Source organism: Diplocloster hominis (assembly GCF_032380655.1).
Classification (GTDB): domain Bacteria; phylum Bacillota; class Clostridia; order Lachnospirales; family Lachnospiraceae; genus Diplocloster; species Diplocloster hominis.
This window is the reverse complement of record NZ_JAWDIY010000042.1, coordinates 1-41,264: the sequence shown is the minus strand read 5'-3', so window position 1 is coordinate 41,264 and position 41,264 is coordinate 1. Positions and strand designations below refer to the sequence as shown.

The window sequence follows — 41,264 nt, the reverse complement described above, 5'->3', positions numbered from 1 at the left end:
TTATCGTTTTTTGTCTATGCGAAACCGACATAGAATCAATCAAAATCACGAATTCCATATGGTTATTCTTCCCGGTTTAATTTCTTAAGTTCGCGCCTATGGGGACAGGCCCCTTTCTCCACGCAGCTGCCTGCAAGCCTGGTTTGCTGCCGAAAGGTGCCAGTCCCCTCCAAAACGGCCGTGCATTCCATCAGAAATCTGCTATTTATAACTGGCAAAAGTATTGTTTCTTATGCGGTATATTGATATAATATGTTTAGTGTCATTTTTGGAATCTGTGAATCTGTTATATTACATAGGATCGCAGAGGAAGAGGGCACTTTCGTACACCATCGGCAGTAAAGGATAGAACTTTCTCTATAATAATTAGCAGTACCTTTCGTCTATATATAAATACAGATTGATCCATACTTTATTTCAGCCTGATTCAGGCATTATAATCCAAATTACGAATAAACAAATGAAAACAAAAGCATTGCTGTTGTCCCGTGTGCGAATTCATATTATAATGAAAGCAGAGGCGCTCGATTAGAGTAATTCTGTGCTGTCGGACGGATCTGAGCCGGCGAAAATTTTATAGAGATTGTTCTTTCTTATGGCTTTGGAAAGGAATAGCTATATGGAAGAAAACCACAAACACGGGCAGCCCCCTGGCAATTATCATCTGGAGGATATGGTGATGAAGACAGCGGCCCAGTATTTTGGAACGGAACTGCTTCGGTATCTGGGTATTTACCAGCGGGTTCATTACATTGCTCCGACCGAGCTGGTTCAGTTGGAGGCCAGGCAGATGTACCAGGATTTTAACTATGAACTGGAGGATGGAAGCTGGCTTCATCTGGAGTTTGAAAGTGACCCCATCCGGCTCGCTGACCTCAAGCGCTTCCGGGAGTACGAAGCGGCGACAAGCAGAAGGTATCAGGTTCCGGTGGTTACCTGTGTGATTTGTACTGCGGATACGAAGAAAATACGTTCGGAATTTACGGAAGGATTGAATACGTACCGGGTAAAGGTGATCCGGCTAAAGAGCGCGGATGCCGGACTGATTTTCGAGGTGCTTCAGAAGAAAGTCAGCGCCAACGAGATATTGTATAAAGAGGACCTGCTGCCAATGCTGCTTAGTCCTCTGATGGGTGGAACGATGCGCCCAAAAGACAGAATTAAGCAGGCGCTGGGAATTCTAAACGAATCGGTGATTGAGGTTGAGGAAGAAGAACTGAAAAAAATGCAGGCCGTCTTGTACGCGCTGGCAGACAAACTGCTGGATGAGATGGAATTGCGGGATATTAAGGAGGTAATCGCTATGACCAGGTTGGGACAGATGTTGATGGAAGATGGAATGGAAAAAGGGATTGAAAAAGGTATCGAAAAAGGAATCGACCTTACAAAAAGAATATTCCGTCTGCACGAACAGGGAGAAACCAACGAAATAATAGCAAAAAAATGTAACACCACAGAAGAAAATGTTAGAAAAATATTAGAAAACTAGTAATATGCATGTCAAGCCAGAGAGACTGCCTGAGTTACGAGATCAATCGTATACAGACGGTCTCTTTTTACATTCAGATTAGGGACTTTTATTCAGGCCAGAGACAGCGATATCAGGCCAAAGACGGCGATTCAGCCCAGGGAGCGATCCAGCCCAGGGACTCAACTGTGCCGCAGGATAGCGTCATGCTCCGGATTCAACCCGGGTGCAGGCGATGGCGTCGGCCGGCCGGAGGCTTAAAGGCTGGCCTTGTGCCTCCTGTGTACAGAGCAGGAGAAAGCTTTCCAAAGAGTTGGTAAATAACTGCTCCTGCACTTCACTTACGTCTGGTTTCTTTACAAGGTAAAGTACGTCCTGCGCATCCACCAGAGAGGAAAAAATATCGGTCGCGTATTTTAAGGCCTGGGATAAGGCGCGGCGGCGGGTATCATCCAGGATAAAGGTTCGGTGTGCCATAGGCCAGGGGCCGGTCATGGCCGCCTGATGCGGAGGATATACCTCCACAAGGGAACCAGCCGCCGACCTCATTTTTCTATAACATAGTAATTTTGTAGTAAAAAAAGCGGTGCAGGGCCTGGATGTTGGGAAATATCAATAATGCGGGAGAGCTGGAGGGCAAGTTGTCCATGTAAAAGCCAAGGGGAAGATAAAATTTTGTCAGTTTACAGATTGACGCCAAGGCCGGCTTCTATAATAATAAAAGTATGTTAAAAAAATAACGAACAATGGAAACCGAAGGAGGACGTAAGTATGGCAAACATTATTGGCAGCCCCAGCAGATATATCCAGGGCAAGGGTGAAATCAAGAAACTCAGCAGCTATGCGGGAAATTACGGCAAAAAAATCTGTATTCTGACCAGCGAGTCAGGCAGAAAACGGGTGGAACCTGCGATCCTGGAGGGAAAAGAGGATGCGGAACTCCAGCTTATATTTGAAAATTTCAACGGAGAATGCTCTATGACAGAGATCAATCGGCTGATCGGAGAATGCAAGGCGTCCGGCTGTGATACCATCGTTGGAATCGGAGGAGGCAAGATTCATGATACGGCGAAAGCGGTGGCCTATTACATGGGACTTCCGGTAGTGATTGTTCCCACCATTGCTTCCACAGACGCTCCCTGCAGCGCGTTGTCCGTCATCTATTCCGACGAAGGCGTGTTTGAAAAATATCTGTTCCTGCCGGCCAGCCCGAATCTGGTTCTGGTGGACACAGACATCGTGTGCAAAGCACCGGCCAGGCTTTTGGTTTCCGGAATGGGGGATGCGCTGGCCACGTATTTTGAGGCGAGAGCCTGCCAAAGATCCGATGCAGGCAACTGCGTGGGCGGAAAGATCACGCTGGCGGCCATGGCCCTGGCGAAGCTGTGCTATGAAACCCTGCTGGAAAGCGGAGTCAGTGCATATCTGGCTGTCCAGGCGAAAGCCTGCACGAAAGCGGTGGAGCATGTCATCGAGGCGAATACCTACCTGTCGGGCATCGGATTTGAGAGCGGCGGACTGGCCGGCGCACATGCCATCCACAATGGGCTGACGGCGATCCCTGAGACCCATGCTTTCTACCATGGAGAAAAGGTGGCCTTCGGGACACTGGTACAGCTGGTTCTGGAAAATGCCGATATGGAAGAGATCGAGACGGTACTGGATTTCTGCATGGAGGTGGGACTGCCTACTACGCTGGCCGATCTGGGGATCAGGGAAGTAAATCCCGAGCAGATCATGGAAGTGGCAAAACTGGCCTGCTCAGAGAATGACACGCTGGGAAATATGCCTTTTGAGGTGACTCCGGAAGATGTCTATGCGGCCATTATGGGAGCAGACGCTCTTGGAAGGTATTACGCAGCGGAATAAATCTGTAAGAAAGAGTCAATTTCGTAATAGCGGAAAATAAAAGAGAACAGGTTCTCAGGGATAGTGGCTTTATGCTGACAGATGGATCATCAGTAAGCCAGGATTCTTCTGAGCGCATGTTCTCTTTTTCGAGTATGTGAATCAATTGTCCTTTTTTACAACCGGAATCCATACCTCATATTTGGCGTTCTGGGGATCGGGATTCAGATAAACCTCGATATCCGGCGCGTTTCCGTATTCATAGCCGGAAGAGGGCAGCCACTCGGTCACAATCCTCTTTTCTAATTCCTGAATGGACTGATTCGTCCCTTCTCCGGGAAACACAGCCCAGGCGGAGGGGGGGATGAGATATTCTTCCAGCGTATCATCGATGGATTTTGTGCTGGCTACCGCGATATAGTATCTCCAGTCTTCGGTATTACAGGCACTGACGCCCAGAAGTCCCATAGGTTCGCTGTCCATCAGGGAAGCCAGCTTCGGGATCGTCCCGTCTGTTGCTGCCTTCTGCCACATCATAGGCACGATCTCAAAATTCTTTTCCAGTTCCTTGTGAAGGGGTTCCCCCACACCGATGATGCGGATGGATTCTTTCTTTTCAATCCGGTAATTCATTTCAGCAGCTCCTTTTATTGTGATTTTGAAGCTGATTGGCGGATAGGATTTTAACGGCACACCGCCCTTTTTTACCAGGGAGGGCGCGATCCCGTGGACATTCTGAAATGCCCGGTTAAATGCAGTGGGAGAAGAGTATCCGTACCGGAGAGCGACATCGATGATTTTCTGGTCTTCATCCTGCAGATCCACGGCGGCTAAGGTCATGCGCCGGCGCCGGATATATTCCGACAGAGTGGTTTCCGCCATATAGGTAAACATTCTCTGATAGTGATAGGCGGAACAGCAGGCGATCCTGGCGATCTGCCCGTAATCAATGTCTTTGTCCAGATGCTCTTCAATATAATGTATCGAATTGTTTAAACGTTCTATCCAGTCCATTTGTGGTCAGCTCCTTGGTATTTAGTATATAGAACAGAGGTTATGCTGTCCTCTCTTTTTCTGCACGAAAAGGAGAGGCTTTTTCTTTCCTTCCCTCAATCATAACATAAGGGTTTGGGATGGAAAAGCTGCATTTTTATGGAAGTGTGAATCTGCTTTCGATGATCAGAAAATCAGGAAGTGAGCCCGTGAGTACGTGTGAATGCAATAGAAGTTTTTGGCTGGTTTTTAGATAAATTATAAGAGATGGAACATTTGGGTACACGTAAGTGATAAATGTTGGAACATATGAGTGCATATAAGTGATAAATGTCAGAACATAAGAAAACATAAGAGGACATGTGACTGGACATGTAAACATCAATGTTGGAAAATGTTGGACGTTATCATATTGGATTAAATATTTAATGATAATCATTAAATAGTGATTGACAAAAGTTTTATCAGGGAGTAATGTAACGTTAAGCATATAAAGATAACTCACATGTAAGACGAGAGCATAGAAAGCTAATGGCATATTAATCTAACATTTAAAGCTAATATTTAAAGCTATCATATAACGGTAAGTATATAAATGTAATGCTCAGCTGTACATACATGCTGCGGATAGAAAGAATCCACATTTAACGCAAACCCAAGCCCGGGAGGAGAATGTAAAATGAAAGAAACCATAGACAAATCAGCCAGAAGAATCCTGACCATCTCACAGGTGCTCAAAATTATCATGCTCATAACCTTTGCCCTGCTGCTCCTGGGTCTGTTTATGATCAATTATCACAGAGGAAGTGACGGATTTATCCCGCTCCCGGAACATTCGCCGGTCACGGCAGAGCAGACGGGAAGTAAATGGGGTATCACGATCCTGACGCAAAAAGGATTAAATGTGAAGGCATTCAATGTACTTTTCGTCAGCTTTACAGGAAGGATGGCGTTTTGCTTTGCCGCTCTGTTGATTCTCCGCGGACTATTAAAGAGGATCGTAAAGAGCTATACCCCATTCGAGCCTGCCAATGTCAGACAGATCCGGCAGCTTGCCTGGATGATCCTTCTATCAGATGTCCTGCCGGAGACAGCCGCCTGGATTCTGGCCAGACTGTCCGGTGTGACGGCTGCGTTCCAGCTGAACATCACTTTCCTCTTTATGGGACTGGTGTTTTTATGTGTGGCAGAGATTTTCCATTATGGTTGTTATTTGCAGCAGGAAGCGGATGAGACTTTATAACATCTGTCAAGTGGAAACGGAAAGGGAGTAGTGTCCAATGAAAAAAATGAGTAAAATAACACGTGCCGTCTGGATCGGGCTGATCCCCGAACTTCTGCTGGCGGTTCTCGGTATAATACTTCTGCCCGGTCAGATCGCCATACAGTGGCAGGGCAGTGAGGCCGTACAGATGGCTCCCCGGTATGCGATATTACTGTACCCTGCAGTGTCGTTATTCCTGGCGCTGGTGGGAAGACAGGCAATTGCCCTGTTCCTGTCCAAATTCTCCGTACAAAGTGCGCGGCTGTTACCCGGAGCCTACCGGGTGGTGCACATCCTGATCCTGACCTGCGAGGTATATACGATTCTGTATGCCTTCGGGTTTCGTTTGCGGATATCCTTGATTCTTATCCTGGAACTGGTTCTGCTGGCTGTCGCTGCCGTATTCAGACGTATTCTGCTGCCCAAGCCCGCAGATGTCAAAACCGATCAGGACCCGAGAGCATGAAACAAGCCGGACCGGAGACCATGTAACCGGACGGAAGCACGTGAAACAAGCCGGATCACAGGCTTTGGAGTACAGAAACAAAAGTAAGAAATCATCGAATACACAGGAGGAAATTATGCCTATTATCCTACGCCTGGACCGGGTCATGGCCGACCGTAAAATGTCTCTGAATGAGCTCTCAGAGAAAGTCGGTATCTCCAATGTCAATCTGTCCAACCTGAAAACGGGCAAAGTCAAGGCCATCCGTTTCTCTACGCTGGAGTCCATCTGCGGGGTCCTGGGCTGTCAGCCCGGGGACATTTTGGAATACCAGCCCGGTGATCCCCCAGATACCAACCTGGAACATCAGACATAAATACATTCAACACTCCCTTGCCTGCAGGATACGGGGGCGTCTCTCTCCGGCCTTTTCCATAGCATCACAGAGCATTCCGGCAAGTATCCGGCGCTGTCCGGCGTAAGCCGGATCAGATACGAGATTGTCAAGTTCCCACGGATCTTTTCTAAGGTCATACAGAAATTCTTCTTCATATATCGGACTGTCCGGGCATTCCCCGCCGTTCTTTCCGGGCGCATACACACTGTATAAAAATTCAGGCGTGTGGATGCACCGTCCCACGCGGCTTTCGCTGATCTGTGCAAACGCATAATTTTCCCGCCCCAGGGCCTCACCATCCGCCACAGTTTTTAAATCTTCACCGATCATGCCGCTGCCCACATGGATTCCGGCCATGGCCAGAAAGGTTTTTGGCAGGCTGGCAGTACTTACGATGTCCCGGACCCTGCGGCCGCCCCGGTAGCCGAGCCCTGCGATTACCAGCGGTACATGAAGGCAGGCGGAGTGGCAGGATCTCTTGTAATCATCGTATCCATTGAGATGTGCGTCATTGTTCCGGGTTTTAAAATGGGAGCCATGATCGGAGGAGAAGATCAGTATCGTATTCTCCCACAGCCCTTTTTCTTTGAGTTTGTCAATCAAACGGCCCAAGTTGTCGTCCAGCCGTCTGCAGCATCCCAGATAATCGGGGTATTCCTCCGCAGCATTTCCTCCCAGTACCTCCAGGTCTTTGGGAAGCACGAAGTCATGGTATCGTTCTCTGGATCCCACCGGCCCCTCGTAGTGGCCCCTGTCATTCTGATGATGCGGCTCGATATGGGAGATGGTCAGAAAAAAGGGCTTTTCCCCCCTGTAAACGTCCAGAAATTCCAATGCAAAGTCCGTGATGCAGTCTACACGGCAGCCTTTAAAATCCCGCCTCCTCATATTTTCATCGAACACATACCCGTCATATCCGTGGCTGGTGAATTCTAACACATCCGATGCCCGCCAGAATCCGGTATACCCCCCGCGGCGCTCAGGCGGAATGGCCGTGACAGTATAATCCACGGAAGGTTTGCATTCCAGTCCGCCGTCGCTGGCCAGATGCCATTTGCCGACATAAGCAGTCTCATAACCATTCTCTTCGAAATAGTTCGCCAATGTTTTGCAGTCCTTAGGAAGGGCGAGATTGTTGCGGAAACAGCCTGTCTGCGTGGGATATTTTCCCGTCTGGAATATGGCGCGGCAGGGGCCGCATACCGGCTGCGGGGTGTATGCCTCCTCGAATACGACACCCTCCTTCGCCAGCCGGTCCAGATTTGGTGTGATGTCGGACGGCTGTCCGTAGCATCCGCATGTGTCAAAGCGCTGCTGATCTGTAAAATAAAATACAATGTTGGGTCTGTTCTGCATGGATGTTCCTCCTTTTCAGTGGTCTTTGCAGACATCGATAAATCGTTGAAACGCGTTATGGACCGCAGTACCGGTATCCAGGGGAGGGATGGGGTTTACCAGCGGGCTGTTGATCCAATTCTCTTCCCACGTATACCAGTCGATGGTGAAGCGGTCATCCACGTCCGGTTCCGCCCTGTTGGCGGCCCAGTCTCTGGACAGGGATACAGACAGGTTCAAAGGCTTTCCGGCGTCCAGCCAATCCAGCAGCGTATTGAAAAAATACTTCCAGCGCATATAATAAAACGAGCCTGTCAGGCCGCCCCACTCCCGGGCGGAGTAGTCGTGCAGAACTGCCGCAGTACGCGGGCCCCATACAGTGATCAGGGTTTTTGCCGCCCGCTCGAATAGGCGCTCTTCATATTTTTTATCCCTGTGATTTTCGTCCCTGTACTTTTCATCCAGCACGCGTGCCGGTGCCAGCCACTTTTCCATGGAAAATTCCGGCCGGGAGGAAAGAAGCTGTTCCTGCGTCTCGAGCAGCAGAAGGAAATCTTCACTTTCCCTTCGGAATGTCTCGTAGCGATGCTGAGCCAGGAGGTACATCAGCCGGGCGTATTTTACACGGCTGATATTGGAGAGCGCCTGTCGTGTGAGGTCTGCCAGATCGTACAGATAGCTGGGATTTTCCTGGTACTCAGGGAATTGAGAATAGAACAGGCGGGCAGCCTTTCGGATAAAGCAGGTATCATAGTTCACATTTTTCGGCCCCCAGGTGCTGACCGACACAAGGCCGAAATCCGGCCGGGCGCAGAGAAAGGATTCCGCTCCACCGGGCTGCGGAAGAAAGCTGTTGTATACGCTGTCCTCCAGCAGCTGCCACGCCCTGTCCAATACCGGTGAATACTTGCCATACCGCCGGGTTACATAATGAGACAGCCATTCCTGCAGGCAGACGGGTTTTGTGCGGTAGGTGATATCCCAGAACAGGTCATAAAATACAGGATTCGTCTCCAGGGATTCCGGCGCCAGCCCAATGCCGCACATCGAGGTACACGGTTTGCTTGTCAGTTCCAACGGCTCCCGCGCCAGGGTCCGTAGGAAACCGTACAAACCATTCCGCCCTCCATAGCTGTGTACCGGGCACCAGACCCAGGGGCGGCCTTCGAAGTCTCCCAGGATCTCCCGGCTGTCCTGTATGCGCCCCGCCAGCAGGTTCAGGATAAGGACATCATCCGGCTTAAGAGCATCAAAAAGCTCCAGATACGGATTGCTGTCCCACGCCTGCAGTACCCACACCGCGTCCGGACGCACCCGGCGCATCAGCGAGAGAATCTTTTTCCCATACAGCGGCAGGTCAAAACCGGCTGCGTCATTGTTCTCATGAAAAGGTTCAGCGGTAAAATAGGGAGTCACATTGCCAAACAGCTGCTGCTGCGCTGTGTAATATAACCGGCCTGCTTCTTCAAACAGCGCGTCGGTGGGAGACACACAGGCGGGTCGCTCAAAGCCGCACCACTCTCCCTGGGAAGATAAATGAGCGTCCGGAATTTCCCGTAAGAGGGATTCCGGCAGCAGTCCATAAAATCCGGGCAGCACAGGTGTGATGCCTAGCTCCAGCATACGCTTGTTAATCAGGCACCCCAGCTTTTGCCGGTCCTCAAACCATTTCTCCGGCAGATCACCGCCGAAGCGGGTCATATTTCCCATATAAAACCATGCCAGATGGGCAGGGTCTGTGAGATAGCCGCGCGCCTGCTTTGGAGTCATTCCAAGCTTCGTCAGCATCGAAAGCCAGACACATTCCTGCCCCACCAGGTTGAGCGCCAGATTGACGCCCCCAAGCGCCATCAGGTCCAGTTCTTTTTCCCAGCGGGGCCAGTCCCAAAACGCCATAGTGTAGGAAAACGTACAGTAGTTGAGATAATAGCGGTAGCGGTAAGGGGATGCCATAGTGACCGCTTCCGGCAACAGGGGAAATCTGTCCGGGATGTCCGGCTGTTTTGTCTCCCAGGACACATGGATCTGGAGTACGTTCCGCAGATACCAGTTAAGACCGCAGAGCATACTGACCCCGCTGTCGCCGCGGATGAATACCTGGTCATCGGATGCCCCGATCCGATATTCACCGAAACGTATTCGTGGGGTATGGATAAAATGAAACCGTGTCGCGGCTTCCCGGCCCAGGATGCGTATTGCCGCCTCCCGTGCGGATATTTCATAATTCTGCATAAAAACGCCTCCCGCTCTTATATAGTTTCCTGCTATAGATTCCGGCATAATTCCCTGCGGTCTATCATAACGGATCAGCCGCCTTCCTCAAATGTATATTCCAAACCAGGTTTTGTATAAAACAGACCTGTGCGGCGGATCACGTTGACGGTGGGCTCACAAGTGATTTATACTGAGAATAATTGGAAAAGAGGAGGGACGTTACGTGAAAAGACGGTTCACCTTTGGTAAGAAAATGGCAATCCTGATGATCTGCGCGGTGGTGATCCCCGTGGCGGTCATTATTTTCATTACCTACTATAACCTTTCACAGGAGACATCCCGGAATTACCTGGACACCAGCAGGCGCACCCTGCACAGTGTATCCTCCCGTCTGGATGATTATGTGAGACAGCTGGAGACGCTATCCATGTTCGCCTATACGGAGCCGGACCTGAGCAAAAGCGACTGGGAGTATCACGATAATATCCTGTCGAATCTGCTGATGATTTCCACGCAGAAGAGTGAACTGCACTCCCTGCTGTATTATTTTCCCTCCTCCGCGGAGCTGTATGTCGTGGATCAGATCGGAAACCGCTCTTACTATAATGCGGAGCAGATCGAACAGACAGCCTGGTATAAGAGCGTCACCGGCGGGAACGGGCAATATGCGTTCCATCCCATGGCGCAGCTTGAGGGGTACGATCCCCGTTACCTGCTGGACGGCAATACGCCGGTGGTCTCTTTTGTGAGACGCTTCGTCGCCTGGACAGGGGAGACCAGCGTGCTGTGTATGAACGTGAAGTCGGGATTTTTCCGGGAGCTCTGCGAGACAGCTAAGCTCTATGAGGATGAGGCGATCGCTTATCTGACACCGGGCGGCGAGGCTATCTTCACAAGCGGGATCTCACAGGAGGCGGTCCGGGACATCTACCAGTATGCCCTTGCCCGGGAAAGCGATGATGTGGGCGGGCAGTTCCAATATGGAGAAGATACCATCTGTTACGCCGTGTCCGGAGTAAACGGAAATATCCTGTTCAAACGCATTCCCTCCCATATCCTCACCGGTTATGCCACCAGTATGCGAAATGCAGGACTGCTGATGCTGGCTGTGGTGGTGTTCGTGATGATTCCCATCCTCTCGGGGCTCAGCAGCCGGTTCACCAGGCCGCTGCGCCGGTTGGAGCGGCAGATGGAGGTGGCGGGCAAAGGGGACTTTACCCAAAAAGTCCCTGTGCAGAGCCAGGATGAGATAGGGCATATTACCGCCACATTCAACCGTATGCTGGATGAGATCGAGACGCTGGTGAATGAACGCTATAAGATCGAGCTGGACAACCGCACGGCGCAGCTCAATTCCCTGCTGGCGCAAATCAATCCTCATTTTCTGAACAATACGCTGCAGACGATCGGCAGCGTGGCGCTGGAGCAGGGGCTGCCGGACGTATACCGCAGCACAAATTCCCTTAGCAAAATGATGCGTTATTCCATCAAGGGAAATCATATCGTCACGATCCGGGAAGAGCGAAAGAACGTGGAGGACTATCTGTACATACAAAAATTCCGTTTTGGGGATAAGATCGATTTCACGATGGATATCCCGGAGCAGGCTCTCGACATCAAGATCCCGAAGCTGACGCTGCAGCCCCTGGTGGAAAATGCTGTGGTACATGGGCTGGAGCGGAAGAAGGAGCAGGGCATGGTGCGGCTTTGCTGCAGGTTGAAGTCTGCGTGCGTGGTGTTAAGCATCTCCGACAATGGACTTGGCATGCATCCGGAGACCTTATCGGAGCTTCGGGAATCGTTGGAGGACGAGCGGGAAATGCGAAAGGACAACGGACAGAGCGGGATCGGTGTCGTAAATGTGTACAAACGGCTGCATCTGATGTATGGTAACCGGGCCTCTCTTGTGATAGAAAGCGAACATGGTGTGGGAACCACTGTTACAGTCAGTATTCCCCTGGAAAAGGAGGAATCCCATGTATAAAGTGATCATTGCAGATGATGAACTGCGGGCGCGGCGTCTGATCCAGATGCTGGTGCCCTGGCAGGAACTGGGGCTTGAACTGACCGCCCAGTGCGAGGATGGTGACGAGCTCTGTGAGCGGGCTAAGGCATCCATGCCGGACATCATTATCACGGATATGCGTATGCCCGGTGTCAATGGCGCCATGTTGATCCAGGAGCTGCATGAGGCGCTTCCGGGCAGCCAGATCATCGTGGTCAGCGGCTTTGATGATTTTGAGTATATGCGGCAGGCACTGGTATCCAAGGCCGTTGATTATATCCTGAAGCCCATCGAGGAGGAGGCGTTGTATACGGCGCTGAAAGACGCCATATCAGAATTGGAGCGCCTGGCGGCCGAACACAAACGCAGCCGCCGGGAGATATTCAACCAGTATCTGCACAGTGATACCCCCATCACGGAGGAGGAAAGCGCCCGGTATCTGCCCTGCGCGGCCCAGTATGCGGTGGTTACCATCAATCTGTTCGAAACACACGAGGCCATGCCGCAGGCAGTCCGCAGGATGATAGATGCGGTACAGGCAGAAGCTGTTCGCTGTATCGGTCCTGACGGCATCGTGTTTCGCGACGACGGCAGCCCAAACGGTATCTGTGCGATCTTATTTTGTGAACCGGAGCCAATGATGGAGCCTCTGCGCCAGAGCCTCGCGCCCATCTGCCAGGAGGCACGGGTGGAAACCGTTCTGGCATGCGGACAGTCCTTTCCGGAGATACGGCGTATCAAGCGGTCCTACCATCAGTCCCAGGAAGCGCTGGAAACCTATCACGTATTTCAGGGAAGCGGAATCGTATCTTATGATGCGCAGGTATCCGCCCGTGTGTCCGGGATGGGGTTTCAGAAAGAAGGCTACAGTTATCTGTTAAAGAATGCCCAGGAATCCGCCAGTGTGGCGGAATACCGGCGTTGCATGCAGATGTTCGTGGAATCGGTCTCGCGTATGGAGTATCTGCCGCTTGGAATCGTACGTTCCTTTGTACGTCAGTTCATCAAGAGTATGGGAAAGCTGGTGCTGTGCCAGATCCCCAACATCACCATGACCGGCCTGATGAGTCTGAATACGCAGCTGCTGCTGCGGCTGTCCCCCGAAGATATCCGGACGGATCTGGAAGAATTCCTCCGCCGGACATACGTGATACCCGGTGAGCAGGGCAAGGAAGGATACACGGGCCGTGCTCAGGAATTGAGGGCCTATCTGGACAAACATTACCGGGAAAAATTCACGCTGGCCGAGCTGGCCTCCATATTCTATCTGAACAAAGAGTACATGTCGAAGCTGTTCCGCCGGGAATACGGAGTGCGCATCAGTGAGTATGTGGATTATCTCAAATTGGAGGAAGCCAAAAGGCTTTTACTGGAAGGGGAAAAGACGGTGAGTGAGATCACCGAGCTCCTGAATTTCTACGATGAAAGCCATTTCAATAAAAAATTTAAAAAGGCCGTGGGTGTAAGCCCGAAAGACTTCCGTAAGTAGGTTACTGTTTTTTTCAGGGGAGACTGTCCGAAAACCAGGGTGCAGCCCGCCAGGTTTTCGGACAGTCTGTTTTATACAAAACCAGGCCGATACGATACATTCTTTCCATGAAAAATTTCCGATACAATAAAAATCAACGGAATGTCCGCGTTTACAGGGCAAATTTTAAAGATAAGGAGATTTTTTATGGAAAAAAAGTCCGTTCTTCGCAAGTTTGCGAAAAGCAAAAACGGTTCGCTGTTTCTGTTTATCCTTCCGTTTTTGACACTGTTTCTGATTTTTTTCTTTATTCCGCTGATGTATGGATTTTTCATGTCTTTTACGAATTCCAACGGCTTCACGCCGCTGTATGAGTTTGTAGGGCTGAAGAATTATGCGGAGCTGTTTACAGAAGATCCGGGGTTTTATAACTCCCTCTGGCTTACGTTTTTGTTCTCATTAGTGAGCGTGGTGCTGGGGAATGTGCTGGCGTTACTTTTGGCATTTGTAATTGAATCAGGTATCAAATTTAAGAATTTATTCCGCACCATGTACTTTTTGCCCTATGTCTTTGCGCTGGTTATCATCGGTTTTACCTGGAAATTCATCTTTACCCAGTTTTTGCCTCAGATCGGAGGGGCGCTGCACCTGGATTTTCTGGTGCAGGACTGGATAGGAAGCCCTGCGCTGGCGATTTGGTCGGCCATTATTATGCAGATCTGGTATAACATCGGATATTACCTGGTTATTTACATAGCGGGGATCCAGGCCATCGACAGCAGCCTGATCAAGGCGGCCCGCATCGACGGGGCCAATACCTGGAAGCTGTATACCCGCGTGATGATCCCACTTTTGATTCCTTCTATCTCTATATGCGCGTTTACCGGAATCGCTTCCTCGTTCAAAGCTTTCGATTCCATCCTGTCCCTGACCGGCGGCGGTCCTGGATTCGCGACGGAAGTGCTGGCGCTGAATATTTATTATGACTCCATGGGCGATGCGCAGCGGTATGGATATGGCATGGCCAAGGCGATGGTGCTGGCTGTGATTATCTTCCTTATCACCATGATCCAGATGAAGTATTTTAAGAATAAGGAGGTCGAGGTATAATGAAAGCCGGACGGAAAAAGCGGATTGTCATTCCTCTGATTTTGCTTCTGCTCCTGATCGTATATCTGATCCCCATATTCGCTATGGTTATCAACTCCGTTAAACCTTACGGCGAGATCATGGAGTCCTTTGTGGCCATGCCGATTGAACCCACCTTCCAGAATTTTGTCAAAGCATGGGAGTCCCTGGATTTTATGCGCACCACCGGCAATACATTGCTGATGACGGTCATCACCATTGTGGGACTTTTGGCCATCTCGGCTCCGGCGGCTTATAAGCTTAGCCGGACAAATACCAGGTTCAGCCGGTTTATGTATGCTTTTTTCACGATACCGTATCTGATTCCCTTTTTTGCGTATATGATACCCGTAGTGAAAATGGCCCGGGATTTCCACCTGGCCAACAGCATTATCGGTGTTTCCCTGGTAAATATCGGTACCGGAGGCGCGTTCGCGTTATTTATGCTCAGTGGGGCTGTCAAGACGATACCGAAGGAACTGGACGAGGCCGCGTTCGTGGACGGGTGCACCCAGTTCCAGGTTTTCGGCAAGATCATTTTACCGCTGATGATGCCCTCGCTCAGCAGCGTCACAGTGATTTATGCCCTTTGGACGTGGAACAATTTCATGCTGCCTTTCCTGCTGCTCACCAAGAAGAGCAAGGTGACACTGATCGTCAAAGTGTACGAGCTGTTCGGCACCTACGGTACCAATTGGGAGATTGTGATCGCCAGCCTGCTGCTGATCTCGCTGCCCATCATCCTGCTGTATGTTATTTTCCAAAAGACCATTATAGGCGGTATTACAGCCGGTGCGGTCAAAGGATAGGCAGGATATTCCTGGGGGCTGCCGTCTCTGTTAAATCTTTTTTATACAAAACAGGAGCTGTTTCGTACCTTATTTAAAATTCCGGGTTCTGTATAATAGAAAATGCAGATACCGCTAAATACAATATAGGAGGAAAAGTTATGAAAGCTATGAAAAAAGCAGTAACCATTTTAGTGGCAGGCGTGATGGCATGCAGCCTGCTGACCGCATGCCAGAGCAAACCGGCAAAAGAATCTGCCGGGACAAAGACACCTGAGGCGACGGCTGATAACACGGCAGCAGGGGAAAGCACACCCACACCGGATCTGGCAGGGCAGGAAGACAAGGAACCCGTTACCCTCTCGTTTATGACCATGCAGACCTCGTACATTGAAAAGCAGGATTATATCAACGAGCAGCTTCAAAAAGTGTATCCCAACATCACCCTGGAATTTTCACATGTAGCAGACAATTATGAGACTACGGTGAAAACAAAATTCGCTGCGGGGGATCCGCCGGACCTTTTTGACTGGAACGGGTATCTCTCTAACAAGACGTTTGCGGAAGCGGGATATTTCGTGGATATTACAGATGATAATCTGAATGCCAACGTTTTGGACCAGTTTAAGATTGCCGGAGAATACGACGGCCGTACCTACGGGATTCCTACCCTGGTGCAGGCATCCGGCCTGATCTACAATGAAGAAGCCTTCGAGAAGGCGGGCATCGAGAAAGCGCCTGAGACGTTGACCGAATTAAAAGAGGCCTGCGAAAAGTTAAAAGCCGCAGGAATCACCCCATTTTCCACAGGTCTGAAGGATGTATGGGTTTCCCATCAGCTGTTCTGGAACGTGGCCGGTCCTAACGTTGGTGACTTTGAGGAATGGTACTATGCGATGGCGGGGGGCAGCGCATCCTTCCTGAATGATAAGACGGACAAGGCTTTTGAGCTGATCGATATCATTCTGGCTAATACGGTAGAAAATCCTCTGTCCAGTGACGCAGCCAACAGCGCCCATATGCTGGCTACCGGCAAGACGGCCATGTGCTTTATGGTAAGCGCCCAGTATCCCGAGTACCTGAAATCCAATGAAAACGTGAAGCTGCATATGGTACCCATCCCTGTCTCCGAAGATCCGGCTGACCGGGTGATGGAATACGAGGCGAACGGCATCGTATTTGCAGCTGCCACCGGCTCCCATGTGGAAGAGGCCCGCAACGTACTTGCCTGGCTGGGCACACCGGAAGGCGGCGGTGTACTGGCCGAAGTGAATACGTCCGCATCCCCTGTCAAGGGAGTGCCCTCCTACGGAGACCCGCTGATCACAGAGGCATCCCAGTGGGTGGAAAACGGCGGCAAGACCGTAGGCTTTATCAAAACATACTGGCCCTCCGGCCTGACCAGCGAGGTGGGTAAGCAGCTGCAGAGTTATGTGGCCGGCACCATCGATAAAGCAGCTTTCTTCAAAAACATCGATGACGCGTTCGTGAAGCTTGCAAACGGTTCATGATAAATCTGCACTCTGAACTATTCCTAAGAGGCGCTGCCCGTGTGCAGCGCCTCTTGATATCTGGAGCAGAGAACCGATCTGGAAAAAACGGTATTGTATGTATAATGTCGAACAGGAAAGGGAGAGATAAAATATGAAATCAGATATAAATATTGGTGTCATCGGCCTTGGAAAACGGGGCAGCACATTACTTGAGACCTGTATTCTGCCCCAGCCGGGTGTGCGCGTTCTGGCTGTGTGCGATACCTATGAGGACCGCAGGGAAAACGGAGTACGGCTCGTGACAGAGGCCGGGCAGCCTGCGCCCCGGGCTGTGGCTGACTACAGGGAGGTACTGGGCATGCCGCAGGTGGACGCCGTGGTCATCATGGCTTCGTGGGAATCCCACCTGAATCTGGCCTGCGATTCCATGAGAGCGGGAAAATATACTGCTGTGGAAGTAGCCGGGGCCTATTCCGTGGAGGATTGCTGGAAGCTGGTGCGTACCTATGAAGAGACAGGTGTACCATGTATGATGCTGGAAAACTGCTGCTTTGGCCGCGATGAGCTGATGGTACTGAATATGGTGCGCCAGGGACTGTTCGGTGAGATCGTGCACTGTCAGGGCGGCTACCGGCACGACCTGAGAAAAGAAGTCTCCACAGGCCGTGAGATGCGCCACTACCGCTTCCGCAATTATCTGGGCCGCAATTGTGAGAACTATCCTACCCATGAACTGGGACCTGTCGCCAATGTGTTGGATATCAACCGGGGAAACCGTATGCTGACGCTCGTCTCGGTAGCTTCTAAAGCTGCGGGGCTTCACGAATACCTGCTGAGGGAGAAGGGGAAAGAATATGACGCTGTTCATATGAACTTTGCCCAGGGGGATGTGGTGACGACCATCATCAAATGTGCCCGGGGCGAGACGATCTGCCTGACTCTTGACACCACGCTGCCACGGGCATATTCCCGCGCATTCCATGTGCAGGGGACGAGAGGTATGTATATGGAAGATAACAGGAGTATCTTTCTGGACGGCAGGCATAACGAGTATGATTTAAAATGGCAGGAGCAGTGGAACAATGTGGAGAACTACCGGGAAACATATGACCATCCGGTGTGGAAAAAATATCTGGCTGAAGGGGTGCGCGGAGGACATGACGGCATGGACTGGCTGGTGTTTTGCTCCTTCTTCCAGTCGGTGAGGACGGGAAAACCCGCCCCCATAGACGTCTATGACGCGGCGGCATGGATGAGCATCGCAAGCCTCAGTGAGCAGAGCGTTGCACTTGGCGGTATGCCCATGGCCATACCGGACTTTACCAATGGCAGGTGGATGGAGCGGGAACCCTGGGAGCCGTGAGAGCATGGGGAATCAAGGATGCCTTAGTGCCATAAGACCAGCATAGATCACGAAGAGCCCGGCGGCTGCCGGGCTCTTCGTGATTCCTCAAATCTGCGATTTATAGTATTCCGATTCAGGACTCCCAATTGATTTTATTTGTATCTGCGCCTGCGGTAATTGAAATGTAGGGCAAAGACAGCCGCTGATAAAATGATAGCTACGATCAGGAGCAGGATAGGTGCGGTGTCTCCGGTCTGCGGGGAGTCTGCCGGGGTGTTGTCTGATACTGAGCGATCGGAATCCTTATGATTATCAGACGAGTTATTGTTATTATGGTTGGATCCGTTTTGTGAGTCCCCGGGAGGATTTGGTGAAGCAGCCGGGGGAGTGACGGACGGTTGATCGGATGGTATATCTGAAGGCTGATCGGCCGGTTTATCCGACGGCTGGTCTGAAGGCTGATCGGATGGCTGGTCAGAATCCTTCTCGTAGACTGCGGTAGCAGTAACCGGCGCCTCCGGCATCCGGAAGGTGGTGGTGGCCGAGGCCTTATCGGTAAATGTAACCTCCGTGTTGCTGCTTGTCCATTCCCTGAAGATCATTCCCTTTGCGGGCTCATCCGCGGTAATTGTTACGATCTCTCCGACAGCGGCTTCGGTTTTATCCGCTGTACCGTTTACGACGGTGATCTTAAGACCCGGAACCCGCTTGCCCTCGAATACCCCGACAGCAGCGGCCAAGGCTTCTACGGCGCTGTCTGCCTGGTCCTGCCGCAGCTTTTGACGGTTCAGGCTGTCGGATGCGGCTTCGATAGCATTGAACAGTTCCCCTTTTGCGCCGGTGGGATACTGGCCTGCTGAAGTCCCTTCCACGGCTTCTGCGTAGAGATCCCTGGCAGCAGCGACAGCCTCCCGCAGCGGTTTGCGGTCCGTCACATGCAGCTTGAGCGTTGCGGTGAATCCTTCCGGGTTGCTGATCTGTTTTGAGAGTTGGATCGGTGCGGTGATCGTATAGCTTCCGCCGATAGCGGGATCGACTTTTGAGAGATCCCAGCTGTCCAGCGTGAGGGTGGCCTGGGCCTGAGCGTCTACACGAACGAGTATATCTTCCGGCAGCACGGCTGTGGACAAATCGGTTCCCGCGTCCACATATACATCCTCAAAAGAGGAGACGGAAGAGATCCGGTTCTTTTCGCCGGTTTCGGTACTGTAATAATACCAGGCTGCCTGCTCTGCTGTGAAGGGTGCCTGATACAGGAGAACTTCATCCAACTGGCCGCTCAGCGCATTGCTTTCCTGGCCCACACGGCTGTTGCCTAATACCAGGCTTCCGGAATTATAATTTGTACCGCTGCTGCCGGTAAACTCCAGCTTCCCGTTAAGGTACACACTGATCTGCGTCCCGTTCTTGGAAAGCATGACATTATACCACTTGTCCGCCGTCAGTTTTGTAGAGCCTTTTAGTTCCTGTGCCCCGTAGTATGTCTGCAGATTGTCCTCCTGATTTACGGAGAGCAGCATGTGGTTGCCCTTGCCGGTAGGAAGATGCAGCAGGATACTGTTGTGGCCCAGAACGCTGGGCGTTTTGTCCATTTTTAGCCACATGGAAATGGTAAAGTCCTGATTCATCTTAAAGGAGACTGGCGCGTTCAGCAGACCTGCTGTAGTGCTGCCGTTATAGGACGCGCCGGTGGTGCCCCCAGCCAGCGTATTTTCTGCTGAAGCTTCGGGAAGCGGTTTCTTTACCCCGGAATCGGTATATTGGGAGATTGTCCTGCCGGCAATGATATCTGTGAACGGGGTATCTCCCTCGAAGGCCCAGTGTGCGATGGGGGCCGGAAGCTGCTGTTGGACGGGAATTTCCGGCTCCTCATATTCCGGCAGTGAAAATTGGACCGGTTCCAGATCTGTACCGATTTCGATCTCTGAGAGCCCGAAACGGCCTGAGCTGTGGAAGTTAGCTTCCCTGGTGACGATGCGCATGTGGGTATTGCCGGTCACGGTTTCCGGCAGCCTCACGGCAATCCCCTCCGGCAGGGCGGAATCCGACTGCCAGTCGAGCCTTACGTCTGAGGCGACCGTTTCCCATACACTGTCATCGTCGATCCGTCCGGTGGTACGGTTGATCTCGATATCGACCAGGGTGGGGGCCTGGGATTTTCCATGTACGCTGTAGAGCACTACTGTATTATAATCCACCGGTCCCCGAAAATCCACGAACGTGTATGACGGAAGCTTCGTATGTTCCTCCTGATAATCGGAACCATCCGCATTTTTGGTCTGCAGGCCGCTCCATACCATCTTTGTGTAATCCCCGTCCTGGAACATTTCAGGCGGTGTCGCGTTATATTGAGCACTGGTGAGACCGAATTGGCTGATATATGCATAAGAGGCAATATTTCCATTTTCCGGCAGTTCTGGTTCCTGATAAGGGTCGGCGACATTCTTATTCTTCCATACACGGTAGTAATCGATCTCAAAATCCCGTTCCATCTCCGCTTTGGCGCCGTCCGTGGAGGTTTTCAGCGTACCGTCATTATTATAAGGACGGTAGTTAAAGGAAATGATGGGTACCATGCGGTAGGGAATTTTTGCAGCGTATTCCCCGATCAGATGACCATCGAAGAAGTAGCGCACATAGGTCTCCCCCCATTCCACACCGATGGTATGCCAATCTGTTCGGTAATCCTCACCGGGATCCAGATACTGCGCGATAGCCGTGTCGGTGGTGGGACGCTCCCAGCTTCCGCCGGCACCCACATTTTTCAGATGCCAGATCGACAGCTTATTGTCACGGCCCGGATATTCCTCGGCGTTGAACATTTCCGGCCAGTCGATCTCAGCAGACTTCTCATTACCGCCTCCGTCCTGGAAGCCTACGAACCAGACCGCTGGAATCGATCCATTTCCGATATCGAATTTGGTACGGACCTCGAAAAATCCATAGGTGGTAGCCAGCGCATCGTGATAAGGGGCGTGGTTTACGATGGGGAGCCCGTTCGTGTTAGGACCGTAGTTCAGATAATCCTTGGCGCCTCCCATGATACCGAAGCCCCGGTAGACATTGTGTTTTGCTGCTCCACCGAAGGTCAGATCCCGGTTCTTCGTACCGTGTAATACAAGCTTGCTGACGTCACCGTCTTTTTGGATCGTGACATCGCCTTCCTCCACCGCAGGACCGGGCGTTGCTTTCCACCAATCCATATAATAGGGGTACCATTTGGAGGTATCCAGCTCATCGCCGTCGAATTCATCGCTCATCGCCTCGGAGTATTCCCACTCGGATGGGTCGAACACTCCGTATTGGGCGGCCCGGGGTGTCTGGTTTCCGCCGACGTTGCGGGGATATGTATGGCCGCTGTCCGGATCGGTTTCCTGGACGATAACGTTGGGGATGCGCAGGGCGGGGTCTTTATAGCGTCCACTGTCCGTGCTGGGCGGGATATCTGCCGGTGCTGGAACATTGGCCTGCAGGTCAATATCCGGTAGTGGAGTGGAACCGGCCTGAGCCGTAATGTCAGTCTGCGGCGGTATACCGTTTTGTGGTATCAGTCCGTTTTGCGACACATTGCCGGTGTCTGTATCGGAGCCTTGTCCGGCGGTGTCCGGGCTATTGTCCGCGGCAGAATCACCTTCAGATGGTTGGGTATGGCTGGAATCTGAAGCATCTGCCTCAGGTGTCTGCCCGTTAGGGTTATTCTGACCCGGATCAGTCGGTTTGGGCATTGGGACATTCTCCGGGACATCCGGTACGGTTCCCTGTATTCCGGGAGTGATGGGGACGGCGGATTCCTCCGGCTCCGGTGCCGATGTGGGTGATAATGCGCTTTCCGCATATACCGGATTGAACGGCGCCAACGACAATAACAGGGTTGCGCTGAGAATGAGAGATAAAAGACGTTTCTTTTTCATGACTATCTCCTTTACCTTGATTTTGCGTTCTGATATAGAACGGCTCGTGCCTAGAATTATAGCAATCGTTCTGCCTGTAAAACAGGTACTAGGGCGCCCTTTTTTTGTACAAAACAGATAAAGGTTCTGGACAAGGGAATAATAAAACAAATGAAAATGCAGGAACAAACCTGCAGCAACACGCCGCTCTTGCAGACATAAATAATGGAGACCATTCTTGAAGCGGAAATTTCAAAGTGTTATATTATACTTGCCAATAGTTACTCGTAAAGAGAAGATTAAAAAAGTCTTTAAGTATTGAGGACGGTATATGGATAGGAAAAAACTGGTCAACCAAAGTATTGACTATATTATGCAGCATCTGGATGAAAATTTGTCGCTTGATACCGTAGCCGCTCATTTTTTTATATCGAAATACCATTTCAGCCGAATCTTCAAGGAAGAAACCGGCGAAAGCGTCTATGCGTTTATTAAGCGTTGTAAAGTTGATCAAAGTGCTATCGACATGAAGTTAAACCCAACGAAAGCTATCACAGATATTGGTTTAGACTACGGTTATAGTGCGTCCAATTTTAGCTCTGTATTCAGAAAACACCATGATACTTCGCCAGCTATGTTTAGGCAGTCCATCCCTACTCATAGTATGGCCTATCCCTTTGCCCAAGAGCGGGTTGTTCACTTCAAGACAGCAAAGGAATACGCCGCGCAAATCGAAGTCCAAAAGCTGGACGGCCTGTTTGTTCTGTATGAACGATTCATTGGAAACTATGTAGATCTGGAAAAAAACTGGTATCAGTTCTTAGATAAGTACAAAGTGTTTATGAATGAAAAGACTATTTTAGTGGAGCGCTTTTTTAATGATCCGGTCATTACGGACACGGCACATTGTATCTGTGATATTTGCATGACAGTGGAGCATCATTGTAACTTGAGCAATGTCATGTGGATCAGCGGCGGCCAATGGGTTGTATATCATTTCGATGGAGAAATCAAAGATATCTTTGAGACATTACAAGGAATTTTTACTGTTTGGCTCCCCCAAAGCGGTTATAAGATGACGCAGCGGTATGGATTGAATATTTATCACAACATAGACCGGGACAATCACAGCGTTGTTATGGATTTGTGTATCCCGGTTTCATAAGAGCAAGAATTCAGAAGTCAGCAGGGCGGCTTTCTTTCTATAGTAAAGGAGTATTTAGAAATGCTCCAATAGGAAGAAGGTCGTCTTATGATTTTCACGAGAGGGGCCATGTAACGGAAAGGCGGGATGAGGTAAGTATGTTTGATATAAGAAAAATTCAAGAAAACGTGATTTATGAAGCTGTCAAAGCTAAAAGCAATGCGGATGTAGCAAGTGAAGTGGTGTATGGTTGTGGACACTCTGCGCAAAAGGAAAACAATCCTGATTGGGTGAAGTCCGCCATGCGCCGCATGGAATGTAAATTTGATGTTGAGACAATCAAGAAAATACGAATGAACTGCCAATGTGGTTACGGCATGGAGGAAAAACTTGCGCTTGTAAAGGAATTGAGGGCAGATGCTGAAAATATAGAAGAATTTGCGAATTCAGAGAAAGCGAAGGCCGCTGGGCTTTTCTGTAAAAACGGTGAACTCTTTTTGCAATTTAATTTCTGTCCCTGTCCAATGCTTGCTCAAGTGGAAAAATTAGAGACAGCTGCATGGTGCCAGTGTACTACCGGTTACAGCAAAGTGCTGTTTGAAAGGGCATTTGCCTGTGCGGTTGATGTAGAGCTGCTGAAAAGTATAAAGATGGGCGATCCTGTATGTCTTATGAAAATTACTCTGCACAGCCCTGTCTGGCAATAAAAATTTAGATGGTCTATCGGCGAATTTTTATACAATCCATCTCAGAATTTTTATATAATTCATCTCAGAAAGAACTTGACAACAGAAAAATAAAACCCTATAATTGTTTGGAACCGAACAAAAAGTGAGGAGCAAAGTCAGGGGTATTATGATGAGAGATAAAGATGTAGGCCATGAGATTCACGCCATATCGAATCTGATCGGCCGAAAGATCGAAGAGCAGAAGCGGAACAGTGGAATAGAAGGCATCACCCCGGTACAGAGCTGGATCTTACGTTTCCTGCAGGAGAACAGACATCGGGATGTGTTCCAGAAAGATGTGGAACAGGAATTTTCCATAACCAGGTCTACGGTCACCGGGATACTGAAACTGATGGAGAAGAATGGAATCATCCGGCGCATATCCGTGCCGGAAGACGCGAGACTGAAAAAGCTGGTGATTACAGGTAAGGGGGAAGCGATCTGTCAGACAGTATACCATAATATCTGTGAGATGGAGGAACTGCTGGTCAGAGGGATGACAGCCAGGGAAGTGGACACGATGCTGGAGCTATTGGGAAAAGTGAAGAAGAATTTGCTGTAAATGCCGTAGGAGACGTTTAGAATACCATTTTAAACGATTCAGACGGCAGATTTTTCTTGTTATTAGTTCGGGTACAAACTATGCGGATACAAACTATTCGTCTGCAAACAATTTGCATACAAACTATAAAAAAGGAGGAATCATTATGATTCGGGAATTGATGAAGAGCATACGGGAATATAAGAAAGATTCCATACTGGCTCCCGTATATGTCTCCCTGGAAGTAATTATGGAAGTGATCATACCCATGATGATGGCCTGGCTTATTGACAATGGAATCGACACCGGGAATCTGAAATACATATGGGGCATGGGGGCTGTGCTGGCGGTGGCGGCCATGGTATCGCTTCTGTTCGGAGCCCTGTCGGGAAAGTCGGCCGCCAGAGCCTCCGCGGGATTTGCCAAGAATCTGAGGAAGGATATGTATGACAATGTCCAGAATTTTTCATTTTTCAATATCGACAAATTTTCTACTGCCAGCATTGTCACAAGGCTGACCACGGATGTCACCAATGTCCAGAATGCATACCAGATGATCATCCGAATGGCGGTGCGGGGGCCGTTTATGATCATCTTCTCGATGATCATGGCATTCGGGATCAACAGCCGGCTGGCCATGATATTTTTTGGTGTGGTGCCGGTCCTGGGGATCGGTCTGTATTTTATCATGACAAAAGCCCATCCGGTCTTTGAACGGGTCTTTCGTACCTACGACGCCCTGAACAATGTGGTGCAGGAGGATCTGCACGGGATCCGGGTAGTGAAGTCCTATGTCTCTGAGGACTATGAAGTAGAAAAGTTCGGAAAGATATCGGGTTCCATCTATAAGGACTTCACCAAAGCGGAAAAGCTTCTGGCCTTTAACATGCCGCTGATGCAGTTCTGTGTCTATGCCTGTATGATACTGATCTCCTGGTTCGGCGCCAGAACCATCGTGCTGACCGGGGGAGATCCGGTAAACGGTATGTCCACAGGGCAGCTGATGAGCCTGATCACCTACACGATGCAGATACTGATGAGTCTGATGATGCTCTCCATGGTGTTCGTTATGATTACGATGGCCCGGGCTTCGGCAGAGCGTATCGTGGAGATCAAGACCGAGATCAGTGATCTGAAAAACAAAGAACAGCCCATAACAGAAGTCCCCAATGGTTCTGTAGATTTTGAACAGGTAGATTTCAGTTATACCAAAGACGCGGAGAAACTGTGTCTTAGCGGCGTGGACCTGCATATCAAAAGCGGTGAGACCGTCGGGATCATCGGCAGGACCGGAGCATCCAAAACGTCGCTGGTCCAGTTGATCCCCCGCCTCTATGACGCCACCGTGGGACGGGTCAGAGTGGGCGGGATCGATGTGCGCGATTACGACATCGAGAGTCTCAGAAACCAGGTGGCCATGGTGCTCCAGAAAAATGTGCTCTTCTCCGGCACCATCAAGGAGAATCTGCGATGGGGCAATGAGCAGGCCACAGACGAAGAGATGATCCATGCCTGCCAGCTGGCGCAGGCCGATGAGTTCGTGCGCTCCTTCCCGGATGGCTACGACACCTACATCGAACAGGGGGGAAGCAATGTATCCGGCGGACAGAAACAGCGGTTGTGTATCGCCCGCGCGCTGTTAAAGAAACCAAAGATCCTGATTCTGGATGACTCTACCAGCGCCGTGGATACGAAAACGGATGCGCAGATCCGCAAAGCGTTCCGGGAAGAGATCCCGGATACCACCAAATTCATTATCGCCCAGCGTGTCTCCTCGATACAGGATGCAGACAAAATCATAGTGATGGACCGGGGCCGGATTCAGGCGGTGGGTAACCATGAGGAACTTTTAGCAGGCAATGACATTTACCGGGAAGTTTATGAATCCCAGGTGAAAGGAGGCGGTCAGGATGAGTGACAATAGAAATAGAAAAGGAATGAAAGGAATGCAGGATATCAATCCGCAGGCGGTAAAAAGGCTGCTCTCCTATCTGGGGCAGTATAAGCTGCGCTTCGGTCTGGTTTTGATCTGTATCGTGCTGAGCGCTCTGACAAGTGTGGCCAGCTCACTGTACCTGGAGACACTGATCGACGACTATATCACTCCTCTTCTGGTGGAAGCATCACCGGTATTTACCGCCCTGTTCAGATCCCTGGCGGTCATGGCCTGTATCTACCTAAGCGGTGTGATCGCCACGCTTCTCTACAACCGGCTGATGGTGGCCATCGCCCAGGGAGTCCTGAAAAATATCAGGGATGAGATGTTTGCCCACATGCAGACCCTTCCCATCCGCTACTTTGACACCCATACCCATGGGGACATCATGAGCCACTACACCAATGACACGGATACCTTAAGGCAGATGATCTCCCAGAGCATTCCCCAGATGTTCTCATCGGTCATTACCATTCTGGCGGTATTCTGCGCCATGGTGGCCACCAGCTGGCAGCTGACGCTGTTCGTGCTCCTGTTCGTTGCACTCATGCTGAACGTGACCCGAAAGATCGCAGGCAAAAGCGGCTACTTTTTTGTAAGGCAGCAGCGGGCTCTCGGTGACCTGAACGGATACATTGAGGAAATGATCAACGGCCAGAAGGTAATCAAAGTTTTCTGCCACGAAGAAAAGGCCATCCGGCATTTCGATGAAAAAAATGAGAAGCTCTGCCACGACGCCTCAGAAGCCAACACCTTTGCTAATATTTTGATGCCCATCATGGGGAATCTGGGCAACCTGCAATATGTCCTGTTAGCCATTGCGGGCGGAACCATGGCGGTGGCCGGGGTGGGCGGCCTGACCCTGGGAGCCATCGCTTCCTTTCTTCAGCTTAGCAAAAGCTTCATGAACCCCATCAGCCAGGTATCCAACCAGTTAAACATGGTAATCATGGCTCTGGCAGGTGCGGAACGTATTTTCAAAATGATGGATGAGGAGCCCGAGGTGGATGAGGGCTATGTGACGCTTGTAAATGCAAAACATGACGAGAACGGCCAGCTGACGCAGACCAAAGAACGGACCGGCCTGTGGGCCTGGAAACATCCTCACGGGGACGGAAGCATCACTTACACGGAGTTAAAAGGCGAGGTACGCTTCTTCGATGTGGACTTCGGCTACACTCCCGACAAGATCGTGCTCCATGACATCACCCTGTACGCAGAACCGGGCCAGAAGGTAGCCTTTGTGGGCGCCACCGGTGCCGGTAAGACGACGATCACCAACCTGATTAACCGCTTCTACGATCTGGCCGACGGCAAGATCCGCTATGACGACATCAACATTAACAAGATCAGGAAAGAGGACCTGCGCCGTTCCCTCGGTATCGTCCTGCAGGACACCAACCTCTTCACCGGTACCATTCTGGAAAATATCCGCTACGGCAAGCGGGATGCCACCGATGAGGAAGTATTCGAGGCAGCGCGCCTGTCCAATGCCGACGAGTTCATCCGAAGGCTGCCCAATGGCTACGATACGGTAATCACCGGAAACGGAGGCAACCTCTCCCAGGGCCAGCGACAGTTGATCTCCATTGCCCGGGCTGCCGTTGCAGACCCGCCGGTCATGATCCTGGATGAGGCTACGTCCTCCATCGACACCAGAACCGAAGCCATCGTCCAGAGAGGCATGGACAGTCTGATGAAAGGACGCACCGTATTTGTGATAGCCCACCGCCTCTCCACGGTCCAGAACTCCGATGTCATCATGGTCCTGGAAGCCGGACGGATTATAGAGCGGGGCAGCCATGAGAAACTGATCGGGGAACGTGGGAAATATTATCAGCTGTATACGGGAGCGTTTGAGTTGGAATAGAAGGGGCTGTCCTAAAACTAAATTAAGATATTATTACTAAGGGCCGGGAAGAGAGGAACGCGGCGGGGCCTTGGAACCGGGCGGAGCTTCTCGTGGGGCCAAATCACTTCGGCCGGACCTAAGAACGGCTAACTACGAAGACGGGAGAACCTCTTATTGGCAGGGCCCGGAACAAACTCGCCAAAGGGCGGGCTCGGACAGTGTTCCAGGCCCTGCGAGGTTCTCCCGCCTTCTGCGTAAGCCGTTCTAAGGCCCGGTCTCAAGTGATTTGGCCCCACGAGAAGCTCCGCCCGGTTCCAAGGCCCCGCCGCGTTCCTCTCTTCCCTGCTTTGGTGAGTCCATTTTTATTTTAGGTGAGCGACTTTATGGGAACTCCAACTTTATATTGGCGTTTCTCGGAAAGTGTGTTAAAATGGTGGAAAAAGAGGAACAAGGAGTGCTTGTATGAAGCGGATTTTGTTAAAACTCAGCGGAGAAGCATTGGCCGGAGATAAGAAAACGGGATTTGACGAAGCTACGGTCATGAAGGTGGCCAGGCAGGTCAAAGTTCTGGTAGATGAGGGAATTCAGGTGGGAATTGTCATCGGTGGTGGGAATTTCTGGAGGGGCAGAAGCAGCGAGAACATTAACCGGGAGAAGGCGGATCAGATCGGTATGCTGGCGACGCTTATGAACTGCATCTATGTTTCCGAGATTTTCCAGTCTGCAGGCATGATGACACAGGTGTTGACCCCGTTTGAATGCGGCGGGTTTTCGAAGCTGTATTCCCATGAGCGGGTTGGAAAATATTTTAACCATAATTTCGTTATTTTTTTTGCTGGGGGAACGGGACATCCTTATTTCTCCACAGATACGGCAACCGTGCTGCGGGCGGTAGAGATCGGGGCGGATGTTATACTTCTGGCGAAGGCGGTGGACGGTGTCTATGATGATGATCCCAAGTCCAATCCCAATGCGAAGAAATACGACGAGGTGAGTATCCAGGAGGTTATCGATAAGAAGCTGGCTGTCGTGGATATGACCGCATCCATCATGTGTATGGAAAATAAAATGCCTATGCTGGTGTTTGGGCTGAATCAGGAAAATAGTATTGTGAATACGGTGAAAGGCGACTTTACCGGTACCAGAGTGACAGTTTAAAATTGAAGTGTAACAAAAAGGCGAATAAACAAGGCGAATAAAGGAGGACTATATCATGGATGAAAGATTAGAAAAATATGAGTATAAGATGGAAAAAACCCATGAGAATCTGCTGGGAGAGTTCGGGAGTATCCGTGCAGGCCGGGCGAATCCGCATGTTCTGGACAAACTCCGGGTAGACTATTACGGAACACCCACACCGATTCAGCAGGTGGCGAATGTCACAGTTCCTGAGGCGCGCATGATTCAGATTCAGCCCTGGGAAGGCAGTATGGTAAAAGCCATCGAGCGAGCGATCCTTACTTCGGATCTGGGGCTGAACCCGACCAACGACGGGAAGATGATCCGTCTGGTGTTCCCCGATCTGACGGAGGAGCGGAGAAAAGAACTGGTTAAGGATGTCAAGAAAAAAGGGGAAGCCGCGAAAGTGGCGATCCGCAATATCCGCCGGGATGCCAATGAGGTGTTAAAGAAACAGAACAAGGCCGGTGAGCTCACAGAGGATGATCTGAAGGATCTGGAAAATGAGATGCAGAAGCTGACGGATAAGTTTATCAAGACGGTGGACAAATCGATTGAGGATAAATCCAAAGAGATTTTGACGGTATAAGATAAGAAGTGGGCGGTCTTTTGGGCCGCCCATTTACAGGAGGAAATCAATGAATATTCCGCAGCATGTGGCGATAATATTAGATGGAAACGGGCGCTGGGCGAAGAAACGCGGGATGCCCAGGAACTATGGACATGCCCAGGGCAGCAAGAACGTGGAGCGGATCTGCGAGGACGCCTATAAGATGGGAATCAAATATCTGACGGTCTATGCGTTTTCCACTGAGAACTGGGCCAGGCCCAAGGATGAGGTGGATGCACTGATGAAGCTCCTGCGCAATTACATGAAGACCTGTCTGAAGACAGCGGAGAAGAACCGGATGAAGGTCCGGGTCATCGGGGAGCTTGGCAAGCTGGATGACGATATCCGCAGCAGGATCTTTGAGCTCCAGGAAGCCTCCAAAGATAACGATGGCCTGAACTTTACCATCGCGATCAATTATGGAAGCAGGGATGAATTGGCGCGGGCAGCCAGGAAGATAGCGGAGGATGTGCAGAAGCAGAAGATACGCACAGAAGACATCGATCAGGAGCTGTTCGGATCTTACCTGGACACGGCCGGCATACCAGATCCGGATCTGCTGATCCGGACAAGCGGAGAACAGCGGCTGTCCAACTTTTTATTGTGGCAATTGGCTTATACGGAGTTTTATTTTACCGATACAGCCTGGCCTGATTTCACAAAAGAGGAATTAATGCAGGCTATCGAAAAGTATAATAGTAGAGACCGGAGATACGGCGGAGTCAAGGGGGGAGAATAGATGTTTTTTACACGTCTTTGCAGCTCGATCGTATTAGTTATCATTGCCCTCTTCACGATCATAAGCGGCGGGCCTGTCCTGTTGGTTACCCTGACGGCGGTCTCCCTGATCGGCCTTAAGGAATTATGCCAGGTCGGGAAGCTGACCTTTCGTTCTCCGCTGATGATTACTGCGGGCATTGGCGTTGTGGCCTATTATGGGCTTGTCTGGCTGGAAATGCAGAAACACCAGCTGGAAGAGGAGATGATGCTGCAGGAATATGGGATGATGTGTCTGCTGCTCATCCTGATCGCACTGATGATGGTATACGTGTTCACCTATCCGAAATATCGGGCGGAACAGGTTATGACCGCATTTTTTGGGGTTGTCTATGTGGCGGTCATGCTGTCCTACATTTACAAAACCAGGATGGGAATGCCGGAAGGCCTGTTTATCGTGTGGCTGATCTTTATCTGCTCCTGGGGATGCGATACCTGTGCCTATTGCGTGGGAATGCTGATCGGGAAACATAAACTGGCGCCCGTACTGAGCCCGAAGAAATCCATAGAGGGCGGAATCGGCGGAATCGCCGGTGCTGCGCTTCTGGGTTTTCTGTTCGGGAAAGTGATGGTGCTGGTCGGATACGCCTCCGCGGATATGGTGCCTGTGATTACCGTTACCTGTGCGGTCGGGGCGGTGATCTCACAGGTGGGAGACCTGGCGGCCTCGGCCATCAAGAGAAATTTTGGGCTGAAGGATTACGGGAAGCTCATACCGGGCCACGGTGGAATACTGGACCGGTTTGACAGCGTCATTTTTACAGCTCCGGTAGTATACTATTTAGTTTATCTGTTTTTATAGCTATGAGCACTTAGTGCCTGTATTTCAGGCACTTACGTGCGATGCATGAGAAATAGTCAGCGAGGCTATTTCGAGTGCTACTATTTTTTATAGTGAGGAAATAACCAATGAAAAAAATAGCGATTTTGGGTTCCACGGGTTCTATCGGGACCCAGACTCTGGACATTGTCCGTGAAAATAAAGACCTGGAAGTGGAAGGCATCTCAGCGGGTTCGAACATCACCCTGCTGGAGTCACAGATCCGTGAATTCCGGCCAAAGCTTGCGGTGGTCTGGTCAGAAGAACATGCAAAGGACCTGGCCGTTCGTGTCCAAGACTGCGAAGTGGAAATCGCGTCCGGCATGGATGGACTATTAAAGCTGGCCTCCATGCCGGAATCGGAGATCCTGGTAACCGCCATCGTGGGAATGATCGGAATCCGTCCGACCATGGAAGCCATCCGCGCGGGAAAAGACATTGCTCTGGCCAACAAAGAGACACTGGTCACAGCGGGACATATCATCATGCCTATGGCAGAAGAGTACGGTGTCCGGATTCTGCCTGTGGACAGCGAACACAGCGCGATTTTCCAGTCCCTGAACGGAGAAGATCCGTCCCGCATTGAAAAAATACTGCTGACCGCTTCAGGCGGTCCGTTCCGCGGCAGACACAGGGGAGAGCTGGAACAGATCCAGGTGGAGGATGCGCTGAAGCACCCGAACTGGTCCATGGGACAGAAGATCACCATCGATTCCGCCACCCTGGTAAATAAAGGGCTGGAAGTTATGGAAGCGAAATGGTTATTTGGTGTGGATCTGGACAGAATACAAGTAGTAGTGCACCCGCAGAGCATCATTCATTCCATGGTACAGTATGTGGACGGAGCGGTCATGGCGGAGCTTGGAACGCCGGACATGAAGCTGCCGATCCAGTACGCGCTATACTATCCGGAACGCCGGTATCTGGGCGGACAGCGGGTGGATTTTGCGGCTCTTCGACAGATTACATTTGAGGACCCGGATACAGAGACATTTACCGGATTAAAACTGGCATACCGGGCGGCCCGGGAAGGCGGTCTGATGCCTACGGTATACAATGCGGCCAACGAGCGGGCGGTCAGCAAATTCTTACAGCGAAGGATACGGTTCCTGGATATCCCGGATATCATCGGGGATTGCATGAATCATATAAAAGTGATACAATCACCTACTATAGATGAAATTTTGGAAACAGAGCAAGCGGTCTATGACCGGATTGAAAGCAGGTGGTAGATTTTGAAAATAGTGATAGCCATATTGATATTCAGTGCCTTAATCCTCTTCCATGAATTCGGGCATTTTCTGCTGGCTAAGAAAAACGGGATCTGTGTGACGGAATTCTGCCTCGGCCTGGGGCCCACTCTGGTAGGCGTACAAAAAGGCGAGACGAAATATTCCCTGAAGCTTCTCCCGTTCGGCGGAGCCTGTGTTATGCTGGGGGAAGACGGTCTGGTGGAGGATGAGAGATCCTTCGGAGCCAAATCTGTCTGGGCCAGGATGTCTGTGGTTGCGGCAGGTCCGATTTTTAACTTTATCCTGGCCTTTATCGGCGCAGTGATTATTATAGGAAATATCGGCTTTGACAAGCCGTCCGTATATGAGGTGATTCCGGACTATCCCATGGCGGAAGCAGGGATACAGGCCGGGGACATCATTAAGAAAGTAGACGGGAGTTCCGTACATGTATATCGGGAATTTAATAACTATATGCAGTTCAATCAGAGCGGCGAACCGGTCGAAGTGGTCTATGAGAGAGACGGCAAGGAATATACGACCCTGTTGACGCCCAAGTTCAACGAGACAGAAGGACGGTATCTGCTGGGTGTCAGAGGTCCGGGGCCGCGGGTGAAGGGCAACGCGCTGCAGACGCTGCAGTACAGTTATTATGAAGTGGAATACTGGATCAAGGCCACGTTCCAGAGCCTGAAAATGCTCTTCACCGGTCAGGTGGGTATCAATGATCTGTCCGGGCCTGTGGGCATCGTCAATGTCGTGGGAGAGTCCTATGAACAGGTGCAGGAGGTGGGCGGTACCGCCAAGGATGTGTGGCTGACCATGCTGAACTGGCTGATCCTGCTGTCGGCCAACCTGGGAGTGATGAACCTGCTGCCGATTCCGGCGCTGGACGGCGGGCGGCTGGTGTTCCTGGTGATCGAGGCGATCCGTGGGAAACCGATTGATCCTGAGAAAGAAGGAATGGTGCATTTTACCGGGCTGATTCTTCTGCTGGCTTTGATGCTGTTCGTGATGTTTAACGATATTCATAAGCTGTTGTAGGGGCCTTTGGGACTGAGCCGGGGGGCCGGAGCGAGGGGGCCGGAGCGAGGGGGCCGGAGCGAGGGGGCCGGGTCTGAAGCATTCAAAAATCCGGAGGCCGGCCGGCAGTTCCGGATTCCAGCCGCGCCCGCCGGAGAAGATCTCTTGTGTTTGAAAAAGCAACCTCATGAGCAGTTCCGTGAGCCTCTGAAAGCAGGGAGAATGTCGGCAGAGGGCCGCCATTCTCCCTTGAGTCTCCCTCCACTATTCGGCCATGCTTTTGCAAACACAAGAGATCTTCTCCAGCGGGCGCGGCTGGAATCCGGAACTGCCGGCCGGCCTCCGGATTTTTGAATGCTTCAGACCCTGCTTTGGCTCTGGCGGAGTTTTTACATAGGAGTGTGAAGGATGCTGAGACTGGGTGTTGTTTTGATTACCTGTTTGATATTGATGAATATTGCGAAGGCGCTGGCTGTGGGGTTGATTCTGCTGGCTTTCTTGCTGAAAAAGAAGCTGGGGCATATGGATCGGGCGAAATGGGAGGCGTATTTTGTAAAAGTTCAGGGGAAAGGGATTATTGTCAGAGGGGTTTTATTGATCTTTTTGTCTATGGGATTGATGGCAGGGGCAGGGTTCTGGGTGTTCGGGCTGCTGGAGGTTTCTTATCCCGGTGTTTTGAGCATGGTATTGTTTTGCGTTGGGATGGGGGGACTTCTGATCAGAGGGTTCGTGCATAGAAAGATGCTGATGGAAAAACTGGAACGTATCTGCTTTGAGGATGAGAAAGAGAAGGAAAGCGTTTATCTGTAAATGGAGAAAAGGGACATGTCCATTCTGGTTTGGGACATGTCCATTCCGGTTTGGGACATGTCCATTTCGTTATGTCCATTTCGTTATGTCCGTTTCGTATATTGGTGTATAGTTCAGTTTTGATTGGGTTTGGATATGTTGATTGTCTTATGGATTTTGGAGGGAACGGTATGGAGGAAGTTAGGCTGAATAAGTACCTGAGTGAGGCTGGGGTCTGTTCCAGGAGAGAGGCAGACCGGCTGATTGAGGCTGGGAAGGTGACGGTGGATGGGGCGCTGGCGGTTACCGGGATGAAGGTGAGGGAGGATCAGAAGATTCTGGTGGACGGCAGGCCGGTTTGCAAGGAGGAGGAAATGATCCTTCTGGCGGTAAATAAACCACGGGGGATTGTATGTACGGCGGAAAAAAGGGAAAAGAATAATATTATAGATTATCTGCATTATCCGAAGAGGATCTATCCGGTGGGAAGGCTGGATAAGGATTCGGAGGGGCTGCTGCTGATGACGAATAATGGGGAGATCGTGAATAAAATCATGCGGTCGGGGAACCGTCATGAGAAGGAATACGTGGTGACGGTAAATCGGGAGGTTACGGAGGAATTTGTCCGGGCTATGGCCGGCGGAATCCCGATACTGGATACGGTGACGAGAAAATGTGAGGTTCAGAAGCTGGATAAGTATCGGTTCCGGATTGTGCTGACGCAGGGACTGAACCGGCAGATCCGGCGGATGTGCGAGTATCTGGGATACCGGGTGGCGGCTTTGACCAGGGTGCGGATTATGAATATACGGCTGGGGAATCTGAAGCCCGGCGCTTACCGCAGGGTGACGCCGCAGGAGTGGCGGACGCTGCAGGAATTGATCAGAGATTCATCGAATACGACAGTGATTGAGGAGAGAACGAATGGCTGAACAGATAGGGAGAATGAGGGAACTTGTCGAGCTGCTGAACCGGGCAGGAAGAGCTTATTATCAGGAAGACCGGGAGATCATGAGCAATTTTGAGTATGATAAGCTGTATGATGAACTGGTGCAGATGGAAAAAGATACAGGGGTGGTCTTAGCGTCGAGCCCTACGGTTCATGTGGGTTATGAGGCGGTCAGTGAACTGCCCAAAGAGCAGCATGAGTCGCCTATGCTTTCGCTGGATAAGACGAAGAGCGTGGATGAGCTGCAGGAGTGGCTGAAGGATCAGCAGGCGGTACTGTCCTGGAAGCTGGACGGGCTTACGATCGTACTGACTTACCGGGAGGGAACGCTGGTGAAGGCGGTCACCCGGGGAAACGGTGAAGTGGGCGAGGTGATCACGAATAACGCCCGTGTCTTTAAAAATGTACCGCTGAATATCAGCTATAAAGGGGAACTGATCCTAAGAGGCGAGGCGGTGATTACCTATTCGGATTTTAACCGGATCAATGATGAGATCGAGGATGTGGACGCGAAATATAAAAACCCCCGGAATCTGTGCAGCGGTTCCGTAAGGCAGTTGAATAATGAGATTACAGCAAAGAGGAATGTGCATTTTATGGCGTTTGCTCTCGTCAAGGCAGACGGGGTTGATTTTGAAAATTCTCGGATGAAGCAGTTTGACTGGCTGATGGGACAGGGATTTGATGTGGTGGAGCATGTGATGGTTGATGGGGGGAATTTGAAGGAGGTCGTAGCCTCTTTTGCCGGGAGGATCAGCGACAATGATTTTCCGTCGGATGGGCTGGTTCTGCTCCTGGATGATATTGAATACGGTCTGTCTCTGGGAAATACGTCCAAATTTCCCCGGAGTGCCATGGCATTCAAATGGGCCGACGAAATACGGGAGACCAGGCTTACGCAGATAGAGTGGAGCCCTTCCCGGACGGGTCTGATCAATCCGGTGGCGATCTTTGAGCCTGTGGAGCTGGAGGGGACATCGGTCAGCCGGGCCAGCGTGCATAATATCAGTATCATGAAAGCACTGCAGCTGGGGGTGGGCGATACGATTGAAGTGTATAAGGCGAATATGATTATTCCCCAGATCGCGGAAAATCTGACCCGGAGCGGGGTAAGTGATATCCCAAAGGTCTGTCCCGTATGCGGCGGGCCGACACAGATCCGCCAGGTGAATGAGGTGGAATCGCTTTACTGTGTGAATCCCAAATGCGAGGCGAAGCGTCTGAAGGCATTCACCCTGTTTGTCAGCAGGGACGCGCTGAATATAGACGGCCTGTCGGAGATGACGCTGGAGAAAATGATCGGGCGCGGGTATATTCACGAGTTTGCGGATCTGTTCCATCTGTCGGATTACAGGGATGAGATCGTGGAGATGGAGGGTTTCGGGGAAAAATCCTATGAGAACCTGATGACGAGCATCGAAAATGCCAGAAATACCACACTTCCGCGGGTTATTTACAGTTTGGGCATCTCCAACATCGGGCTGGCCAACGCGAAAATGATCTGCCGGGAATATCAATATGACGCAGAGAAAATGAGGCAGGCGACTGCGGAAGAGTTAAGCGGGATCAATGGGATCGGCCCTGTGATCGCCCAAAGCTTTGTGGATTATTTCGCGGATGAGGAAAACAGCCGCCGGTTCGATCATTTGCTGAAAGAACTGCATATCGAAAAAGAGAATACGGGGGATGAGGAACAGGTTCTGGAGGGGCGGGTATTCGTCATTACCGGAAGCGTGGAGCACTTCGCCAACCGGGCGGAATTAAAAGAGCTGATTGAGGCGAAGGGCGGGAAAGTGACCGGCACCGTAACATCCAAGACGAGCTATCTGATCAACAATGATACCGCGTCTGGGTCTTCGAAAAATAAAAAGGCCAGGGAGCTGAATGTGCCGGTTATATCGGAGGAAGAGTTCCTGGCTCTGCTCCAATGAGATACTGACAGGGTACGAAGGAGGAGAAGTGATGACTGAATCGCGGATGAAGAGGAGCAAGAAAAAGGTGTTTGGTGTGATCTACGGCAGAAGCCTTATGGTGATTCTGCTGTTGATCGTGCAGGTAGCCCTTCTGGTTTATTGTGTTCTGGCACTGGAAGACTATATGGTATGGGTGTATGGGGTCTTTGTCCTGATCTCCCTGTTTGTCGTGGTATTTATCGTAAATTCAACCAGTGAGCCTGATTTTAAACTGGTCTGGATGGTCCCGATTGTGATCATTCCGATATTCGGCGGCCTTCTCTATCTGTTTGTGCACACCCAATGGACACCGAAGCTGATGAACTTAAGGCATACCCAGATGCTGACGGAAACCCGCCCGTATCTGGAACAGGATCCGCAGGTAAGGCAGCATTTAAATGAGGTAAATACCCAGGTTGAGAAGCTGGCTGTCTATTCCGGGACCACCAGCGGTTATCCGATCTATGAAAATACGGAGGCAACGTATTTTCCCCTGGGGGAGGATAAGTTCGAAGAGCTGAAGAAAAGGCTGAATGAGGCGGAGAAATTTATTTTTCTGGAATATTTTATCGTGGAGGAAGGGATCTTCTGGGATACGGTGCTGGATATCTTAAAGCGCAAGGTGCAGGAGGGCGTGGAGGTACGGATGCTCTACGACGGCATGTGTTCCATCGTGCTGCTTCCGTACAGTTATCCGAAGCAGCTGCGGGAGTATGGAATCCAGTGTAAAATGTTCTCGCCCATCCGCCCGGTCTTGTCCACCCATTATAACAACCGGGATCACCGGAAAATACTGGTTATAGACGGGGAAATCGGATTCACCGGCGGGATCAATCTGGCGGATGAGTATATAAATGCAAAAGAACGGTTCGGACACTGGAAAGATACCGCCGTGATGATCCGCGGAGATGCGGTGAAGAGCATGACCATGATGTTCCTTCAGATGTGGAATATCACCGGTACTCAAAAAGAGGATTTTGAGCGGTACATTCCCTGTGAACCCTTTAAAACCCCGGCGCCGGGGGACGGCTTTGTCATGCCCTATGGGGACAGCCCGGTGGATCAGGAGCCTATGGGGGAAACGGTGTATGTGGATATTCTGAACCGTGCTACCCGATATGTGCATATCATGACCCCGTATCTGATTCTGGATTATCATATGATACAGACTCTTTGTTACGCGGCCAAAAGAGGGGTGGATGTGGCGATTATCATGCCCGGGATTCCGGACAAGCCGTATGCGTTTATTCTGGCCAAATCCTATTATAAGGAGCTGCTGACGGCCGGTGTGAAGATCTATGAATATACCCCCGGTTTTGTCCATGCCAAGGTATTCGTATCGGACGACGAGGCCTGTACCGTGGGCACCATCAATCTGGATTACCGGAGCCTGTACCTGCATTTCGAATGCGGCTGTTTCTTCTATCAGAACAGCGTGGTCGGGGAGGTGGAACGGGATTTCCAGGAAACTTTGAAAAAATGCAGGGAGATCCACGCGGACGAATGGAAGAAGTTAAAAGGGAGGACCCGTCTGGCGGCCCGGATTCTGAGGCTTTTTGCGCCGCTGATGTAGCCGCGAAGCGGATGGAGTATTTAATGGAGGGAACTATGGACCGCAAGATTATATTTTTTGATATCGATAACACGCTGTATAATTCGGAGGTGGGTATACCGGAAAGTACCCGCAGGGGTATTAAACTGCTCAGGAAAAACGGGCATATTCCGGTGATCTGTACCGGGCGCACCAGGGCGGCCGTGTTTGATGAGATTACCGATCTCCCGTTCGAGGGGATGATCTGCGGCGCGGGCACCTATGTCGAATATGAAGGGGAAGTGATCTTTAACAAAATCGCGGAACCGGATCAGCTGGAGCGGCTCACGGCGCTGCTGGACCAGGCCGGTGCGAAATATTTTCTGGAAGGCCCCCGGTACCTGTATTATAATGCGGCAGATTCAAGTGCAGAGTACCGCAGATTAGGGGAACAACTGGGAGGAGCCTTTCAGCCGGTTCTCCGGCCCATTGAAAAAGATCATACCGAGTATAATAAACTGATTGCCATACGGCAGCCGCAGGACCACTGGGAGTCTGTGGAACATATGCTTGCCAGGGAATACCAGCTTGTCTGCCATAATCATTCTCCGTTTGTAGAAATGGTACCGGTGGGGCATAATAAAGCCACGGGCATACAAAAACTGCTCAAGCATCTGCAGATGGAACGCTGCGATACGTATGCGTTTGGTGACAGCAATAATGATCTGGAAATGCTGGAATATGTGGAATATGGGATTGCTATGGGGAACGCGTATCCGGATGTGCTTAAGAGGGCCAGGTACCGTACAGATCCCATACAGGAGCAGGGGATCTACAATGGGTTGAAGAAGTTCGGACTGATCGCGGGCTGATTTTGGGATTGTCCGCGCAGGACGGACATATAGAATAAAATTCTAAACTTTTAAAACCTCATATAACTTGATATAATAAAACATAGATGATAATCTGGATTAGTTGCATAGTAAACTATCTGACTACAAAGAAGGAGATATATATGCCAATCAAAGTAAAAGGGGAATTGCCGGCCAAGGAAATTCTGGAAAGGGAGAATATATTCGTGATGGATGAGAATCGTGCGCTGCATCAGGATATCCGCCCCCTGGAAATCGGTATATTAAACCTGATGCCTGTGAAGCAGGACACGGAACTGCAGTTGCTGCGTTCCCTGTCCAATACTCCGCTGCAGGTGGATGTGACTTTCATGACCGTATCCAGCCATGAATCCAAAAATACGCCCACCAGTCATATTAATAAATTTTATGTTACGTTTGACGAAGTAAAGGACAGGACATTTGACGGACTGATCATCACAGGAGCACCGGTTGAGCTGCTGGATTTCGAAGAGGTGGATTACTGGGAAGAATTAAAAGAAATCATGGAGTGGTCCAAGACACATGTGACCTCCACGATGAATTTGTGCTGGGGAGCCCAGGCGGCTCTCTATTATCACTATGGAATACACAAGCATGAGACACCGAAAAAAATCTTCGGTGTATTCAAACACCGGGTATCCAACCGGAAAGTTCCATTGGTGCGCGGGTTCGACGATGTTTTTCTGGCGCCTCATTCCAGGCATACGACCGTTTACCGGGAAGATCTGCTGGCTACCGGGAAGATCCTGATTCTGGCAGAATCCGCGGATGCCGGAGTGTTCCTGGCTATGGACGAGGACGGAAGCCAGATTTTTGTGATGGGACATCCGGAGTATGACCGGGTTACGCTTCACAATGAATATATGAGAGACCGGGCGAAAGGATTAGACATCGACAAACCGCAGAATTATTATATCAATGATGATGAGACGATCCGGCCGGAGCTCCAGTGGCGTTCCCATGCCAATAACCTGTATACGAACTGGCTCAATTACTACGTATATCAGGTGACGCCGTATGAATTAGGCAGAAAGTAGAGGGCCCGTTATGACTGGCTGGCCTGAAATATGATTTACATCTTATTATACCTTCTGGACAGGAAGGTATATTTTTTTATTTCATAGGAAAGTGCTCCTATGAAATAAAAAACGCTCCGCGGGGATCGCACTACGGCGGAAAGGAAGATGCCGCTTACGCGGCCCGCCGTAGGCGGAGAGTTTCGCAAGC

Annotated in this window: 33 protein-coding genes; 28 read left to right on the top strand and 5 right to left on the bottom strand. The window is 50.7% G+C overall.

From position 1 onward, the window contains the following. Window positions 1–595: 595 nt before the first annotated feature. Window positions 596–1,489 carry a hypothetical protein gene (locus ABC831_RS23350; RefSeq protein WP_343250478.1) on the top strand — a complete coding sequence of 298 codons (894 nt, stop codon included), beginning with the start codon at window positions 596–598 and terminating at the stop codon, window positions 1,487–1,489. A gap of 183 nt (window positions 1,490–1,672) precedes the next feature. Here the strand turns inward: ABC831_RS23350 and ABC831_RS23345 are convergent, their stop codons facing one another. After that, the gene (locus ABC831_RS23345) at window positions 1,673–1,993 is read right to left on the bottom strand and encodes a hypothetical protein (protein ID WP_343250477.1); all 321 of its coding nucleotides are present in this window, start codon (window positions 1,991–1,993) and stop codon (window positions 1,673–1,675) included. A gap of 246 nt (window positions 1,994–2,239) precedes the next feature. On the opposite strand from ABC831_RS23345, the gene ABC831_RS23340 reads away from it, so the two are divergent. Further along, complete coding sequence (locus ABC831_RS23340; protein ID WP_343250476.1) at window positions 2,240–3,337, top strand: glycerol dehydrogenase; 1,098 nt, start codon at window positions 2,240–2,242, stop codon at window positions 3,335–3,337. 141 nt (window positions 3,338–3,478) lie between these two features. Here ABC831_RS23340 and ABC831_RS23335 read toward each other — a convergent pair whose 3' ends face one another. Continuing rightward, the gene (locus tag ABC831_RS23335; protein WP_343250475.1) at window positions 3,479–4,330 is read right to left on the bottom strand and encodes an AraC family transcriptional regulator; all 852 of its coding nucleotides are present in this window, start codon (window positions 4,328–4,330) and stop codon (window positions 3,479–3,481) included. A 658-nt stretch (window positions 4,331–4,988) separates the two neighbouring features. On the opposite strand from ABC831_RS23335, the gene ABC831_RS23330 reads away from it, so the two are divergent. The 3 genes from ABC831_RS23330 to ABC831_RS23320 all read left to right on the top strand — a co-directional run bounded on the left by ABC831_RS23330 (window position 4,989) and on the right by ABC831_RS23320 (window position 6,394). Then, the gene (locus ABC831_RS23330; protein WP_343250474.1) at window positions 4,989–5,552 is read left to right on the top strand and encodes a DUF2975 domain-containing protein; all 564 of its coding nucleotides are present in this window, start codon (window positions 4,989–4,991) and stop codon (window positions 5,550–5,552) included. A gap of 46 nt (window positions 5,553–5,598) precedes the next feature. Then, entirely contained in the window at window positions 5,599–6,039 is a 441-nt protein-coding gene (locus tag ABC831_RS23325; protein WP_343250473.1) for a hypothetical protein, read from the top strand. 115 nt (window positions 6,040–6,154) lie between these two features. Continuing rightward, window positions 6,155–6,394 (top strand): helix-turn-helix domain-containing protein, encoded by a 240-nt coding sequence (locus tag ABC831_RS23320; RefSeq protein WP_343250472.1) that lies wholly within the window; start codon window positions 6,155–6,157, stop codon window positions 6,392–6,394. A gap of 6 nt (window positions 6,395–6,400) precedes the next feature. On the opposite strand, the gene ABC831_RS23315 is transcribed toward ABC831_RS23320, so the two are convergent. Both ABC831_RS23315 and ABC831_RS23310 read right to left on the bottom strand, forming a co-directional pair. Further along, the gene (locus ABC831_RS23315; protein ID WP_343250471.1) at window positions 6,401–7,771 is read right to left on the bottom strand and encodes a sulfatase family protein; all 1,371 of its coding nucleotides are present in this window, start codon (window positions 7,769–7,771) and stop codon (window positions 6,401–6,403) included. A gap of 15 nt (window positions 7,772–7,786) precedes the next feature. Next, complete coding sequence (locus tag ABC831_RS23310; RefSeq protein ID WP_343250470.1) at window positions 7,787–9,982, bottom strand: alpha-N-acetylglucosaminidase; 2,196 nt, start codon at window positions 9,980–9,982, stop codon at window positions 7,787–7,789. A gap of 205 nt (window positions 9,983–10,187) precedes the next feature. Between ABC831_RS23310 and ABC831_RS23305 the strand changes: the two genes are divergently transcribed. From ABC831_RS23305 to ABC831_RS23280, 6 genes are all read left to right on the top strand, one after another. Then, window positions 10,188–11,948, top strand: a complete 1,761-nt coding sequence (locus ABC831_RS23305) for a sensor histidine kinase (RefSeq protein ID WP_343250469.1) — start codon at window positions 10,188–10,190, stop codon at window positions 11,946–11,948. Next, window positions 11,941–13,458 (top strand): response regulator, encoded by a 1,518-nt coding sequence (locus ABC831_RS23300; RefSeq protein WP_343250468.1) that lies wholly within the window; start codon window positions 11,941–11,943, stop codon window positions 13,456–13,458. The genes ABC831_RS23305 and ABC831_RS23300 overlap by 8 nt, the downstream gene beginning before the upstream one ends. Window positions 13,459–13,644: 186 nt before the next feature. Next, window positions 13,645–14,547: a carbohydrate ABC transporter permease gene (locus tag ABC831_RS23295; RefSeq protein ID WP_343250467.1), complete on the top strand. Its 903-nt coding sequence runs from the start codon at window positions 13,645–13,647 to the stop codon at window positions 14,545–14,547. After that, window positions 14,547–15,374 (top strand): carbohydrate ABC transporter permease, encoded by an 828-nt coding sequence (locus ABC831_RS23290; protein WP_343250466.1) that lies wholly within the window; start codon window positions 14,547–14,549, stop codon window positions 15,372–15,374. The genes ABC831_RS23295 and ABC831_RS23290 overlap by 1 nt, the downstream gene beginning before the upstream one ends. A 140-nt stretch (window positions 15,375–15,514) precedes the next feature. Continuing rightward, entirely contained in the window at window positions 15,515–16,864 is a 1,350-nt protein-coding gene (locus ABC831_RS23285; protein ID WP_343250465.1) for an ABC transporter substrate-binding protein, read from the top strand. Window positions 16,865–16,997: 133 nt separating this feature from the next. Further along, window positions 16,998–18,209, top strand: coding sequence for a Gfo/Idh/MocA family protein (locus ABC831_RS23280; protein WP_343250464.1), 1,212 nt, complete (start codon window positions 16,998–17,000; stop codon window positions 18,207–18,209). A gap of 134 nt (window positions 18,210–18,343) precedes the next feature. Here the strand turns inward: ABC831_RS23280 and ABC831_RS23275 are convergent, their stop codons facing one another. Beyond that, entirely contained in the window at window positions 18,344–22,102 is a 3,759-nt protein-coding gene (locus tag ABC831_RS23275; RefSeq protein WP_343250463.1) for a LamG-like jellyroll fold domain-containing protein, read from the bottom strand. Between the two features lie 310 nt (window positions 22,103–22,412). Between ABC831_RS23275 and ABC831_RS23270 the strand changes: the two genes are divergently transcribed. The 17 genes from ABC831_RS23270 to metA all read left to right on the top strand — a co-directional run bounded on the left by ABC831_RS23270 (window position 22,413) and on the right by metA (window position 41,074). Beyond that, window positions 22,413–23,246, top strand: coding sequence for an AraC family transcriptional regulator (locus ABC831_RS23270; RefSeq protein WP_343250462.1), 834 nt, complete (start codon window positions 22,413–22,415; stop codon window positions 23,244–23,246). 137 nt (window positions 23,247–23,383) lie between these two features. Further along, window positions 23,384–23,932: a DUF6144 family protein gene (locus ABC831_RS23265; RefSeq protein WP_343250461.1), complete on the top strand. Its 549-nt coding sequence runs from the start codon at window positions 23,384–23,386 to the stop codon at window positions 23,930–23,932. 148 nt (window positions 23,933–24,080) lie between these two features. Further along, window positions 24,081–24,515 (top strand): MarR family winged helix-turn-helix transcriptional regulator, encoded by a 435-nt coding sequence (locus ABC831_RS23260; protein WP_343250460.1) that lies wholly within the window; start codon window positions 24,081–24,083, stop codon window positions 24,513–24,515. A gap of 145 nt (window positions 24,516–24,660) precedes the next feature. Beyond that, complete coding sequence (locus tag ABC831_RS23255) at window positions 24,661–26,412, top strand: ABC transporter ATP-binding protein (RefSeq protein ID WP_343250459.1); 1,752 nt, start codon at window positions 24,661–24,663, stop codon at window positions 26,410–26,412. Continuing rightward, window positions 26,405–28,300, top strand: coding sequence for an ABC transporter ATP-binding protein (locus ABC831_RS23250; RefSeq protein ID WP_425524619.1), 1,896 nt, complete (start codon window positions 26,405–26,407; stop codon window positions 28,298–28,300). Before ABC831_RS23255 ends, ABC831_RS23250 begins: the two co-directional genes overlap by 8 nt. Before the next feature lie 444 nt (window positions 28,301–28,744). Continuing rightward, a complete protein-coding gene (pyrH, locus tag ABC831_RS23245) occupies window positions 28,745–29,440 on the top strand; it encodes a UMP kinase (protein WP_343250458.1) in 696 nt (231 codons plus the stop codon). 55 nt (window positions 29,441–29,495) lie between these two features. Then, window positions 29,496–30,050 carry a ribosome recycling factor gene (frr, locus tag ABC831_RS23240; RefSeq protein ID WP_343250457.1) on the top strand — a complete coding sequence of 185 codons (555 nt, stop codon included), beginning with the start codon at window positions 29,496–29,498 and terminating at the stop codon, window positions 30,048–30,050. 49 nt (window positions 30,051–30,099) lie between these two features. Continuing rightward, window positions 30,100–30,810 carry an undecaprenyl pyrophosphate synthase gene (uppS, locus tag ABC831_RS23235; protein ID WP_158350335.1) on the top strand — a complete coding sequence of 237 codons (711 nt, stop codon included), beginning with the start codon at window positions 30,100–30,102 and terminating at the stop codon, window positions 30,808–30,810. Further along, on the top strand, window positions 30,811–31,650 hold the full coding sequence (locus ABC831_RS23230; protein WP_343250456.1) for a phosphatidate cytidylyltransferase: 840 nt from the start codon (window positions 30,811–30,813) through the stop codon (window positions 31,648–31,650). It abuts the gene before it with no gap. Between the two features lie 107 nt (window positions 31,651–31,757). Further along, complete coding sequence (locus tag ABC831_RS23225) at window positions 31,758–32,900, top strand: 1-deoxy-D-xylulose-5-phosphate reductoisomerase (protein ID WP_343250455.1); 1,143 nt, start codon at window positions 31,758–31,760, stop codon at window positions 32,898–32,900. Window positions 32,901–32,903: 3 nt separating this feature from the next. Beyond that, window positions 32,904–33,944, top strand: a complete 1,041-nt coding sequence (gene rseP / locus ABC831_RS23220; protein ID WP_343250454.1) for an RIP metalloprotease RseP — start codon at window positions 32,904–32,906, stop codon at window positions 33,942–33,944. A 387-nt stretch (window positions 33,945–34,331) separates the two neighbouring features. Then, window positions 34,332–34,733, top strand: a complete 402-nt coding sequence (locus ABC831_RS23215; protein WP_343250453.1) for a hypothetical protein — start codon at window positions 34,332–34,334, stop codon at window positions 34,731–34,733. A gap of 170 nt (window positions 34,734–34,903) precedes the next feature. Beyond that, window positions 34,904–35,644, top strand: coding sequence for a pseudouridine synthase (locus tag ABC831_RS23210; RefSeq protein WP_343250452.1), 741 nt, complete (start codon window positions 34,904–34,906; stop codon window positions 35,642–35,644). Continuing rightward, window positions 35,637–37,592, top strand: coding sequence for an NAD-dependent DNA ligase LigA (ligA, locus tag ABC831_RS23205; RefSeq protein ID WP_343250451.1), 1,956 nt, complete (start codon window positions 35,637–35,639; stop codon window positions 37,590–37,592). The genes ABC831_RS23210 and ligA overlap by 8 nt, the downstream gene beginning before the upstream one ends. A gap of 31 nt (window positions 37,593–37,623) precedes the next feature. Then, window positions 37,624–39,186, top strand: coding sequence for a cardiolipin synthase (gene cls, locus ABC831_RS23200; protein ID WP_343250450.1), 1,563 nt, complete (start codon window positions 37,624–37,626; stop codon window positions 39,184–39,186). Continuing rightward, window positions 39,117–40,016 carry a Cof-type HAD-IIB family hydrolase gene (locus tag ABC831_RS23195; RefSeq protein WP_343250449.1) on the top strand — a complete coding sequence of 300 codons (900 nt, stop codon included), beginning with the start codon at window positions 39,117–39,119 and terminating at the stop codon, window positions 40,014–40,016. The genes cls and ABC831_RS23195 overlap by 70 nt, the downstream gene beginning before the upstream one ends. Before the next feature lie 143 nt (window positions 40,017–40,159). Beyond that, the gene (gene metA / locus ABC831_RS23190; RefSeq protein WP_343250448.1) at window positions 40,160–41,074 is read left to right on the top strand and encodes a homoserine O-acetyltransferase MetA; all 915 of its coding nucleotides are present in this window, start codon (window positions 40,160–40,162) and stop codon (window positions 41,072–41,074) included. Window positions 41,075–41,264: the final 190 nt, after the last annotated feature.

Bases quoted from the DNA above. Each gene is read 5' to 3' on its own strand.
- ABC831_RS23350 (WP_343250478.1), top strand. From the start codon at position 596: ATGGCTTTGGAAAGGAATAGCTATATGGAAGAAAACCACAAACACGGG.
- ABC831_RS23340 (WP_343250476.1), top strand. From the start codon at position 2,240: ATGGCAAACATTATTGGCAGCCCCAGCAGATATATCCAGGGCAAGGGT.
- uppS (WP_158350335.1), top strand. From the start codon at position 30,100: ATGAATATTCCGCAGCATGTGGCGATAATATTAGATGGAAACGGGCGC.
- ABC831_RS23320 (WP_343250472.1), top strand. From the start codon at position 6,155: ATGCCTATTATCCTACGCCTGGACCGGGTCATGGCCGACCGTAAAATG.
- pyrH (WP_343250458.1), top strand. From the start codon at position 28,745: ATGAAGCGGATTTTGTTAAAACTCAGCGGAGAAGCATTGGCCGGAGAT.
- ABC831_RS23315 (WP_343250471.1), bottom strand. From the start codon at position 7,771: ATGCAGAACAGACCCAACATTGTATTTTATTTTACAGATCAGCAGCGC.
- frr (WP_343250457.1), top strand. From the start codon at position 29,496: ATGGATGAAAGATTAGAAAAATATGAGTATAAGATGGAAAAAACCCAT.
- ABC831_RS23310 (WP_343250470.1), bottom strand. From the start codon at position 9,982: ATGCAGAATTATGAAATATCCGCACGGGAGGCGGCAATACGCATCCTG.
- ABC831_RS23330 (WP_343250474.1), top strand. From the start codon at position 4,989: ATGAAAGAAACCATAGACAAATCAGCCAGAAGAATCCTGACCATCTCA.
- cls (WP_343250450.1), top strand. From the start codon at position 37,624: ATGACTGAATCGCGGATGAAGAGGAGCAAGAAAAAGGTGTTTGGTGTG.
- ABC831_RS23230 (WP_343250456.1), top strand. From the start codon at position 30,811: ATGTTTTTTACACGTCTTTGCAGCTCGATCGTATTAGTTATCATTGCC.
- ABC831_RS23295 (WP_343250467.1), top strand. From the start codon at position 13,645: ATGGAAAAAAAGTCCGTTCTTCGCAAGTTTGCGAAAAGCAAAAACGGT.
- ABC831_RS23260 (WP_343250460.1), top strand. From the start codon at position 24,081: ATGATGAGAGATAAAGATGTAGGCCATGAGATTCACGCCATATCGAAT.
- ABC831_RS23225 (WP_343250455.1), top strand. From the start codon at position 31,758: ATGAAAAAAATAGCGATTTTGGGTTCCACGGGTTCTATCGGGACCCAG.
- ABC831_RS23270 (WP_343250462.1), top strand. From the start codon at position 22,413: ATGGATAGGAAAAAACTGGTCAACCAAAGTATTGACTATATTATGCAG.
- ligA (WP_343250451.1), top strand. From the start codon at position 35,637: ATGGCTGAACAGATAGGGAGAATGAGGGAACTTGTCGAGCTGCTGAAC.
- ABC831_RS23325 (WP_343250473.1), top strand. From the start codon at position 5,599: ATGAGTAAAATAACACGTGCCGTCTGGATCGGGCTGATCCCCGAACTT.
- ABC831_RS23275 (WP_343250463.1), bottom strand. From the start codon at position 22,102: ATGAAAAAGAAACGTCTTTTATCTCTCATTCTCAGCGCAACCCTGTTA.
- ABC831_RS23265 (WP_343250461.1), top strand. From the start codon at position 23,384: ATGTTTGATATAAGAAAAATTCAAGAAAACGTGATTTATGAAGCTGTC.
- metA (WP_343250448.1), top strand. From the start codon at position 40,160: ATGCCAATCAAAGTAAAAGGGGAATTGCCGGCCAAGGAAATTCTGGAA.
- ABC831_RS23195 (WP_343250449.1), top strand. From the start codon at position 39,117: ATGGAAGAAGTTAAAAGGGAGGACCCGTCTGGCGGCCCGGATTCTGAG.
- ABC831_RS23300 (WP_343250468.1), top strand. From the start codon at position 11,941: ATGTATAAAGTGATCATTGCAGATGATGAACTGCGGGCGCGGCGTCTG.
- ABC831_RS23215 (WP_343250453.1), top strand. From the start codon at position 34,332: ATGCTGAGACTGGGTGTTGTTTTGATTACCTGTTTGATATTGATGAAT.
- ABC831_RS23250 (WP_425524619.1), top strand. From the start codon at position 26,405: ATGAGTGACAATAGAAATAGAAAAGGAATGAAAGGAATGCAGGATATC.
- ABC831_RS23335 (WP_343250475.1), bottom strand. From the start codon at position 4,330: ATGGACTGGATAGAACGTTTAAACAATTCGATACATTATATTGAAGAG.
- ABC831_RS23290 (WP_343250466.1), top strand. From the start codon at position 14,547: ATGAAAGCCGGACGGAAAAAGCGGATTGTCATTCCTCTGATTTTGCTT.
- ABC831_RS23285 (WP_343250465.1), top strand. From the start codon at position 15,515: ATGAAAGCTATGAAAAAAGCAGTAACCATTTTAGTGGCAGGCGTGATG.
- ABC831_RS23255 (WP_343250459.1), top strand. From the start codon at position 24,661: ATGATTCGGGAATTGATGAAGAGCATACGGGAATATAAGAAAGATTCC.
- ABC831_RS23210 (WP_343250452.1), top strand. From the start codon at position 34,904: ATGGAGGAAGTTAGGCTGAATAAGTACCTGAGTGAGGCTGGGGTCTGT.
- ABC831_RS23280 (WP_343250464.1), top strand. From the start codon at position 16,998: ATGAAATCAGATATAAATATTGGTGTCATCGGCCTTGGAAAACGGGGC.